The following is a 57,671-nucleotide window of genomic DNA, read 5'->3' as shown; positions in this document are numbered from 1 at the left end:
CGCCGGAATTCCCGGAGCTTTGCCCGCTTTCCGATACAGATACGGGCAGCGTGCCGCCGCTTACTTCCGGCTTAAGCATGGCATCCATGCCGCCATTCATCATTTCCTTCATCGGGCAGTAGCGGGCGATGCCTTCGGCCGTCTTGCAGGCGCCGGACAAAACAAGAATCGGGCCGGCCATGCTCTGCGGGTCCCGGACCATGCGGGAAGTTCCCCATGCAAGCATTGCCAGGCCGGAGCTGATGCGGAGATAGGCGCTTTTCGTTCCGACGTTGATCGTTTGGTCAGTTGGTTTCATATTGAATTCTCCTTCCGAACACACGGTTTCGGCCGCGTGTCTTTTTTTCACTTTCACACTGTGATAAGATGAAGTAACAGATAGATAAGTCAGGGGGCAGCGACGATGGCTCACGCACCATGGAAAATCAGAGAGCTCCGTAACCACACTGCAGTCATCGACGGCAGACGTGCGCCGGATCTCCTCATTACGAATGCTACATACCTGCACGGAATCCTGAAAAAATGGATCTCGGGAAATATTTGGATCTCCGGTGACCGGATCGTATATGCGGGCACGGACATGCCGAAAAACACGGAAGGCACAGAAGTTGTCGATGCCTCCGGCAAAGTGATCGTGCCGGGCTATATCGAGCCGCATGTGCATCCATACCAACTATATAATCCCCTCTCTTTCGCGGATTATGCATCCCGTCGGGGAACGACGACCTTCATCTCAGACAACAGCGTGCTGTTCTTGACGATGGAGAATTGGAAAGCGTTTGCAATTCTCGATCAGTTAAAGGAATTGCCGTTTTCATTTTACTGGTGGTCCCGGTTCGACTCGCAGACGCAGATGGACCGCGAAGAGGAACTGTACACAACGCAGTCGGTCGGCGAATGGATTGCGCGTCCGGACGTCATTATGGGCGGCGAACTTACCGCGTGGCCGAAGCTTCTTGCGGGTGATGATCAGATGCTTTACTGGATCCAGAACGCCAAGCAGGCCGGTATGAAAATCGAGGCTCATCTTCCGGGTGCTTCCGAGCGTACGCTCGCTCGGCTTCGCCTGCTCGGGGCGAATGGCGACCATGAAGCGATGACGGCAGAAGAAGTGGAAAGGCGCATCCTCCAGGGATACGCAGTAACGCTCCGCTATTCTTCGATCCGTCCTGACCTTCCGGAGATGCTGAAAGGGATCCTCGAGAAGGACCTCGACATCTTCGATCACCTCATGATGACGACAGACGGCTCGACGCCTTCTTTCCATGAAGATGGTGTGATGGACAAGTGCATCCGTGCCGCGCTGGATGCCGGCGTGAAAACGGAAGACGCATACGCGATGGCAACTTACAATATCGCGCGCTACTACGACATGGAAAACCTGCACGGCCTGATCGCGACGGGCCGCTATGCCGATCTTAACTTCCTCGAAAGCCCGGACAATCCGGTTCCGACGGATGTCCTGTCCAAAGGTGTCTGGCTTAAACGGGACGGAGAAGACGCCTATGAATTCCCGGAAATCGACTGGTCGTGGATTGAGCCTTACAACCCGCCGTACGAGCTGGATGAAAACGACTTCCAATTCTCGTTCCCGTTCGGGGTCGAGATGGTGAATGATGTCATCACGAAGCCGTACAGCGTGGACGTTGACCCATCCGATCAGAAGCTGCCTTCCGGCCAGGACCAGAGTTTCCTTATCCTGATTGACCGTGAAGGGAACTGGCGGGTGAACACCCTTATCAAAGGCTTTGCGGACAATGTCCTGGGCTTCGCTTCGTCCTATTCGAACACAGGCGACATCATCATGATCGGCAAGAACATGGCCGACATGAAGCTGGCGTTCGACCGTCTGAAGGAAATCGGCGGCGGAATGGCGCTCACGGAAAACGGCAAAGTCGTCGCGGAGCTGCCTCTCCCGCTTGGCGGCATTTTGTCCAATGCACCGATGGAACAGCTGATCAGCGAAGAGAAAAAGATGAAAGAGGAACTGAAAGTGCGCGGCTATAAGCACGGTGATGCCGTCTACACGCTGCTGTTCCTCCAAGCGACTCATCTTCCATATGTGCGCATCACCCAAAAAGGGATTTACGATGTCATGAACGGCAAAGTGATGTTCCCCGCACTCATGCGATAGGACAAGGCCGGCATATACATGGATGAGAGTGTACATGTATAGGGGGAAATGATTTGAAAAGAAGGAACTGGATCGCGGCGGCAGCCGTCGCGGTCCTGCTTGCAGGCTGTGCGGAAAGTACGGCTGAAGAACATGATGACCGGGATGTTCCGGTAACCGAAAACGAAGAAAAGCCGGATGAGGCGATTGCGGAAATCACGTATACCGCACCGTTCACCGGTCTGGAATCTGAAGATTCCCCGGACATGAGACCGGTGATCGCGACGATCAATAACCACCCGAAGGCCCGGCCGCAATCGGGCCTTTCGGAAGCGGACGTCGTCTATGAGATGCTGGCAGAGGGGGACATCACACGTCTCCTGGCGCTTTACCAGTCTGAGCTTCCGGAGTCGATCGGTCCCGTGAGGAGTGCCCGCGATTATTTCGTGGAACTTGCCGCGGCCCACGATGCGCTGTATTTGGCACACGGCTATAGCCCGGATGCGGAAGCTCTTCTCGGGACGGGCGTTGTCGATCATCTGAATGGCATGCGGTATGACGGCACGCTGTTCATGCGCTCGGCCGACCGTGTTGCGCCCCACAACTCATACATTACCGGCGACGCAGTGATGGAGGGCGCGAAGGACAGCGGCTTCCGGATGGACCGGCCTGACCCGCCGGATTGGGCGTTCGATGCAACACCACAGCCCGGCGGAGAACCGGCCGGGGTGGCGGAAGTTAGCTACGGGGGAGATGCCGCTTTCACGAGCCGCTATGCATTCGATCCGGCAGAATCTTTGTATTCCCGGGAGTCGGGCGGAGCGGAGACGGAGGATTTAGATGACGGCGAGGCGGTCCGCCTGTCGAACATCCTGGTGCTCCAGGTCCCGCACCGCATCGTCGACGGCCAGGGACGGCGAGCCCTCGATTTCGGAGCGGGCGGCACAGCGCTCGTCTTCAGGGACGGCAAGGTCTATGAAAACCAGTGGGAAAGCCGCGACGGGATTCCGGCCGTCATGGACGGGACAGAGCCGTTCCCGCTGGCCCCGGGCAAGACCTGGGTCCATTTCGTACCGGAATCACCTGCTTCACATGTCATCTATACGCCGTAACCAATACAGTAGAAATAAAGGAGGTGCCGACCATGGCACTCGAAAAACTGCGCGGCCCGCAGACGGATGCCCTGTTCGAGGCGATTCTCGAACTGCGCGATCTGGATGAATGCTACCGCTTCTTCGATGACCTCGCGACGATCAGTGAGGTCCAGTCGCTCTCGCAGCGGCTGAACGTGGCGCGGATGCTGAAGATGGGCTACACATACGAAAACATCAAAAACGAAACCGGCGCTTCCACTGCCACCATCTCGCGTGTCCGCCGCTGCTTTGATTATGGCTCCGGCGGCTACGTTGAGATTCTGGCACGCATGGAGGAAGAGGATAAAGAAGAGGAGAAGGCGTGACAGGTACGCCCACGCTCCGACTCTGCACATTGGGAGATGAACAATGAGTAAGCCATTACTTTTTCCGGAACTAGAAACGGAAAGGCTGATCTTAAGAAATATAAGGGAAGAAGATACGGATTTTATATACAAACATTTCAGCGATGAGAAGGTTTGTGAGTATCTTTACGATGAAGTGAATTTCACAAGTAGAGAAGAAGCGGCCGAGCTGGTGAAATTCTTTTCCAACCCCGAAATCAACGGGTACAACAGATGGGTGCTGGTAAAGAAAGATACTGGTGAACGGGTTGGAACTTGCGGCTTTCATTTATGGGATAAGACCAATCATATTGCTGAGATTGGTTATGACTTATACCCGGAATATTGGGGCAAGGGATACATGAAAGAGGCACTGACCGCAGCGATCGGGAGCGGTTTCCGGAATCTGCAGTTGAACCGGATAAATGCGTTTGTTGCTTTGGAAAACCGCAGGTCATGCCATGTATTGACGGGCCTCAATTTTAAAAATGAAGGAATTTATAGAGACAAGCACTTTTATAAAGGAAAGTACTATGACCACTATTCTTTCTCGCTGTTAAAAAGAGAGTGGAAATAGAGTCCAGTTTTAAGGGCGGAGACCATGTCTTCGTCCTTGTTTTTTGTCGAAGGAGGAACAGCCATGCGGAACCTCGAAATGGTCGCATACCGGAGAGAATGGGCAACAGAGTTTAAGGAAACAGCCCGCAAGCTTAAAAAGATTCTGGGAGAGAATCTGACGGACATCCATCACATCGGCAGCACATCAATCCCGGGAATGGCCGCCAAGCCGGTGATCGATATTCTTGTGGAAGTGCGTGACATTGGGGAACTGGAGACATTCAATCATCAGATGGAGCTTGAGGGATTTGTGGCGAGGGGAGAGCACGGGGTACCCGGAAGGCGTTATTTTGTCAGGGCAGAGGGGAACGTCCACACCCATCATGTCCATATGTTTGCCAACGGCTCGGACCAGGTAAAACGCCATCTGGCATTCAGAGACTATCTCAGGAAACATCCGGTTGAAGCGGAGCGGTACCGCAGCCTGAAGATGCGGATTGCTGAAGAAGGTGTGAAGGATGTGAAGCTCTACCAGGAGCGGAAAGCACCGCTGATCCGGGAATTGCAGGAAAGTGCGGAGAAGTGGATGGAAGCCCGCAACGCCAAGACGCCCTGACTCAAATCGGTCGAGGCGTCTTTTTCTCGATATCCGCAATGACTGAATTCACAATATGAAGCGAATCCCATTCTCCGCCCGAAACGCTGATGATCGGATAGTCTTTCGGGTACAGCGCCTTCCGGATGTCTTCAGCCGGAAGGCCTTTTTTGTGGAGGATTTCAATCTCGCTATAGATGTACTCAAGATGGTCCAGCTTTTGTTGAAGTTTCTCTTGGCCATCAGCGACATAGCCCGCATGGCAGCAGAACAATGCCCCGAAGTCGAGTGCAAGCAGCCTGCTGATGGAATCCATCCGATCGGGAATCGATTCGTCCGCCATGATCACCTTCGTCTTTGGCCCCACGAACAGGTCGCCGGCGAAGAGTGTTCCTGTCTGCGGATCAAAGAGGCTGATGTGGTCCTCTGCATGTCCAGGCGTTTCGATCACCGTCCACTGACGCGTGCGGGAACGGATCGTTTTTGGAACTGGCCGAGCCGTGAAGGGCTTGCGCTTTCCCCATACCGCCTGGCGGTATGCCGGATATGGGGTGTCTTGCGCACATGTGGCAATTCCTTTTTCATGGATAAAGACGGGTACGTCCCGGTGTTCAAGCAGCGTCGGCACATTTCCGGAATGGTCTTCGTGGCTATGCGTCAGGACAATCTGGTCGAACGGTGCCTGCTGCAGATAGGGCAAAATATCGGCTTCAAGGGACTGCGGGCCCGTGTCGATCAGCATACCATTGGTGAGGAAGGAAAAGACTTTCCCCATGATCGGGTGTGTTAGTTCGAGGCAGGTCACACCGTCATGTTCATATGTTTGGAGCAAACTAATCACGACTCCTTTTTGATGAATAGTCATTCATTTTTTATTGATTCGGGAAAGTTTGACGGATTCCTGCTTTAATAGAGGAAGTAGGAGTAAAAGGGGGACTTTCAGGATGAAGATTGCAGGGAAGACAGTTGACGAATGGACAGGGGAACATCCGGTCATCGGTGAAATTGCAAAGGCGGAGGAAGTGTTTTGGGAAAACCCGATATACGGGTCTGTTCATGAGAGAGAGACAGGCCTATCGATCAGTGATGTAAAGGACGCAGAGGCACGCCTCAAACGGTTTGCACCGTACATCGCGAAGGTGTTTCCGGAAACAGAAGCTGCTGGTGGCATCATCGAATCGCCTCTGAAAGAGATTCCTGAAATGAAGAAATGGCTGGAAGGGGAGTCCGGAGTAGAAATTCAGGGACAGCTGATGCTTAAGTGTGACAGTCATCTGCCCATTTCCGGTTCCGTGAAGGCGCGCGGCGGCATCTATGAGGTGCTGAAGCATGCGGAGGACCTGGCTTTGGAGCATGGACTTCTCAAGGAGTCGGATGATTACTCGGTGCTCGCTGAACCCCGCTTCCGCGAGTTCTTCTCCAAGTATTCGATCACGGTCGGTTCGACTGGGAACCTGGGCCTCAGCATCGGCATCATGAGTGCCAAGATGGGCTTCCGGGTGACGGTCCATATGTCGAGAGATGCGAAAGAATGGAAAAAGAACATGCTCCGTGAAAAAGGCGTAAATGTCGTCGAGCATCCGGACGACTACAGCAAGGCGGTCGAAGAAGGGCGCCGCCAGTCGGAAGCGGACCCGAACGACCACTTCGTCGATGATGAAAATTCGAAGACATTATTCTTCGGCTATTCAGTTGCGGCTTTGCGGCTGAAAGGACAGCTTGAGGAACAGGGGATTATTATCGGCGAGGAGCGGCCGCTGTTCGTTTATCTGCCTTGCGGCGTCGGTGGAGGTCCCGGGGGCATCGCATTCGGCCTCAAGCAGGTATTCGGCGACCACGTCCACTGCTTTTTCGCGGAGCCGACCCATGCCCCGTGCATGCTGCTCGGCCTCGTTACCGGAAAGCATGACGAAGTGTCGGTCCAGGAATTCGGCCTGGACAACAAGACGGATGCGGACGGCCTCGCGGTCGGCCGTCCGTCCGGCTTCGTCGGCAAAGTGATGGAGCGGCTGCTCGCCGGTTCGTTTACCGTGGATGACGACAGGCTCTACCGCCTCCTCGCGAAGATGAGCGAACTTGAAGGAATCCGGCTGGAGCCGTCCGCATTGGCGGGGGTGCCGGGAGCGGTGCATGTCGCCAAGTCCGGATTCGAAGCTCCGGTTCATCCGGGGATGATAGATCGGATGGACCGTGCCGTCCATATCGCCTGGGCGACCGGCGGGGGGATGGTGCCGGAAGATGTGATGGAGTCGTATATTAATAAGGGAAGATGATGGATGTAACGCCGGCTGAGTGCCGGCGTTTTTTACATTCGGCTTGGGGAAAGCGCGCATGAAACCTATGCGCGGCCACACGTTCTTTTAACAATTTCCCAAATATGATGTAGCCGCTTAACATCTTTGTAGGCTGTTTTGAATACAATTCTCGGTAGAGGTGATGTAAAGTGCCGAGAGTGAAATATAGGGAAAAGGACATTGATTTAATTGCACGAATGATGCGGGCAGAGGCTGAGGGTGAAGGGCAGCTTGGGATGCTTATGGTTGGGAATGTCATTATAAATCGAGCAGTAGCGGATTGTTTGGATTTTAGGGATGTAAGAACCATAGAGGATGTAATTTTTCAGGTTCAAGGTGGAAATTATTCCTTTGAAGCAGTACAAAAAGGTAATTTATTTTATAGTCCGGCAAGAGAAGTAGAGAGAAGACTGGCACGACAAGTAGTAAACTATTGGGGACAACATCCTTCTAAGTATGCTCTTTGGTATTTTAATCCGTATGCTCCGTGTCCGCCTACATGGTATGGTCAACCATTTGCAGGACAATTTAAACAACATTGTTATTATGAGCCACAGGCCAATACATGCGAAAGTGTTTATAGATACTAAAAAAAGCCTGGTGAGGTTGTTACTTGTTCTTCACACTTACGAGAAGTTATATGTAGTATGATTTTGGCTGTATACGTGATATCGAAGTTCACCAAATCACTCCTCTAGAGACGCATGCAATATCTGAATCAACCACAAGTGAAATATGTTGGATTCGAAAAGACAGCTCAATCCCTTATGGCTCAGGTGGATCACTTTTTCATTATCTAATGGGAGTTTGACCTGGCCCGGGACGCATTTGAAAGCTGCTGATGCGCCCAGCTGGCTCTTAACAGAAAGATCCGGCTGGGCTTCTCTTTTTGAGGAAGACGGGCTAGCGGGGGCATTGAACCCCCGCCATCCCGACATCAGGCGCTATGTCGCTTTGCTTTCGGACGAAAGATCTCTCTCCCGTCTCACTCCACAAGAATACCCATACTGAAACACTCCTTTCAGCGGCACCCCAAAACAGCCGCCGGATGGAGTCTTTTTTGTTATAATGGGGGGACGCAAACTATAGACAGGTGGTACTGCATCATGGAGTTTCTAGAATGGCGGCATGTGTTTAAACTGGACCCGGCCAAGGAGATCAGTGATGAGGCGCTGGAGCGGGTGTGCGAGTCGGGGACGGATGGACTGATTGTCGGCGGAACCGACAACGTGACCCTCGACAATGTGCTCGCACTTCTTATGAGGATCCGCAGGTTTTCGGTGCCGGTCGTCCTCGAGGTGTCTGACGCCGAGGCGATCACGCCGGGCTTCGATGGTTTCCTCATTCCGACCGTCCTGAACACTGACGACGCCTCCTGGATCAAAGGCCATCAGTTCGAAGCGATCCGGGAGTATGGCGACATCATGGACTTCAGCGAGATTCTCTCAGAGGGCTACGTCATCCTGAATCCTGACTGCAAGGCGGCCGGGCTTACGGGTGCAAGAGCGCCACTCGAAACGGAGGACGTCATCGCCTATGCGCGGCTCGCGGAGCATTTCTTCCGTTTGCCCGTCCTATACCTGGAGTACAGCGGCACCTATGGCAATCCTGAGACGGTGAGCCGAACGGCCCGAGTGCTGAAAGACACCCGCCTCGTGTACGGCGGGGGCATCCGCGGAGCGGAACAGGCCGCCGAGATGGCAAGATTCGCAGACACGATCGTCGTCGGCAATATCATTTATGAAGACCTGAAGGCGGCCATGAAAACTGTCCGCGCTGTGAAAGAAACAGAAAAGACTATTTGATATAAAAATAGAGCAGACTGGAATTGAAATTCCGTCTGCCCGAACGCTTCATCAGAAAGGAGCCACCATGGAAACTATTTCAAACAACCTCCTCAATGGCATGAACCCCGAACAGGCAAAAGCGGTCCGTACGACAGAAGGGCCGCTTCTCATCATGGCAGGGGCGGGATCCGGCAAGACGCGGGTCCTGACCCACCGGATCGCCTACCTGATCGTGGAGAAGCAGGTGTATCCTTCGAAGATTCTCGCAATCACGTTCACGAACAAGGCCGCGCGAGAAATGCGCGAGCGGATCGACGGCCTGCTCGGACCGGGCACGGGCGAGCGCATGTGGGTCTCGACGTTCCACTCGATGTGCGTCCGGATCCTGCGCCGCGAAATCGACCGGATCGGCTACTCGAAGAACTTCTCGATCCTCGACGGCTCCGACCAGCTGACCGTCATCAAGAACATCCTGAAAGAACAGAACCTCGACCCGAAACAATACGAGCCGCGCTCTCTGCTTGGCACGATTTCGAATGCGAAAAACGAATTGATCGATGCGAAGACGTTCCAGGAACAGGCGAATGCGTTCAACCCGTTCGAGAAAACCGCGGGCGAAGTGTATGCCGCTTATGAAAAGCGCCTCAGGAAAAACCAGTCGCTCGACTTTGATGACCTGATCATGGTCACGATCAAGCTGTTCGAGCAGATGCCGGAAGTGCTTGAGTTCTACCAGAACAAATTCCAATACATCCACGTGGATGAGTATCAGGATACAAACCACGCCCAGTACAAGCTCGTGCGCATGCTTGCCGAGAAGTTCAAGAATCTGTGTGTCGTCGGTGATTCCGACCAGTCGATCTACAGATGGCGCGGTGCGGATATTGGCAATATCCTTTCGTTTGAGAAAGACTATCCGGATGCAAAAGTCATCATGCTCGAGCAGAACTACCGCTCGACACAGCGCATCCTGAAGGCGGCCAACGACGTCATCAAGAACAATGCGAGCCGCTACGACAAAAACCTCCGCACGGAAAACGCGGAAGGGGAGCACATCTACGTCTACAAGGCGTCCGACGAAAAGGATGAGTCCCAGTTTGTCGTCTCGAAAATTCTCGAGCTGCAGGAAAAGGAGAACCGAAAGCTAACCGACTTCGCCGTCCTTTACCGGACAAACGCCCAGTCACGGATGATCGAGGAATACCTGGTCAAGTCGAACCTGGAATATACGATCGTCGGCGGCACGAAGTTCTACGACCGCAAGGAGATCAAGGATCTGCTTGCCTATCTCCGGCTGATCGCGAACAACGACGACGATCTGTCGCTCGCACGCATCATCAATGAGCCGAAGCGGAGCATCGGTGCAACGACGTTCGATAAGATCGCGACCTATGCGATCCAGAACGACCTGTCGATCTTTGATGCGCTCAAGGAAGTCGACTTTATCCCGGGCTTACAGCCGCGCGCCATCAATCAGGCAGCCGATTTCCGCGACCTGATCGCAGGGTTCACGCAGATGCAGGAGTTCCTGTCGGTCACCGAACTCGTTGAGGAAGTGCTTGAGAAGTCCGGCTATCGCGCGATGCTGAACAATGAAAAGACGATTGAGTCGGAAAGCCGTCTCGAGAACATCAACGAATTCCTGTCTGTCACTGAGTCGTTCGAAAAGCGCGCGGATGAGGACGAGGGCGACAAGTCGCTCGTCGCATTCCTGACCGACCTCGCGCTGATTGCGGACATCGACTCCCTTGATAAGGAAGAAAATGCGTCGAACGAGCAGATCGTCCTCATGACGATGCACTCTGCGAAGGGCCTTGAGTTCCCGGTCGTCTTCATCATCGGGATGGAGGAAAACGTCTTCCCGCACTCCCGCTCGATCGGGGACGAGGACGAGATGGAAGAAGAGCGGCGGCTGGCCTATGTGGGCATCACACGGGCGGAGGAGAAGCTTTACCTCACGTCCGCCCAGTATCGCACGCTTTACGGACGGACAAGCTATAACAGCCCGTCCCGCTTCATCAATGAAATCTCCCAGGACATCATCGAAACTGTCGGCGCCGGCGGCTCACAGCCGGACTACAGCCGCACGCCGATTTCCGGCGGATTCGGCGGCCGTCCTGCGGCACGCCCTGCCGTCCGGCGACCGGCAGCCCGCAAAAACGGCGCATCCGTCGGCTGGAAAGCCGGCGACAAGGCGAAGCACAAAAAGTGGGGCGAAGGCATGGTCGTCAGCGTCCGCGGCGAAGGGGAAGACAAAGAGCTCGACATCGCCTTCCCGGAACCGGTCGGCGTCAAGCGCCTCCTCGCCAAATTCGCCCCGATCGAAAAGGCTTAATAGAGCCCGGAGTTGCCAATAGGGGGTCTGGAGTTGCCACATGGCCTCCGGATATGCCGCATGGCTGGCTGATTTGCCACATGGCATGCCGAATTGCCACAAGGCCGCGTGATTTGCCACAAGGACGGCTGATTTGCCGCATGGCTGGCTGATTTGCCACATGGCCGCCTGATATGCACCATGGGGCCTGAAATTGCAATATGGCATTCGAATTTGCCACATGCCTGCTCCGCCAGCTCCACTTTGCATCAGATCGATTTCTTATATCGTCGTTCCGGAGGGATCCGTTATGGAAGATCAACTTCAACTTGAACAGCGCGTAAAGGAGCTTCATAAGCTCCTCAACGAATATGGCCACGCGTACTACGTCCTCGACAATCCGCTCGTGCCTGACTCGGAGTATGACGCTCTGATCAACGAGCTTATCGAACTCGAGGAACGCCACCCGGACCTCATCATGCCGGACTCTCCGACGCAGCGGGTGGGCGGAGATATTCTGCCGGGCTTCAGCAAAGTCGTCCATGATACGCCGATGCTGAGCCTTTCCAATGCATTCAACGAGGAAGACCTCCGCGAATTCGACCGGCGTGTACGGGCGGATGCGGGGGACGTCACATACGTGTGCGAACTGAAAATCGACGGCCTGGCCATTTCGCTCAAATATGAGAACGGCCGTTTTAAACAGGGCTCGACCCGCGGCGACGGAACGGTCGGAGAAGACATCACGGCGAACCTCCGGACCATTCGGGCCATCCCGCTGAAGCTGTCAGAAGACGTCACCATCGAAGCCCGCGGCGAAGCGTACATGCCGAAGAAAAGCTTCATGAAGCTGAACGAACACCGCGAGGAAGAGGGGCTGGATGTGTTTGCGAACCCCCGGAACGCAGCAGCCGGGTCGCTCCGGCAGCTTGATCCGAAAATCGCCGCCAAGCGAAACCTCTCCGTCTTCATGTACGGTGTCGGCGGCGACGGAGCGGCGTATGGCTTGGATGCCCATTCCGAGGCGCTCGACTATCTCGACCGGCTCGGCTTCCGGACGAATCCGGAACGCCGCCGGTGCAAAGACATCGATGAGGTCATCGCCTACATCGAATCATGGCAGGACCGCCGCCAGGACCTCTCCTATGAGATCGACGGCATCGTCATCAAGGTCGACAGCTTCTCCCGGCAGGATGATCTCGGCTTCACGGCCAAAAGCCCGCGCTGGGCGACCGCCTACAAGTTTCCGGCGGAAGAAGTTGTCACCGACCTTCTTGATATCGAGCTGACCGTAGGGCGGACCGGGGCCGTCACACCGACAGCGATTCTCGAGCCGGTTCGCGTCGCGGGGACGACCGTCGCGCGTGCTTCCCTGCACAACGGTGACCTGATCCGCCAGAAGGATATCCGCATCGGTGACCGGGTCGTCGTCAGGAAAGCCGGCGACATCATCCCGGAGATCGTCATGTCACTTGCCGACCAGCGTGACGGCGATGAAGTAGAGTACCAGATGCCGACGGAGTGCCCGGCCTGCGGAAGCGGGCTTGTCCATCTTGAAGATGAGGTCGCACTCCGTTGCGTGAACCCGCAGTGTCCGGCACAGCTCCAGGAGTCGGTCATCCACTTTGTCTCGCGCAATGCCATGAACATCGAGGGCCTTGGCGAGAAAGTCGTCGCGCAGCTGTTCAACGAAGGCCTGATCAAGGATGCGGCAGACCTTTATAGCCTGACAGAAGCACAGCTGCTGGAACTCGAGCGGATGGGTGAAAAGTCCGCGTCAAACCTTGTTTCCGCGATCACCCGCTCCAAGGAAAACTCGCTCGAGAAGCTGCTGTTCGGCCTTGGAATCCGCCACGTCGGGCAAAAGGCCGCACAGACTCTTGCCCAGGAATTCGGTACGCTCGACGCGCTGAAGGAGGCGAACGAAGAGCAGCTGACCGCCATCCATGAGATCGGCGACAAAGTTGCGGATTCCGTCGTGTCCTACTTTGACAATGAAGATGTGCACACCGTGCTCGACAAGCTCACGGCGGCGGGCGTCAACACCACCTATAAAGGGCCGCGCAAGCAGGACATCCCGGAAGACGGGCTGCTCGCGGGCAAGACCGTTGTCCTTACGGGCAAGCTTGAACACTTCTCACGGAGCGAGGCGAAGGCGGCGCTGGAGTCCCTCGGGGCGAAAGTGACCGGCAGTGTCAGCAAAAAGACCGACCTCGTCGTTGCGGGTGAAGACGCCGGATCCAAACTTGAGAAGGCGGAAGAGCTCGGCATCGAAGTGTGGGACGAAGCGGCCCTCACCCAAGCAATCCAGTGACCAAAGGGGATTTCCACCATTGAAGATCAAGACAATCACCGCGGCCGCAATCGCCGTGCTCCTGCTTTCCGGCTGTATGCCGCAGAGCGAAGAGCCGGAAGAAGCCGAGGTAAAAGAGGAGCAGGAGACTCGGGTCATCATTCCGACCCATCAGCTGAAGGATGAATATTACCGGATGCTCCTGCCATACAAGAAAAGTGCCTCATACGGCCTTGTCGTCAGCATGCTGAATTCGCAGTACAACATCGCGGAAGTCGAGGGCGGCCTCATGCGCCTGTCACAGCAGCAATTCCCGACCGACGAGTACTATTACCAGGAAGGCCAGTATCTCGACCAGGAGACGATCCTTTCCTGGATCGGCGGCAAGGACGAGGAGAACAATCCTGAGGGCCTGAACCCGGCCGGCAATGAAGCCCCGCGCTACATCGCGCATGTTCTTGAGCAGAACTATCTGAAGCGGACATCCGAGGACAAGATCCGTCTTGAAGGGGTATCGATTGGTATCGCCCTGAACACGGTCAATACGATCACCGGGGATACGCTGCCGGCCGCGCAGGTCGAAGAAAACGGGAAAGCTGCAGCTGCGACTATCGTCAAGCGGATACGCGGCATCGAAGGCCTGAAGGAAGTGCCGGTCGTCGTCGGCCTGTTTAAGCAGAGCCCGAAAACATCGATCGTCCCGGGCAACTACTTTGCGGTCGGCATCGCGGAAAAAGGCAAGGACGTACTGTCCGGCTGGAATCCGATCGATGAAGAGTTTGTCCTGTTCCCGACAAGCTCCAGTGAAGACCGCTACCGCAACGTCGACACAAGCTTCAGGAACTTCAAGCAGGATGTCGAAAAGTACTTTTCATCCTTCGTCAACGTGATCGGGACCGGTTTCTATAAAGACGGGCAGATCGTCTCAATGGACATCGATGTGCCGATCGAGTTTTACGGCAATGCGGAGATCATCGGATTCACACAATATCTGACCGGATTGCTCGTGGACCATTTCCCGGACATCCATATCGAGGTGAGCATCACCTCCACGAAAGGGCCCGAAGCGCTCATCGTAAAAGAGCGCGGGGAAGCGGAGCCGTACACCCATATTTATCACAACTGATGCAGCCTTTCATGATATGATAGCGGAGGCATAGACTAAGGACATTTGCACGATTGGAGGATACACTTATGGCAGCGATCACGAAGGATCAGGTGAAGCACGTCGCGAATCTTGCGCGCCTCGCCATTACTGAAGAAGAAGCTGAACACTATACAGAAAAACTTGCATCGATCATCGAGTTTGCCGAGCAGCTGAACGAAGTGGATACATCGGGCGTTGCACCGACGACGCACCCGGTGCCGCTTGTCAACGTGCTCCGGAAAGACGAGCCGGCCAAAGGGCTCGACCGCGACCTGATGCTGAAAAACGTACCCGAGCATGAAGATGGCATGGTCAAAGTGCCATCCATCCTGGGCTGACGGACAGAGGAGGAAACCAGAAAGATGACGCTATTTAATCATTCCGCTAAAGAGCTCCAGCAGCTCCTACATAGCAAGGAAGTGTCCGTCTCCGAACTGACGGATGAGGCGTTCCGCCGCATCGGCAAGGTCGACGGCGACGTCAAGGCATTTCTTGCGCTCAACGAAGAGCAGGCGAAGGCGCGCGCCGCTGAGCTCGACAACACCCCTGCGGACCAGCGCGGCCCGCTCCACGGCCTGCCGGTCGGCGTGAAAGACAACATCGTGACCGAAGGCCTCGAGACGACATGCGCAAGCCGCATGCTCGGCGGATTCGACCCGATCTACCACGCGACGGCTGCGAAAAAGCTTGACGATGCCGGCCTGATCACAGTCGGCAAAGTCAACATGGACGAGTTCGCCATGGGCGGATCGACCGAAAACTCGTACTACAAAAAGACGGCAAACCCTTGGAACCTCGACTACGTCCCGGGCGGCTCGTCCGGCGGTTCCGCCGCTGCTGTGGCAGCAGGGGAAGTTCCGTTCACACTCGGCTCCGACACGGGCGGCTCGATCCGCCAGCCGGCAGCATATTGCGGCGTCGTCGGCATGAAGCCGACCTACGGCCGCGTTTCGCGCTACGGCCTGGTCGCATTCGCTTCGTCGCTTGACCAGATCGGCCCGATCACACGCACGGTCGAGGACAACGCGTTCCTCCTGTCGGCGATCTCCGGCCATGACCCGTATGACTCCACGTCGTTTGATATCGATGTACCGGACTTCGCATCGGCTCTGACAGGCGACATCAAGGGACTCAAGATCGGCATCGCTTCCGAATACCTCGGCGAAGGCGTCGGGGAAGCGTCCCGCAACGCCGTCAAAGACGCGATCAAGGTTCTGGAATCGCTTGGTGCCGAAGTGGAGGAAGTATCGCTTCCTTACACGAAGTACGCGCTTCCAGCCTACTACCTGCTCAGTTCGTCCGAAGCGTCTTCGAACCTCGCGCGCTTTGACGGAATCCGCTACGGCTACCGCGCGGAAGACGCTGCCAACCTTGAAGAGATCTACAAAAAGACGCGCTCCGAAGGCTTCGGGGACGAAGTGAAGACACGGATCATGCTCGGCACGTTCGCCCTCAGCTCCGGCTTCTACGACGCGTACTACAAAAAGGCGCAGAAAGTCCGCACGCTCGTGCGCGATGACTTCACGAACGCATTCGAGAAATACGATGTCGTCATCGGCCCGACTTCGCCGACAGCTGCGTTCAAGCTAGGCGAGCAGATCGACGATCCGCTCACGATGTACGCGAACGACATCCTGACAATTCCGGTCAACCTGGCCGGCGTCCCGGCGATCTCGGTCCCTTGCGGATTCGACAATGGCCTGCCGCTCGGTCTCCAGATCATCGGCCGCCACTTCGACGAGTCGACCGTCTACCGCGTCGCGCACGCGTTTGAGCAGGCGACCGACTTCCACAAGCGGATGCCGGAAATTCGGGAGGGATTGGAACAATGAACTTTGAAACCGTCATCGGACTTGAAGTCCACGTTGAACTAAAAACAGACTCGAAGATTTTCTCTCCGGCCCCGAACCATTTCGGCGCGGGCCCGAACATGAACACACACGTCATCGACCTCGGCTACCCGGGTGTCCTCCCGGTGCTCAACAAGCGCGCCGTTGAGTTTGGCATGAAGGCCGCATTGGCCCTGAACTGCCAGATCAACCAGGAGACGAAGTTCGACCGGAAAAACTATTTCTACCCGGACAACCCGAAAGCTTACCAGATCTCCCAGTTCGACAAGCCGATCGGCGAACACGGCTGGATCGAGATCGAGGTTGAAGGCAAGAAAAAGCGCATCGGCATCACGCGCCTCCATCTCGAGGAAGATGCAGGCAAGCTGAACCACACCGACAAAGGCTACTCCCTCGTCGACTACAACCGCCAGGGCACGCCGCTGATCGAGATCGTTTCCGAGCCGGACATCCGCACACCGGAAGAGGCTTACGCGTATCTCGAGAAGCTCAAGTCGATCATCCAGTACACGGGCGTTTCCGACGTGAAGATGGAAGAAGGCTCGCTCCGCTGCGACGCCAACATCTCGCTGCGCCCATACGGCCAGGAAGAATTCGGCACGAAGGCGGAGCTGAAGAACCTGAACTCGTTCAACTTCGTCAAGAGGGGCCTCGAGCACGAACAAAAACGCCAGGCGGAAGTTCTTCTTTCCGGAGGCATCATCGAGCAGGAGACCCGCCGCTTCGACGAGTCGACCGGCAAGACGATCCTCATGCGCGTCAAGGAAGGCTCCGATGATTACCGTTACTTCCCGGAACCGGACCTCACCGATATCGTCATCGACGATGAATGGATGGAGCGTATCCGCGCGGAAATTCCGGAACTCCCGGATGCCCGGAAAGAGCGCTATGTGAGTGAACTTGGCCTCCCGGCATACGACGCGATGGTCCTGACCCTCACAAAGGACATGTCCGACTTCTTCGACGCGACGGTACAGGCCGGAGCGGACGCGAAGCTCGCTTCCAACTGGCTCATGGGCGAAGTTTCCGCCTACATGAACACGAACCAGAAGGAACTCTCGGACACCGGCCTCACGCCGAACAACCTCGCGGGCATGATCAAGCTCATCGAGGAAGGCACGATCTCCTCGAAGATCGCTAAGAAAGTGTTCAAGGAGCTTGCCGACAACGGCGGCGAAGCTGAAAAAATCGTTAAGGAAAAAGGCCTCGTCCAGATCTCCGACGAAGGCGAACTCCTGAAAGTCGTCACCGAAGTGCTGGACAACAACCAGCAGTCGATCGACGACTTCAAGGAAGGGAAAGACCGCGCCGTCGGCTTCCTCGTCGGCCAAGTCATGAAAGCGACGAAAGGCCAGGCCAACCCGCCGCTCGTCAACAAGCTCATCAACCAGGAAATCCGCAAACGCTGATTCCGGAGACCGTCCTTTTGGGGCGGTCTTTTTGTTATGGATAGGGGTCGGCATGGGGTGAATGTGCAGACTCGGGGGCTGAATGTACAGACTCGGGGTCGGAATGTACAGACTCGGGGTCGGAACGTGCAATCTCGGGGGTGAAACGTGCAGACTCGGGCAACCAACGTGTAAACTCACGGACAGCATATGTTTTCACGCTCATTGGGTCAAATCTATTAGTCTTTATCACGTTCACGGGTGCTTACTGTACTTTCGGAAGAGGATGGTGTACTTTCCCGCCGGCTTGGTGTACTTTCCGGCGAGCTTACTGTACTTTCACGACCTGATTGTGTACTTTGGGTGCGAAAACCCGCCGCCAGCAAACACTCTCGAGAGGAGCTTTTCAACCGTGACAAATCTCTTAGTCCTGAAGGCGTCCCGGGAGAAATTCTTGATCATAAACAGCCCTTCCGTCACGGTTTAACCTTACCGCCTTGGTCAATAGAGAAGGAGAGGCATTCTTTGAAAGGAGAGGTTCACATGAAGAAGCTATGGTACGGGGGAATGGCGAGCGGATTGCTGGCGGCGGTATTGGCCGGCTGCGGAGGACAGGACCAGGGGACGGACAACGGAGAGACGGACACGGGTACCGAGGACACCGAAAATACTGAAACCGTCCAGGAAGATACAGGTTACAATCCGGCAGATGATGTTATCGTCGAGTTGGAAGATGTGGAAGGGGAGCCGGTGGGCCAGGCAACCCTCAGTGAAGTGGACGAAGGAACCGTCCATGTGGAACTCGCAGTCGAGAATCTCCCGGCCGGGACGCACGCGTTCCATGTGCATGAAAAGGGAAGCTGTGAAGCACCGGACTTTGAGTCAGCGGGCGGACATTATAATCCCGGCGACACTGAGCACGGCAAGGACAGCGAAACCGGCCCGCATGCCGGTGACTTCGAGAATATAGAAGTTGATGAAGACGGCACGGCAAATGTAGAGTTTGATACGGACCAGATCTCTCTGCAGCAAGATGCCGACAACACACTGTTCACTGAAGAAGGCACATCGCTTGTGATCCACGCAGGGGAAGATGATTACTCTTCGCAGCCATCCGGGGATGCGGGTGAGCGGATTGCCTGTGGCGTCATTCAGCAGTGATTCAGAAATAAAACGGAATGATGGTTCCTTTGACTGAAATTCAGTAAACTGGATTCAGGAGGGGATCTCAGATGAAAACCGAACAGCAGTACTTTGAAGAAGGCAAAACGCTCACCGACTATATGGAGGGCATGACGACCCACAAGGAAAACAGCGAAAAAGTATACGAAGGATTCAAATTGCCGCAGGATGACGAGTTCATCAGTCTCCTCAAGGAAAAGCAGCCGCATATTCTGGTCATCACCGAAGACTGGTGCGGGGATGCGATGATGAACAACCCGATTCTCCGTCACATCGTCGAGGCGGCTGACATCGAGGCCCGCATCGCTTACCGCGACGCGGACACAGAACTGATCGACCGATGGCTCACAAACGGCGGCCGCTCGATTCCGGTTTACCTTCTTCTGGATAAGGACGGGGATGTCCTTGCCAAGTGGGGCCCGCGCGCGCCCCAGGTGCAGGAATACGTGATGGAGCAGCGTGAGTCACTCCCGCCGAAGGATGCTCCTGACTTCGAGGAAAAGCAGAAGGAACTGTTTAAGAATCTCTACGTCGAGTATACTTCCAACGCTGATTATTGGCTTTGGGTGTACGAAGATATCCGCCGTACGTTCATGGGCGCCCTCCAGAAACAGGACTGAACGTCCGGCTTGCACGTTCAGCCGGACAGGCATATGATGGATGAAAGAAAGGGGAGTCGGCTGTTGCCGGCTTCTTTTTGGTGACCAACGCAACATTTGACGGAACCCGCCGTCATATCCTATATAAGAACCCAAGAAGCGAGAGGACAACCATGACCAAACGTGCAAGAATCATCTACAATCCGACATCCGGCCGCGAAGTCTTCCGGAAACACCTTCCGGAAGTGCTCGTCCGGCTGGAGGAGGCAGGCTATGAGACATCCTGCCACGCCACGACGTGTGAAGGCGACGCTACTGAGGCGGCCAAAACAGCGGTCGAACGCGGCTTTGACATCATCATCGCTGTCGGCGGCGACGGCACCCTGAACGAAGTCGTGGCCGGGGTGAGCGGCTACGAGAAGCGTCCGAAAATCGGTCTGATCCCAATGGGAACGACAAATGATTTTGCCCGCGCCGTCCATATCCCGCGAGACATCGATGACGCGCTGGATATCATCATCGCCGGCGATACGATCCCTGTCGACGTCGGCATCGTCAATGACCGCCACTTCATCAATATCGCAGGGGGCGGCAAGATCACCGAGCTGACCTACGAAGTGCCGAGCAAGCTGAAGACCGTTCTCGGACAGCTTGCCTATTACCTGAAGGGCATCGAAATGCTGCCTTCCATCAAAGCTTCACGCGTCCGGATCGAATACGACGGAGAAGTGTTCGACGATGAGGCCATGCTCTTCCTCGTCGGTCTCACCAACTCCGTCGGCGGATTTGAGAAGCTGTCGCCCGATGCCAGCATCAACGACGGCCGGTTCAGCATGTTCATTCTAAAAAAGTGCAATCTATACGAATTTATCCGTGTTGTCAGCCTGGCGCTCCGCGGCGAGCACTTAAGCGACCCGCTTGTCATCCATGCCAAGCCGACGAAGATCGAAGTCACATCGGATGAGAAAGTCCAGCTGAACCTCGACGGCGAGTTCGGCGGCATGCTGCCAGCCCGTTTTGAAAACCTCCACCGCCACATTGAAATGTTCGTCCCGATCAATGAGATCAAAGAACAGGACAGAGTGTGATTGGATGAACCCCCGCTTCGGCGGGGGTTATTTGTTTGGGTAGTTCCATCCACACAACAAAAAAGATCCGGCACCCGGCCGGATCTTTTCGTTTCTTTTATAGGGCGTCAATCGCCATGTCCTGTTTTTCCGCGAGATCGGGGATATCGTTGACGGCAGCCCAGCGGATATGGAGCGTAAGTCCCTGGTCCTTGCCCTCGCCGGTGACGGTGTGTTCCCATTCGTCGGGGCCGTCTCCCTTGTATTCCAGCTGGAAGATCGTGCGCTCGTATTTCCGGTCGCGATGACGGGGGAAGTACGTGTTTTTCGCGAGCTTGCCGATGAGGACCAGGTCATCCTTCTGGATACCTGTCTCTTCTTCGATTTCGCGATAAAGCGCATCCATCAAGAGTTCGCCGCGATCGATCGTTCCGCCCGGCACTTGCATACCCGACTCGGGATTGTCCTTCATCGTGTAAACGAGCAACTGCTGGTCCGGCCCGTCTCCGCGAGTAATATAAGCCAATACTTTCTTTCTGAGTTCAACCATCATAACGGCCGGCACCTCCTGTAAGTAGTTCATACATTGTACCTAATTCTTAGAAATTTCGCAACACTAAGTGTCACCATTCTGTCACTTGACCTTAACTGAATGTTCATAACAAGCTCGAAAAACTGTCTCATTCATAGCGTTATTCCCTCATAAACCAAGGGTATACTGGATGAAGAAAGAGAGGGATGCCCCGTGTACAAGAAACAGGAACGCTGGCTCATGTGGCTCGCATTCGCCGTGGCAGCCATTATGCTGCTGTCAATTGCGGGCAGAATCTTTGGGGGATGACTATGTGTACATACCCTAATTCAGTGCATTTGAAACGAGGGGGGAAACAGGATGGGAAATGAAGAGTCGGTGTTTTTTTCGAGGGTGCTCACAGAGCTGACCCTGAGCTTCCACATCATCTACGCCACAATCGGCGTCGGTGTACCGCTTATGATCATGATCGCCCAGTGGGTGGGCATCAGGAAAAATGACGAACACTATATTCTCCTCGCACGCCGTTGGGCACGGGGATTTGTCATCACGGTTGCCGTTGGGGTCGTGACCGGGACCGCCATCGGCATGCAGCTGTCGCTGCTCTGGCCGAACTTCATGGAACTGGCGGGACAGGTCATCGCACTCCCGCTGTTCATGGAAACGTTCGCGTTCTTCTTTGAAGCGATCTTCCTGGGGATCTACCTCTACACATGGGACCGGTTCGATAACCAGAAAAAGCACTTGCTGCTGCTCGTCCCGGTCGCAATTGGGGCGTCGTTCTCGGCAGTATTCATTACAATGGTCAACGCGTTCATGAACGCGCCGCAGGGCTTCGACATTGTGGACGGCGAACTCGTCAACATCCAGCCACTCGTCGCGATGTTCAACCCCGCGATGCCGACAAAAGTGGCACATGTGGTCATCACGGCCTATATGACATCTGCATTTATCCTTGCTGCAATCGCCGCATTCCGGCTGCTCAAGGGCTCGGATCACGTGTACCACAAAAAGGCGCTGTTCCTCACGATGAAACTCGGCCTGATCTTCTCGATTGGCGCTGCCGTCATCGGCGACTTCTCGGGGAAATACCTCGCCGAATACCAGCCTGAAAAGCTGGCTGCCGCCGAATGGCATTTTGAAACCGAAGGCGAGGCGCCGCTCATGCTGTACGGCGTGCTCGACGGCCAAGAAGTCAAATACGCCATCACGATCCCGTACGCGCTCAGCATCCTTGCACACTCGGACCCGACGGCAGAAGTGATTGGGCTGAACGACTTCCCGGAAGACGAGATCCCGCCGCTCTATATCCACTATCTGTTCGACACGATGGTGACGATCGGCGTGCTCATGATCATGGTTTCCGGCCTGTACTGGCTCGGCAGGCACATGAGATGGCGGTTTATCCACTCACGCTGGTACCGCTGGCTGATCGTCGCGGGAGGACCACTGACAGTCATCGCAATCGAAGCCGGCTGGTGGTATGCGGAAGTCGGGCGCCAACCGTGGATTCTGCGTGACATTATGAAAGTGCCGGAGGCTGCCACGACGAGCGGCCATGTCGACACGATGCTATACCTGTTCGCAACACTCTATCTGATTCTCGGCGTCGGCAGCGTCGTCGTGCTTAGGCGGATGTTCCGCAAAAACCCGGTCGAACGCGAAATCGCCGACCGCGAGGCGGAAGTCCGTGAAGGAACAAGAAAGGGCGGTGATCACCGATGAGCCTTGAAGTGCTCGGCATCACGGTCCTCATGACCTTCCTGTTCGGCTACATCATCGTCGGTGCCATCGACTTCGGCGCAGGATTCTTCAATGCCTACAGCCTGCTGACGGGGAAGGAGCACATCCTGACAAACGTCATCCAGCGCTACCTGTCCCCGGTGTGGGAAGTGACGAACGTCTTCCTCGTGTTCTTCTTTGTCGGGATGGTCGGATTCTTCCCGTCGACGGCGTTCTACTACGGCACGACGATGCTTGTACCGCTTAGTATCGCGCTGATCCTACTGGCGATACGCGGATCGTATTACGCGTTTGAAACGTACGGCGCAAGTGGTCATAAAGGTTACTCGTTTATGTACGGCCTTGCTGGCATTTTGCTTCCGGCTTCTCTCTCGATCGTCCTGACGATCTCCGAGGGTGGATTCATCGACATGGTCGACGGCCAGCCGGTCCTCGACTACGGCGCTCTGTTCACGAGTCCGCTCACCTGGTCGATCGTCTTCCTGTCGATTGCAGCGACGCTCTACATCTCGGCGGTGTTTCTCACCTGGTACGCCGACAAGGCGGGTGACCGCGATGCGACGGAACTCCTCAGGAAGTACGCGCTCATCTGGTCGCTGCCGACGATCATCACGGCAGGCGGCATCGTCTGGGAGCTCCGGAGCCACAACGCCGAACACTACAATCAGCTGCTCGGCCTCTGGTGGATGTTCGCGCTGTCCGGCGCGCTCTTTATCGGCACGGTTTACCTGCTCTGGAAACGGCACAACTACGGCCTCGCGGTCTGGCTCCTGATCGGCCAGTTCGCGCTCGCCTTCTACGGATACGGCATCGCGCACTACCCGTACCTGCTGTATCCACACCTGACGATCCACGACAGCTTCACGAACCCGGCAATGGCGACCGCACTCATCATCGCCTTCATCCTCGGGCTCGGGCTGCTCATCCCGTCGCTGTACCTGCTCCTGCGCCTGTTCCTGTTCAACAAGGACTACGTGAAAGGGCGCAAAAAAGACGAACACGCCTAAAGGGCGAAGGAGGCAAACGTAATGGATGAATTCCTCATGTTCTACGCACCATTCATCGTGCTGATCGGCGCGATCATCCTCGCCTTCATCGTCGCCCCGATGGACGGAGCGGCGACAAGGCCACCGAAGGAAAAGAAGAAGTAATAGAAAGAAGCCGTCCCGTGGTATGGGGCGGCTTTCGTGGTGGAGAGGAAGTATCGGGACATTCGTGTGCGGTATTGAGACATTCGAGGGGAGTATCGAGACATTCACATGTATTATCGAGACATTCGGTGCAAGTATCGAGACATTCACACCACTCACAAGTTTACTCTAATCAAACAGGCCGCACTCTGATAAAATAAACCCAACTGCACTGAATCGGAGGAAAATAATTTATGGCTTACGCAGTCCAACAAAACGACCGGCTGATCGGCGAAATCACCGACCTGACCCATGACGGCTCAGGCGTGGCGAAGATCGACGGCTATCCGCTTTTCATTCCCGGGGCGCTTCCAGGCGAAACCGTCGAATTCAAGGTCACCAAAACGCTCAAGAAATATGGGTTCGCAAAGCTCCTCAACATCGTCGAGCCGTCGGAAAACCGCGTCGAGCCGCCGTGCCCGGTATTCCCGGAATGCGGCGGCTGCCAAATCCAACACCTTTCCTATGAGGGTCAGCTGGAGCGCAAGCGCAAGATGGTCCGCGACGTCATGGACCGGATTGCGAAGCTTCCGGACGTTCCTGTCCATCCGGTGAAAGGTATGGAGCACCCGTGGCGCTACCGAAACAAGTCCCAAATCCCGTTTGCGGAGCGGGACGGAAAAGTTGTTGCCGGCTTTTTCCGCCGAGGCACCCACACGATCATGGACACCGAAACGTGCCTGATCCAGTCGACAGAGGCCGACGTCGTCATGCGCACGATCAAGCACAGCCTGCACGAGCTCGGCATCAAGGCGTACGACGAACAAAAGGACAAAGGCTTCCTTCGCCATGTCGTCATCCGGAAAGGGAAGGCGACCGGCGAGACGATGGTCGTCCTCGTCACCCGAAACCGAAAGTTCAAGAAGAAGGACGAGGTCGTCGAACTGATCCGCAGCGTCGTACCGGATGTGACATCGATCGTCCAGAACGTCAATGACCGGAAAACGAACGTCATCATGGGTGATGAGACGATTCCGCTCTACGGACCGCCCGTCATCACCGACAAGATCGGCGGCGTGACATTCGAAATCTCCGCCCGCTCGTTCTACCAGATCAACCCCGACCAGACGGAAGTCCTATACTCGCAGGCACTCGAATACGCCGCCCTTAGCGGGAACGAAACCGTCATCGACGCCTACTGCGGGATCGGAACGATCTCCCTGTTCCTCGCGAAGCAGGCGAAGGAAGTGTACGGCGTCGAAATCGTCCCTCAGGCGATTGAAGACGCCAAGCGCAACGCCGAGGTGAACGGCTTCACGAATACTCATTTTGAAGCCGGAGCGGCAGAAGACGTCATCCCGCGCTGGTACAAGGAAGGCAAGAGATTCGACGTACTCGTCGTCGACCCGCCAAGGAAAGGCTGCGACGAGCACCTGCTTCGCACAATCCTCGAGTACCGTCCGAAGCGCCTCGTCTACGTCAGCTGCAACCCGGCGACGCAGGCCCGTGATCTCCGCATCCTCGAAGACGGCGGTTACAAAACGAAGGAAGTACAACCGGTTGATATGTTCCCTCAATCGAGTCATGTGGAAGCAGTGACTTGGCTGGAATTAGATCAATAAAACTATGGCGAACTCCGGTTTGGAGTTCGTTTTTTTCTCCGGATAGAAGTTAAGATAGACTTAAGGAGTCTAAGTATTGCGAAAATGGTTCCAATGATAGCCAAAATGTAGCATAATTAACATGAGTATATTTGAAATGCCATAACAACTACTCATCTGTGATAACCGGAGTATTTATTGTGCTTTGAATTAAGGTATATAAGATTATCGCCGTCAAGTTTATGAAGGACATTTAATGTTGATTTTCTGTAGCTGTTACAGCACAGAAAAGAAGTTTGCCGTGCTTTTCGGGCTCAAATAATTTAATAAACAGAAAAGTAGGAGGCAGATAAAATGGAAAATAATAATGAAAATATAGTGAATGCTTTTGAAGAACCTAAAAATAGTATTTCAAAAGAGAAAACTTTTATAAAGGGAATGTTAAATAGTGAAAGATTAGACACTGATACTTTGAAGGCATATTTCACAGGGTATAATGAAAGATTGCCTGAATTTTTTGTTGCTTTTACAGAGATAGTAAAAGGTGATCAAAAAGCTACTGAAAGTATTATTCATGCTGATCAACAGTCCACGACTGAGTATATAAAATCATTAAATCAACAGTTAGAATTTTTGATAGAGAGAAGCAAGGCAGCATTGACCGAACAAGAGCGAGCAGATCTGTTTAAACAAACTGAGGAAATTTTGAACCGGGAACGTGAGGAAAAACGAGAGCAACGCGAATATACTAAACAACTTAATGAAGAACAAAAAAAACAAAATCGTTTTTTTGCTGGTTCAGCAGTTGTAGTAGCTTCAGTTGGTGTACTCGGAATTTCAATAGCTGTTAATCCGGAAAGAACAATAAAAGTTGCAAAAGAAGCGATTAGATTTATTAAAGAATGAAAGCCTGATATTTGAAATTTCTCCTCGACTATCAGATCAACCCTGAGCAGATGGAGGTCCTGTATACGCAGTCACTTGACAACGCTAACCTCAGCTGGAGCGAAACCGTCATCGACGCATACTGCGGTATCGGCACGATTTCTCTCTTCCTCGCTAAGAAAGCGATGGAAGTATTCAGCGTCGATTACCGTCCCTTGGCCATCGAAGACGCCGAGCTCAAAAAGAAGGCTGCGAAAAGCACTTGCTCCGGACCATCCTCGAATACCGCCCTAAGCGACTCATTTACGTCAGTTGCCATCCCGACCACACTCGCCCGTGACCTCCGCATCCTGGAGAGCGGTGGCTACAATACAAAGGAATTACAGCCGTGTGCAATCGAGTCTTGTCGAAGCGGTAACATGGATGAATTTCACTTATTGAAAAGCGCAAAATTTCCATGTATATAATTACCTCGCCCAGAAAAATAGAATTGATGTGAATTAAGAGATGGGCAGTTAAGATAAGATTTTTGTCTAAGTCTTAAAATATGGAAATTCCTTTATAATGCAAAAAAACATTAGAATTGGTAAAGACGGTGAGATACTTGAATAGATTATCGAAACAAAAAAAAGGTCGCCAAGAACGGAAAGGGTTATTCGAAGTTCGGCAAGAGGGGAATAATGCAGCTATTATATTTGTGCATGGACTACAGGGACATCCTTTTAACACATGGACAAAAAAGGGTCATAAATCTATGCCCCTTATGCTTCTAGAAGATAGTGCTTTTGACGGGTATGACGTTTTTACATTTGGATATGACACAGGATTTATATTAAATAGACATGAATTCAAAGATATATCAAATCTCCTATTTACAGAAATAAAGGCTAGGATTGAAGATTATACCAGTATTTATTTTATCTCCCATAGTATGGGGGGGATTATTGTTCAGAGTCTACTTGCAGAGCAAGTTGAACATAGAAACCAAACTTTTATTCAGAGTGTCAGAGGAATAGTTTATTTGGCAGTCCCCTTTTTAGGATCTTCTATTGCTTCTGCTGCTACGATTCCCTATATATTTATGCCACCAATACTTGGAGAAAGTGTAGTCTCTATACAAGTACGATCATTAAAAGTTTTTAGTAAGGATCTTTCTGAGAATGCGGATAAATGGAATCGATATAGACAAAAAGAATTGGCACACCTTAAGGAACTAAACTTATATGGCCAATCTGATAAGACTGTAGCAGTTCCTTCTGCACGTGCACCCTACATTACAAATTCATATGCAGTTCCCGAGGGGCACATTAGTATTTGTAAAGTAGATCAAAATAATACCGTATATATAAAAGTGAGAGCTTTCTTTACAGAACAAAAAAAAAATATTGTTAAAAGGAAAGCTAAAAATGGCCAGGAAGAAGTAAGTCAGTATATACGATGGATTAAACTCCGAACACAAAATTTTATTGTTCCGGGTGCAAATGTTCCTTTATCTATTGAGCATGCTTGGGCAAGTTTACATGTATTAGAGGAATCGAATGAAAGAAAGGTTGATTCGTTAGAAAAGGAAATTGCAAAATATCATGAATGGGAAAGGCTTAGTCATAGGTATAAACGAAAAAATGCTCAAGAAATCATGGAGTTGGGTACAAGAATTATTCTAATAGGTGGACCTGGCTCGGGAAAAAGCACATTAGCTCGAAGAGCAGTTAATAGATTGTCAACAAAAGGAGAAAAGGTATTATATGTCCGCCTTCCTCATGTAGCCAAGGAAATGGAGCAGGGGAAATCTTTTGAAAATGCATTATGGTCTGTTGCACTTGATGGGTATGCCGGAGATAAAGAATTATTGCAAACAGAATTAAATTATTCAAACATTCTTATTGCCGATGGATTGGATGAATGCGGATTACTCCGAAGAAGAGTAAGTGAATCATTGTATGAATGGTCGTTGGGCAGAGACGATAGTAGAGTTGTAGTTACAACTCGTCCAATTGGTTACAATCCTGCCCACTTCAATTCATTTAATCATGTTGAAATATTACCGTTGGATGAAACTGAAATAAGTACCTACTCTCTAAAACTACTGGGTTTATTAAATGATCACGAACATAAAGCAAAAGAGATGAATAGCAGTTTTAAAACACAATTAGAAAATAATAAAATGGCGAAAGTAGCAGCAAGAAGTCCGCTTCTATTGAATTTTTTGATTCTATTACACAATTCTGGACAAACCTATGGAAGATATCGTGCTGAGTTGTATAACAAAATTCTTGAGGTATGGATAAAACAATCAGATAGAGTTGATGGAAAAAACCTGAATGAACAAACAGTGTTTCGTTCTATAGAATTAATTGGGTGGATTTTACAAAATGCTTCTAATGGTATTGGTGGTAGATCTAAGCAAGATATTACCGAACAATTAGCTTCTTTTATAGAAGTTGAGCTAGGGGAAAAACCTTTAAAAGCAAGACAAGTAGCCTCAGACTGTTTAGATTTTCTGAAGGAAGTCGGGTTGTTGGAGGAGCTGAACGCTGGCTATGAAAGTGGTTACACATTTATACATTTAAGTTTAGGTGAGTACGCAGCTGGTAGATATATCGCTGGCTTGTCATCCCAACAACAAATAGAAATTTTCAGGGAGAATAAACATTCTCCAATGTGGCGTGAACCACTTCTATTGGCAGCAGGTGTTGGAAGTGCACGACTCTTTGTAGAATATTTGATATGCAATTTTCAAGAGGAACACGATATCCATAATGATGTAGCATTCTTGGGTGCAATTTTAGCTGAATCTCATCCGCTCCCCGATTTAAATAGAATAGTTGTTAGTAAAGCTATAGATACTCTCTGCTCTAGCGTGCCTATTCTTTGTTTTGAGGCTGGTAAAGCTTTGGAAGGAATTGCACAACAAGAACCAGATTGGACTTTTAGTTTAGTGGAACCATTATTACAACATAATCAATCCTGGACTAAGCTAGTTGCCTATAAACTCGCTATATTGACAAACAAATTGTTAGTTGATGTAAATAAAATTAATAACTTAATTACATTATCTCCGGATAGTTCCGCATTTGAGGATTTTAATAAACTGAAGATGAAGGAAGAGTGGTTAGAATGGAATAAAACGATTGAATTAGCAATGGAGAAATTATTGCAAGACGATTCGGTAGATGATTCTCACCTAATAAAAGTATTAAAAGACCTTAAGGAAGTTGGTTTTAATGCTAGATTTCATTTAAATATATCAAAGAAATTCAATGAACTTGGAAAAAAAGATTTATTAAATATTCTTAATGAAGACTTAAATTTAAGTCGGTTTGATTTTAAAAGCACTTCATTGAAAATGGTTGAGGGTGAGAAGGCATTACTTAAATCTATTCTTAGGAATATATCAAGTAGAAAAGAGAGTTCTTTTAAAGTAGGGGATTCTGTGTCAGAATTGGGCAAGCTATATCATTGCATGGGGTTGGGAGATAGCCCTATATATGATTTACATCCTTTGATTGATGACCTGCAATTAAATGTTGTTGATGAAGTTATCAAGGGAATGATGCTTGTGCATGGAACTGATAAAGATAGAATATATGATGAAATTCAGTGGATCCTACAAGAGCACGACAGTGAAAGTATTATTTTATCTATGATTCCAGATGTCATTGGCTTAGAACCAAACTGGGACAAAGGTGACAATCAATTAAATAGGGATCTGTTAATAGAAGGGTTAAGTTATCCATCGCAAACAATTGCTAGCAATGCAGTACTATTACTGGTGAATTGTTTTGGAAAAGAAGATCTTATTGAACCTATTAAAAATGTATTAAGGGAGGCAAAGGGAGAAAGCTTATTTTATTTCTCAATGTTACTTAAACATGCCTTTGAGGGTGATTGTATTGAATTAGTTCTTGAAAGGTTGAATGGAGAGAAATCAAATGGCATTCAATATTTATTTAATACACTTTCTAGTTTAAAAATACAAAATTATGAAGTTGAAATTGATAAAGCATTAATTAATGGAATTAAAAATAATGAACCGGTAATTGTTAAAAGTGCGGCAATAGCAATGATTAACTTAAATAGAAAATGTAATGAGGAAGAAATAAAGAAATCTATATCATTTTGGAACGATAATGGAGTGAAATGTGAAAAGGATAACATAAACGTTATTGGTTCTCATTGTCCCGAATGCAAAGTAGTTCCAGAAAGCCCATTGCCAGATTTAATTAGGTTATTAAGAGAATCAATTTTATTAACTTTTGAGGAAAGGAAGTACTTCTCTCAACATCCGAGACAAGATGTAAAAGAAGCGGGGTTAGAAGTTCTTTCAATTTACCTCTCCAATAATCCTAGGGATATTAAAGGATTAGTAAAAGATATATGTTCAGAAGAAGAATCACCAATTTTATTGGAGGCATTATTCGCTATAGACTCTTCAATATTAGTAACTTATTCCTCTGAAATTCTTTTATTAATTAATAGTAATTCTTTCGAGGTGAGAAAGAAATTAGTAAGAGAACTCTCTTCTAGTCCTTGGGCAAATAAAGACAACTCAATTACAGTTTTGGAAAATGCACTCAATGATAAAGATCCTAGGGTTCGCAATGAAGCTGTTATATCTATGCGGGCCATGTAGTTTACCTTGGAGTTTAAAAAAGGAATGTTTAGTGTGGGGAAATCTAGTGCAGTAAAGGTGAAAGAGTCTTAGGCTTTATTCGATGCACTCATTGACTACACTGGTTATATACACATCGCGGAATATTTGACCAAGAAGTTCCAAGCCGTAGCTATGTGAATTTGAACAACGCAAACAGCTTCCAAACCAAAAACGGGCTTGGAAGCTGTTTTTCGTTATTCCGTCTCAGGGAAAAAAACTTGTGCTGTTTTGATATCCACAAGCGCCGGACCACCCAAATGAAATGCATCCTCCAACACCGATTCAAGCCGATCAACCGACTCAGGCCGAAATGCTTTCCAACCACAAGCTTCTGCGAGTTTGACGAAGTCGGGGTTGGTGAGATCGGTCCCGATGACTTTTGTCCCCATGACATCGATTTTGTCTTTTTCCATCTGCAGGGATTCGTTGTTTAGTACGACGACTGTGATATCGAGTCGGTAGCGGGTGGCTGTGAGAAGATCCGCTAGCACCATCTGCAGTCCACCGTCTCCGACAATCGCGACGACCTGTTTGTCCGGATGGATCAGTTTGGCAGTCATGGCGGCGGGGAGGCCGAAGCCCATGGTCCGCCAGTAGCCGGAGAATACAGTTGTCTGGTTGGTCTGCCGGAAGTTGCGGTTCGTCCATACGGTATTGTCTCCTGTATCCAGCGCGAGGATGGCGTCTGGAGCGACGGTCCGATCAAGCGCGCGGATGATCCGGGAAGGGTGGACGGGATACCCTTCGGAATTACCCTCATTTTCATTGTCACGGGCCCATTTTTCTTTGACATCCTGGCAACGCGCCACCCAGTCGTCAGAACGGGAGAAGCCTTCAAGATGTTCGTTTAATAAAGGAAGCACCTCTTCTGTCGTACCGGCGATCCCAAGCTCGACGGGGATGTTCTTTTCGATTTGGTTAAAGTAGCGGTCAATCTGGATCACCCGCGCGTCTGTCGGGACGTGACCCTCCGGCCACCAGGTGGTTCCTGCAAGAAGGACCACATCCGCCTGCTTGAATAACTCTGACGCATGCGGGTTGCCGCCTTCACCAATGCCTTGCAGCATCAGCGGAGCGGATTCTTCAATTAAGCCTTTACCGCCAAGGCTCACCAGGATGCCAGCGCCCCATAAGTGGGCCAGTTTCTGGAGGTCTTCTGCAGAACCGGCCGCTCCAGATCCGGCGAGGATCATTGGCCGTTTAGACGATTTCATGATGTCTGCCGCTTTTTCCAGGCTTTCCTTTGTAAAGACGGCGGTGCCTTCGAGAACTTCAGCGAGTGGGCGCGGTGTTTCTGTCGTCTTTTCCATGAACAGATCCTTCGGCACGGACAGATGGGTGACGTCCCGTTGCCTGAGCGCGGTGCCTACCGCTTTTTCGAGGAGATCAACCGCGGCATCAGGGCTCGCCAGGTTCGCGGAATAGGCAGCAAAAGGCTTTACCAGATCCTGCTGATTGATGAACTGCGGAGTCGCTGTTCCGAATTTGTCAGTAGGAGCCTGTCCGGTGAGCGCAAGGACAGGGGCGCGATCTGCATGGGCATCGCCGAGGCCATTCAGCAGGTTCGTCGCACCAGGACCCATCGTCGCCGTACAGACGCCGAGCCCTCCAGTCAGCTTCGCTTCGGCGGATGCCATGAATGCCGCCGTCGACTCATGTTTGGTTGTAATGAACTGGATCTGATCCTGTTTGGCCAGTGCGTCGATGAACCCGATCGTGGCATCGCCCACGACCCCATAAATGCGCTTAACACCGTACATGGACAATTGTTCAAGCATCAGCTCAGCAACGGTCCGCTCTGTTTTTGTCATCAATAATAACCTCCCTAAAGGTACAGGCATACTTGTAACAGGATTCCACTAATGGCACCAAGGCAAACTTGTCCCAAATGCGCGCTGTGTGGAGTACGGAAGCGCCAATCTAAGAAATTCCGGACCAAGAAAAATCATGCTACACTATATGAATCAATAAATAATGAGGAGCATCAGCATGACACAACATCAGATGGCGGTACTGCGCGTAAACGGCAAGGCGGAAAAGGGCTTGGAGAATACGGTCAATGTGAGGGATCTTCCGGCTTTTTCTGTTGACGAACCGGAGCGTCTTGGCGGCACGAACACGGGACCAAATCCGCTTGAGTACTTCCTGGGCGCGCTTTCGGCCTGCACGTCCATCATGGTTGCCTATGTAGCCAAGGAACAGAATTTCAACTACGAAGGACTTGAGTATGATGCTTCCGGAACCTTGGATCCGCGCGGTTTCCGTGGCGTAGAAGGCGTCCAGACTTATTTTCAGTCTGTTCAGCTGAATATGGTAGTCGAGACAGGGGAAGATGAGGATGCTTTGGAACGTCTTAAAGAGGCGGTCGAAAAAAGATGTCCTTTGTACAATCTTCTGAAAGACGCCGGTGTAGAAGTGAACAGCCACTGGACGATTAAACAAAAAAGCCAACTTTAAAATGGCGATTAATCCGGTCACACGGCTGGAAATTCACTTAGTTAATTGATACGATTCAACAATAATTGATTGGATTGTATCCGCAATGAGAGGACTGGAGTAAGAAATGAAAGAGAATTTTTGGCGCAATTTGCCGCGGCCGTTTTTTGTGCTTGCCCCGATGGAAGATGTGACGGATGTAGTGTTCCGACATGTCGTCGCTGAAGCCGGCAGGCCGGATGTGTTTTTCACCGAGTTCACGAACTCGGACAGCTATTGCCATCCGGAGGGGATCAGCAGTGTTCGCGGCCGATTGCTTTTCACTGAAGACGAGCAGCCGATGGTGGCGCATATCTGGGGGGACAAGCCCGAGTATTTCCGCCAGATGAGCATCGGTATGGCGGAAATGGGATTCAGCGGTCTTGATATCAATATGGGCTGCCCGGTGCCGAATGTTGCCACGAGAGGGAAGGGCAGCGGACTGATTCTGCGACCGGATACTGCAGCGGAGCTGATCCAGGCGGCTAAAGCGGGCGGACTGCCTGTCAGCGTGAAGACCCGTCTTGGCTTTAATGAGGTCGATGAGTGGCAGGAATGGCTGACTCATATCCTGGAGCAGGATATTGCGAACCTTTCGATCCATCTGCGGACGAGAAAGGAAATGAGCCAGGCCGATGCGCACTGGGAACTGATCCCGGAAATCAAGGAACTGCGTGACCGTGTGGCACCGGATACGTTGCTGACGATCAACGGGGACATCCCTGACCGCCAGAAGGGCCTTGAGCTCGTGGAGAAATACGGAGTGGACGGCGTCATGATCGGACGCGGGATTTTCAAGAATCCGTTTGCCTTCGAGAAAGAGCCGAAGGAACACAGCACTACGGAAAACCTTGATCTTCTGAGGTTGCACCTTGACCTTCACGATCAATACATCGAGGAAGTGCCGCGTTCCATCACCGCGCTTCACCGCTTTTTCAAGATCTACGTCAAAGGGTTCCGCGGAGCGGGCGAGCTGAGGAATCTGCTGATGCAGACAAAGTCCACCGACGAAGCACGTGCGCTGCTGGACCGGTTTGATCCGGAAGCCTGATTGGATAAGCAGGAAAGAGCCTTTTCTGAATGAGAAGGCTCTTTCATTTTGACCGTCCGTATTTGAAGGGAGAGAAACTTTTGTGAAACAGTACGATGTGATTTTGTTCGACGTGGATGACACGCTGATGGACTTCGACAAATCAGAGCAAGCGGCATTCGGCAGTGTGTTCGGGAAATATGAGCTGCCGGATGGACTTGAGCGATACAGGAAAAGCTACCGGACCATTAGCGAAGTCCTGTGGCGCGATCTGGAAAACGGGAAACTGGGCCTGGGGGAACTGGGTTCAGAACGGTTCAGGAGATTATTTCTGGAGCATGAGCTGGATATGGATGCAGTCGTTTTTAATCAGGATTACTTAGGTTTCCTTGGAGAACAGATGCATCTGGTCCCGGGAGCCGAGAAGGTCATCGAAGCCCTATCCCACAAACGCCTGGCCATCATCACAAACGGGTTCAAGAATGTGCAGACCTCCAGAATCGGGCGTTCTCCATTTAAAGATTCGTTTGAGCAGATCATCATCTCGGAAGCCACGGGATTTAGAAAGCCGCAAAAAGAAATCTTTGATTATGCGTTTGAGCAGCTGCATATCACGGACCGTTCTTCTGTCCTGATGGTCGGCGACTCTCTGACTTCTGATATTCAGGGCGGACTGAACGCCGGGGTGGACACGTGCTGGTTTAATCCGGCCAACAAGGAAAACCAAACACCGATCGTTCCTACGTATGAAATCAGTAGGCTAGAAGATCTTTTGGACATTGTCATCTGATGCGAGCCCCAGCAATGGGGTTCGTTTTTTTATTGGTCCGTCTTCAACTGGATTTGTGGTTGTGTGATAATTGGAATAGATTACTAGAGAAAAGGGGGTGCCGGTTTGAATAGCGTTACGGAAACCATCAAAACAGAGTCCATCCAGTCTTTCCAATCAACCATCCGCAAGATGGAAAAGGGGTTGGCGCAGATGAAGGAAAAAGGAGCCAATACGACTCTGATCGAGAAGCGGCTCCATGCGATGAGGATCGGGCTGGCCCTGTTGGAGAACGTCTGGAACCGACAATCCCATCATTACGGGCAAGGGGTATTGTCAGATGCCCGCACTGTGCTCCGCGGTCTGATGCCGTCCATTGAAAAGGCATATGCTAATTCCAAGACCGGCAGCCCCCAGCGTACATTGCTCGAACGCAGGCTGAAATCACTGGAGCTTGCGATACAGGCAATCGATGAACAATGCAGAGAATGTGATGTCTAAATAAACGATAGGAAATCGTATCAGAAAAGAGGGGGAACCGGATGGAGGAAGAAGTCAGGCACTTGCCGCCACCGCATAGGTATGCGGTCTGTTCAAATGATGAGGTCCCGATCAAGTCGTTCTATCAGGATATTTTCAGTGATGTCTTTATCTTCTTCCATCCGTTCATCAAGCCAGTGACCTTACCGCTTGAACAGTATTTTTCAGACCCTCGACTGGGAAAGCAAGAGATCATGCGGCACTGTGAAGCTGTCGGGTGGCAGGAGTTTCTTTCGCTCTCCGGAATCAAATCGGTTCGCCAACTGGATATCGGCCTTCGCACTGGGATCAGCGGACTAAAAGAAAAATATGCTGACGAACAGCTTGCTGAAAGAGTCTTTGCAGTGTGCGCGGAGCACCGTCTGGTTCCGCCAACTGAAGGGTTCTTGCCGGAGCTGCTGATCAATGACGTATTGGGTGCCGTGAAGAAAGAGGGGTACGAGTGGCTCTGGGTTGGCGACGAATTTTGCACGGAGCGGAAACTTGAATATATTGATGACCTGATCACGGGTGACATGATGGAAAGGAATAATCTGTTTACGCATGAGCAATCTCTCCTCATCACGACCCATTGGGACAGCCATTTTTCAATGATCTGCTCAAATGATGGAAAGAGGCTGGAGCGGATCGTCCAAAACTGTAACTTGGAAGGCTTCTACTGCGACGACCGGACAGAAATCTACTGGAGCGTCAGAAATTGATCCATAAACAGGGGACTAAGGGGCGATGACATGGCGGAGCTGTGGGACATCTATGATGCGGAAAGAATGAAAACAGGCAGGACGATGACGCGCGGCGGCGAATTCAAAGAGGGAGACCTTCATCTGGTCGTTCATGTGTGCATCTTCAACCGGGAAGGAAAGATGCTGATCCAGCAGAGGCAGACGTTCAAGGAAAGCTGGCCCGGCATGTGGGACCTGACGGCGGGTGGAAGCGCGACAGTTGGCGACAGTAGCCAGATAGCCGCGGCAAGGGAGCTCGAGGAGGAGTTGGGAATCCGACTCGACCTGGAAGGGGTACGCCCACAGTTGACCATCAACTTTGAACGGGGGTTCAATGACGTCTATCTGATTGAAAAAGAGATCGATCTTAGACAGCTCACCCTGCAGTACGAGGAAGTTCGTGACGCCAAATGGGCAACAGCCGATGAAATCGAAGCGATGATTGAAGATGGCACGTTCATCCCGTATTACCCGAGCCTGATCCGGCTGCTTTTTGATATCCGCAGGCAATACGGCTGCCGCATGACTGACAGGAGGCAGGCGTCATGGTGAGGATTCTTCTGCATCTAGAAGGCTTGGCCATTCTTCTGTTTGCCCTGTACCTGTATGCTTCCCATTCACTTAGCTGGCCGATGTTTTTCATCCTGCTTTTCGCACCGGATCTTGCCGCACTCGGATACCTGGTCGATTTGAAAACAGGGGCCAAGATGTATAACTACTTTCACACCACTTCTATCCCGATCGTCCTGATCATCGCAGGACTCGTCTTTAACAGCGGATTCATTCTGGCAATCGGCCTGATCTGGCTGGCCCATATCGGGATGGACCGCATGCTCGGCTACGGGCTCAAGTATCCGACCCGCTTTAAGGACACCCATTTGAGCCGCGTTTAATATCAACCAATTTAGGGGGCAATCAAATGAGCATCGGTGCATTTTCGCTTAGCCTGACTGTCAAGGATCTTCAGGCATCCAAGGAATTCTATGAGAAACTCGGCTTTTCCGCGCTTGGCGGGGACGAAGAAAACGGCTGGCTGATTCTGAAAAACGAGGACTGCGTGATCGGGCTGTTCCAGGGGATGTTCGAGAAGAACATGCTGACATTCAACCCTGGGTGGAACAGCAACGCGGAAGAAGTAAATCCGTTCAGGGACGTGCGGGCGCTTCAGGAAGACCTCAAGGCAAAGGGGATTAAATTCATTACAGAAGCGGACACCTCGACGGAAGGACCGGCGCATTTTGTCATCGAAGATCCGGACGGCAACCCGATTCTGGTGGACCAGCATAGATAAAAGTGAGCCGGCCCGAGCGATCGGGCCGGCATTCTGATGAGAGGTGATTCAAATGGATACAAAATTCCCTGAGCTCACGACCGAAAGATTGCTTTTGAGAGCTGCCACTCCCGCTGATGCAGACGATATGCTGCGCTACCTGTCCGATCCGGAAGTGATGAAGCATACCGGCATGGAACTTTTCCAGACGGCGGAAGACGTATTGGATGAAATCCGGTGGTACCGCTCCCTTGTGGAAGAAGGCAGCGGAATCCGGTGGGGCATTGCGCTCAAAGAGTCCGGCAAGATGATCGGAAGCTGCGGTTTCCATAACCGGGAGCCCAAACATTTCCGTGCTGAAATCGGGTATGAACTCAGCCCCGAGCATTGGGGAAAGGGCATTGCAAGTGAAGCCTTACAGGCAGTGGTCCGATACGGATTCAGCCATCTCCAGCTGGAGCGGATCGAAGCACTGATCGAACCCGAAAACGAGCCTTCTCTCCGGCTCGTGGAGAAAAACGGTTTCCAGAGAGAAGGTCTGCTGCGACATTATGAATACGGACGGGGCAGGTTCGATGATCTGTATATGTACTCCATTTTAAAAGAGGATATCGATTTAGCGGATCGGGTTGGCTAAGATTCCTGAGGGAGTAGCTAAAGGGGAGTGGGAGGGTGAAGCAAATCCGGAAGAAACCTGTTGGAATGACCATAGCCCTCATCTATCTGGTCACTTTCTTTGTCCATACCGTCCTCATCTGGTTGGAAGACGGACGCGCGGTTCTGGGGGCGGTGATGGCAGTCCCGCTGACCGTCGTCTTCGCCTATCAGGCACTTTATTGTAAACTCCAGGTCAGATCCACATTGGGCCTGCACCGTCCGACCTTGAAAAACATGGTGTTTTCCATACTCCTCCCGGTATTGCTCGGAATCATTTTTCATGTCTATCTAAGCTTTCAGGACATGCAGTTTCTGGTCGAGCAGGAGAAGGAACTGGGTCTGTTGTTGGTATCCGGCCTGACCGTTGCGTCCTTATCCGCATTATTGGAAGAAGTTGTTTGGCGCGGAAACTTACATCACCTCCTGCGAAAAAAACATTCCCTGTTCCGGACAGCAATCATCACGGCTGCAGTCTGGTCGCTATGGCACTTGCCGATTGCCGTTTTTTATAAAGGATACGAGAATTTGTGGGTGGGAATCACATCTTACATTGGTCTGTTGTTCTTGATCTCCATTATGCTCACCTATGTTAGAGAAATTGGCCGATCGGTCATCCCGGCGGCCATCCTGCACGGGATGCTGAATGTCTTCTATCTGTCCGGCGGGCTGCAATCCGTAACAGCAGAACAGGAGGAACTGTCCAAATTGCTGCTTTATACGGTAGTGACGGGCATGATGGCGCTGGCTTATGGAATGCACTTGAACAACATTCAAGTCATCAAAAGAAAGTCAACGGTTTGAGAAGGAGAGGAGGCATGTCCGTGATCAATGAAATCGTTTTGAAACCACCGAGAGCGGGCCGCTCCAGTCAAACCAGGAGCACAATGACATGCGGATCAAAATGAGTGCGAGGCTAGTGCCTATTAGATGGCCATCTCCACGATTCCGATGACAATGAGCAGCCCGCCCGCAAGGACGCCGGGGTGTCGTCCTAAATAGAAGCGGGTGAGAGCGCCTCCAAAACGGTTGCCGCAATGGATCGTAAGGAAGGAGAATACCCCAATGGACAATACTGTAGCAGTCATCGGGCCTCCGCTCACACCCATGCCGAAACCGCCAGCGAGTGAATTGGCGGACAGCAGGAAGCCTGGTGGAAGGACTTCACGAACGGAGAGGATCCGGTTACCGTCTTTATCGGCATGTAAGTTGTTTTTGCAGAGAGCCTGATTTGGCTTCAATTCCTGGATAAGCATCCACACTCCGATCAAACAAAGCATGAAACCGCCAAGCCGGTTTGCGATTTGCTCTGGCATGATGTAGGCCAGGCCTTCCGCAGCCACCATGGCCAGAGCGGTGACCATCATAGACAAGATTGCAATCACAGCGTTCGAGAGGATCGGAATCCGGACTTTTTGGATGCCGTAAGCCAGGCCGAACCCCAAATTATCCAGGTTTGCTGCGATTCCCAAAAACAAAATCGTTAACCATTGCACGATCTCCTCCTCCCTCCATATCCAATCAGTATATGGGCAGAGTGAAGAAGGTACTGGGCATGATTTGTTGTTCATTATGCAATGAAGTCGGCGCCGACAAAAGCGCGGCTGAACTAGCGGGAAAGGAGCCGACAAATGAAAACTAGCATCAGGTCCATCCGATTTGAAACCACGGAAAGCGGCCCGCTCCGTCCAAACGAAGACCGGGTTCATGACGTTCGCATCACGAGGGATGGAGTAATTATCCATGAGATCATTGCCATTGATGACGCGGGAGGTATCTTCCACCAGAAAGATGAATATGAGATTGATCCGGACCAATCAGCGGCTTTTCTTGAATCTTTACTCACGGATTTTCGCGTCAATCAATGGAAAACGGATTTCGGTTCTCCGGTTCTGGAAGGAAGGACATACGAGGTGACGATCCGTTATGATGACGGATCGGTGCAGCACTCCCGAGGGACCGTTGACCTGCCGCCGGGAGGGCAGGAGATCCGGGAGGCCGTCAGACAGCTTGCGGCATTCAAACAGGAAGCGTGGATTTTCTGATAAGTGGTTTCCCGGATAGGCGGCAACGGTATAGTACAAGTACCATTATGGAGGAGGCATGCACATGGATCACCAGGCACTCAAGGCGTTCCAGCAGTTTGACGATAATCGGTTCACGAAAGTCGATTTCATGAAAAACGAGAATAGCACGGCATTCACACTGAACTTCCTTCCGGGTCAGTCTATGAAGGCGCACAGTCATCCCGGAAAGGAACTGTACCTTGTCGTGACGGAGGGGAGCGGCACGTTCACGGTTGACGGTGAGGAAGTCATGGCGACTAGAGGGGATGTCCTGTTCTGTGATGAAAAGGAAATGATCGGATTTGAGAATAACGGCGATAACCGGACGACTTTATTTGGAACCCTGACGAAAATTGGATAGTCTTAACGGCGGTGAAAGCCTGGATAGTGTATGACAAGTAAGCCATCCTCTAACAGAGTGGATGGCTTTTTGCGTGCCATTCAATTTATTGATTCAATAGACTTGACGAAATCGAGATATTAAAATATAGTTAATTACGAAAAGTAACCAATGTGTCCGGACGTCTCGAAAGTCGGCTCCGCCACCTCACGGCCATTTTCAATCTTTACATCAGGAGTGAAACAGAAGGATGAATTCATTGACTGGAAAGCCGGCATTTGAGATCGGCGTCTATACACTCGGCGATATTGTGAAGGATCCCCATACCGGAAAAACAGTTTCTGCTGGTCAGCGCCTAAATGAAATTCTTGAGGCGGCAAAGCTGGCAGACCATCTCGGGCTCGACGTGTTCGGCGTGGGTGAGCATCACAGGCTGGACTACGCGGTTTCTTCACCGCCGGTCGTACTTGCTGCGGTCGCACAGGCAACAGAACGAATCCGGCTGACGAGCACGACGACAGTCCTCAGCACAGTCGATCCGGTCCGGCTTTTCGAGGACTTCGCGACACTCGACCTGCTGTCGAACGGTCGTGCGGAAGTGATGGCCGGCCGCGGAGCCTTCATTGAATCATTTCCTCTGTTTGGATTCGACACGGCGGATTACGATGCGCTGTTCGAGGAGAACTCGCAGCTGTTCCGTCTGCTGAATGAAAATGAGGTCGTGGACTGGAGCGGGCGTTTCCGCGCTCCTCTACGGAAAGCTGAAATCGCGCCACGTCCCGCGCAGCCGGAAATTCCATTCTGGATTGGTGTCGGGGGGACACCGGAAAGTGCTATAAGAGCGGGAAGGCTCGGTGCCGGCATGGCGCTTGCCATCCTTGGTGGTCCGCTCGGCCGCTTCAAGCCGTTTCTCGATCTGTACAGGCAGGCGGGTGAAGAGGCAGGACATGATCCTGATTCCCTCCGTGTCGGCGTCACGGGGCACGGCTTCCTGGCAGAGGACGGCGAAGCCGCCAGGGACATCTTCTATCCTTACTACTCGGGCTACTGGGCTGAGGTGAACCGCCAGCGTGGCATGGCTTTCCGGATGAGCCGGGAGGACTTCGGTGAAATCACCGGTCCGGACAATGCACTGTTTGTAGGCAGCCCGGAAGAAGTGACTGAGAAGATCCTCCGCCAGCATGAATTGTTCGGACACACCCGGTTCCTCGCGCAATTGGACATCGGCGGCCAGCCTTTTGAACAGGTTGCCCGGAGCATCGAACTCCTTGCTACTGAGGTGGCTCCGGCAGTCCGAAAAGCAATCGGTTAAGCGTAAATCGTCAAAAACAGCCTTTGGAAAACTTTTGTTCAGGAGTGAATTAACATGGGATTTTTCTCTAAACTATTCGGCAGGAAACAGGAAACGGCACCAGCACCGGCAGTGCCGGAAAAACTTAAAATCGGCATCATCCTCGGTTCAACGCGTGAGGGACGCGTGAGCCCGCAGGTCGGCGAGTGGCTCAAAGGCATCGCGGACGGACGCAATGATGCCAACTATGAAATCATCGATATCCAGGATTACCAGCTTCCGTTTGTCGGAACGACCGACGGTTCGGAGCCGGGCATCGCAAAATGGAACGAGAAGCTCGCAAGTCTTGACGGTTTCGTCTTCATCGTCCAGGAGTACAACCACAGCATTTCCGGCGTCCTGAAAAACGCACTCGACACTGCGCGGGAAGCATGGGCGGATAAGCCTGCCGGAATCATCAGCTACGGTTCGACGGGCGGCGCGCGTGCGGCGGAACACCTGCGCGGTATCTTCGGCGAACTTTCGGTTGCCGATGTCCGGACGCACCCAACGCTCTCCCTCTTTACCGACTTCGAGAACTTCTCCGAGTTCAAGCCGGCCGAGCTGCACCTCGAAAATGTCAGCACGATGCTCGGCGAAGTCAACGAATGGGCCGCTGCGTTCAAGACGGTCCGTGAAGGCGCGAAAGAACCGAGCATGGTCTAAACCAACCACTATCAAAAGTCACCAACCCATGAGGATGGTGGCTTTTTTGGTTTGAGGAGAATCATGGCCAACCATGAATCTGCCAGCATTCCCATTATTACTGGTTTGATAGAAGCAAGGCAGGGGAAGAAGTGTACGGATTAAGGCGAAATGGGAGACGTGGCTGCAGGTTTCTTGAATCCGGCATCGATTACGGGTTCAGAGAGAACCTGGCCAAAAACCGGGAAGCCTTGCAAAATAATGAGGAAAAGGGTGGAAGCATGGATCACAAACACGAAGGCACGACAAACAAGAAACACGAGCAGCTGGAACAGTTCCGCCGTGAGAACACCGGCAAACCGATGACCGACATCAACGGCAACAAAGTCGCCAATGACCAGAAGACGCTTCGCGCCGGCAAGCGCGGTCCGCTCCTCATGCAGGATTTCCACTTCTACAAAAAGCAGTCGCACTTTAACCGTGAACGGATTCCGGAGAAAGTCGTCCACGCCCGCGGCTACGGGGTCCACGGTGAATTCGTGGCGACGGAGTCGATGAAGGACTACACGATGGCGAAATTCCTTGAACCCGGCACGAAAACACCGGTATTCGTCCGCTTCTCCAACTTCCAGGGGAATAAGGGATCTAAGGACACGGCGGTCGACATTCGCGGATTCGCCACAAAGTTTTACACCGAGGAAGGCAATTATGACATGCTGGCGCTCCAGTTCCCGGTGTTTATCCTGGCCGACGCGATGAAGTTCATGGATGTGACCCATGCGGCAAAGCCGGAACCACGGCAGCACATGCCGCAGGCGACCACCGCACACGACAACTTCTGGGACTATGTCACAAGCAACCCGGAATCGGCGCATATGGTCATGTGGCTCATGTCGATGCGCGGCCGTCCGCGCAGCTGGCGCATGATGGAAGGTTTCCCGGTCAATACGTTCCGTCTCGTTAATGAAAAAGGCAAGTCCACGTTCGTCCGATTTATCTGGAAGCCGAAGCTCGGCGTCCATTCGATCACCTTGGATGAAGGGAACATGATCGGCGGTGTCGATCCGGACTTCCACCGCCGCGACATCATCGAAGCGATCGAGAGCGGTGCATATCCGGAGTACGACCTGTGTGTCCAGCTGATCGATGAGGAAGACGAGTTCAAGTTCGACTTTGATATCCTCGACGACACCAAGCTGTGGCCGGAGGAGGAAGTGCCGCCGAAGGTGGTCGGCAAGATGGTGCTGAACCGCCTCCAGGACAACTTCTTCGCCGAAACGGAACAATCCGCTTTCAACCCGGCAAACCTCGTCCCGGGCATCGAGTTCACAAATGATCCGGTGCTGCAGGGCCGTTCATTCGCCTACCGGGACACGGAACTCCATCGCCATCACTCCGCGAACTATGAAGAACTGCCGATCAACCGGCCGATTTCCGACGTGAACCACAACCTGCGTGACAGCTACCTGAAGTATCCGATCGAGCAGGACAATGTGCACTTCCACAACAACATGCAAGCTGACAACACGCCTCATGAAACGCCAGCCCCGGAAGGTTACGAGAATTATCCGGAGAAGGTCGAAGGCCATGTGACGAGGGAGCATCCGAGTGATTCGTTCCAGGATTACTACTCTCAGCCGCGCATGTTCTGGAACAGCCTGTCGATGCCGGAGAAGCAGGACCTGATCGAGTCGTTCAGCTTCCATGTTGGCGGCGTGAAAAACAAGGAACTCCGTCAGAAGACGGTGGAGATGTTCGCGAACGTCGATACTGAAATGGCGACGATGCTCGCGCAAAACGTCGGCGCGACACCACCGAAAACCAAGCATGTCGACTATGAAAAAAGCTTTCCTTCCCTGAGCCAGCTGAATTCGCCGCATTCGGCGATGACTTCCAGGGTCGCGGTCGTCATCGGTGACGGATTCGACGAAAAGGAAGTCGACAAAGCACTTGCGGCGCTGAAAGGCGTCGGAGCGGTAATCGACATTATTTCCGAGACACTGGCTCCGGTAACAGGAAATAACGGTATGGAGCTTACGCCGACCAATAGTTTTCTGACGGTCCACCCGACGCTGTATGATTCGGTCTACCTGGTCGGCGGCAAGGCGAAGATGAATCAGCTCAAATTCGACCAGGGCGCGATGGACTTCTTTAAGATGCACTACATGTTCATGAAGCCGATTGCCGTCGGGGCAGGTGCCGCCCAGTATGCCATGAGCACCGAAGCCAATAACCTGGACGGCGTCGTCATGGCGGAAAACAATCCGGAATTCGCGGACCAGTACATCGAAGCACTTGCGATGAAGCGTTTCTGGGACCGTACCTGATAAAAAGACAAACACGCCCGATCCGGCAAATGCCGGGTCGGGCGTATTAACGCTCAATTATAAGCGGGCGTCCTCGATGACTTCGCGAACATATTTCATCGTATTCTCTTCCGCTTCCCCAATATCGTAGTCAAGACGGTTATTGAGGATGTTCGTCATCATGCCCTGCCAGATGAGGTTCGTCTTTTCATTGACCGGATTCATCTGTTCAATCTGAATCTGGCCTTCCTCGGCGGCCATCTGAAGCATGGATTTCCCCCGTTTCATTACGCTCCGTTCAAACAGGGTGGGCTGGAGTTCGTCTGGGACATTGACCAGTTCTGCCGGGTAAACCTCATAATAACGCTGCATGAGTTTTTCCGGCTGGTCCCCGAGGTCCATGATAAAGACCGCATTGAAAAGTTTGGGCGACCTGAACGAATGGCGGATAAAGCTTTCCCAGGCAATGACATACTTGTCGAGGGGCGTTTCACCGTCTTCCATCCGCGCAGTCACTTCTTCGATATAACCGCCCAAAAGCCGCATCGCTGCGAAGAACTTCAGATGGGACAGTTCGCTGAAATAGTTATAGAGAGTGGCACTATTATAACCGGCGCGGTCCGCCACTTTGCGGATCGTCACTTTGTCGATTCCTTCTTCATGGATGATTTCCACTGTCGCTTCAATGAAATACTTCCACATCCGGCTCTTCTGCAGTTGCTTGTTTGTCATACCGGACAGGCACCTCCGTCTTCAGATAAATATAGAAAGCGCTTTTGCAAACTACTTTATCATATGTTAGCATAATCAATGTTATAAAAATAATCATGATTACTTTATATATCATGATTGTAATTCTTTCTGATTGCAAGTGTGACTTCACATGCATATCGGCAATTGGATACCTAAAAACATTTGAGAGGTGATTGGGTGCAGAATGCACGGATAGATTCCTTTATCTTCTGGTTTGCGATTATTGTGGTCCTGTTGGCCACGGTGTCTTTGGTGATCTTCCGCGAAAGCGCAGAACCGGTACTTGATCAGATCATGACCGGCATCACATTTAAAATGGATTGGGCTTGGCAGTTTCTAACGATCGGCCTGTTTGTATTATTAATCTGGCTGGCATTCAGCCGTTTCGGCAAGATCCGGCTGGGTGAAGGAAAGCCGGAATTCTCGACATTCAGCTGGGGCACGATGCTGTTCACGGCGGGGATGGGGACAAGTATCATGTATTGGTCCATGGTAGAGCCGCTCTACTACTACTCGGGACCCCCATTCGGAATTGAACCCGGCAGCCAGGCGGCAGCGGAGTGGTCGCTGACATACGCGCTCTTCCATTGGGGAATTTCCGCATGGTCCTTGTACGCATTCCCGACAGTTGTCATCGCCTATTCCTATTTCATCAGGAAGCAGCCTTCCCTCAAGATGAGCGTGGCGCTTCGCGGTGCGCTAGGTAAGTATGCGGACGGCTGGCTGGGCAAGGTGATTGATATTCTCGTAATCTGGAGCCTAATCGGAGGACTCGGAACAACGCTCGGCCTGGGCGTGCCGATGGTCTCCCAGGTCGTCGCCCGTGTATTCGGACTTGAACCGTCACTGATGCTGGATGCCATCCTGGTCATCCTGATCACTGTCGTTTACTCGGCAAGTGCCTATCTCGGCCTGCATAAAGGGATCCGCCGCCTGAGCGACCTGAACGTCTACCTCGCTCTCGCACTGGCGATCTTCGTACTTCTTGCCGGTCCTACGCTGTTCATCCTGACTTACTTCACGAACAGCTTCGGTATGATGATCCAGAATTTCGCCATGATGAGCTTTTATACGGACCCGATCGGGCAGGGCGGGTTCCCTCAGGCGTGGACAGTCTTTTACTGGGCCTGGTTCGCAGCTACGGCGCCATTCATGGGACTGTTCGTTGCGCGGATCTCCAGAGGCCGGACCATCCGTCAGCTGATCATGCATATGCTCCTCTGGGGATCGGTCGGAGCTTGGATCTACTTTATGGTCTTTGGCGGCTACTCGATGAATGCCGAATTGACCGGCAAGCTGGATCTTTCCGGAATCCTTGCAGAAAAGGGCGGCGATGCGGCGATTGTCGAGATTCTGAGTTCGTTGCCGCTGAGCGCCATCGTCCTGCCGTTCTTCATCGTCCTGGCCGTGATTTTCCTATCGACATCACTCGACTCTGCGACCTATGTCCTGGCCGCCATCGCTACAAAAGAGATGCGACCGGGACAGGAACCGGCCCGCTGGCACCGCATGATCTGGGGAGGCGTGCTTGCGGTAATGGGAATTTCTCTTCTTCTTGTCGGCGGCCTCAGGGTTGTCCAGACATCGGCAGTCATCGTGTCGATCCCGATCTTCCTGTTCTACCTTCTGCTGATTGTTTCGCTGATCAGATGGCTCAAGAAGGACTTCCCCAAAAAATCAGGGTTTGTAATCACTCAGGCTTCCAAGGAGGAATAACCGTTGGTATTTAACGTACGAGAAACAAACCGATCTGTTCGGGATGAATTTCCGCATAAAGTGAAAGAACTGAACAACATTTGGATTCCGATGTCTGACGGAACAAAGCTGTCCGCCAAGATCTGGCTTCCGGAAGACGCAAAGGAAAATCCGGTTCCGGCAATTCTTGAATATCTGCCGTACAGGAAAAACGAATTTACTGCACTGCGCGACTCACTCCGGCATCCTTATTTTGCAGGGCACGGATATGCAAGCATCCGGGTCGATATCCGCGGGACCGGGGATTCGGACGGCATCCTGTATGACGAATATCTGAAGCAGGAGCAGGATGACGCACTGGAAGTCCTGGAATGGATCGAGAAGCAGCCGTGGTCGACGGGAAGTGTCGGCATGATCGGAAAGTCGTGGGGCGGTTTTAACGGGCTGCAGGTGGCCGCTCGACGGCCAAGACAGCTAAAGTCGATCATTACGATCTGCTCGACCGACGACCGTTACGCGGACGATGTCCATTACAAAGGCGGTGCGATGCTGGCATCGGACATGCTCTGGTGGTCTTCGACGATGTTCGCCTACAACGCGCGTCCCGCGGATCCGGAAGTGGTCGGCGACGCATGGCGGGAAATGTGGCTGAACCGAATGGAAAACACACCTCCTTACGTCGAGGAATGGGTCCGTCACCAGCGCCGCGACGCCTACTGGAAGCACGGCTCAGTCAATGAGGACTATAAGGCAATTGAAATCCCTGTCTTTGCAGTCGGCGGATGGGCGGACGGCTACCCGAATGCCATCCCGAGAATGCTGGAAAATCTGGACGTCCCGCGCAAGGGCCTCATCGGGCCATGGGCGCATGAGTATCCGGAAATGGCGGTGCCCGGCCCTCAGATCGGTTTCCTGCAGGAATGCCTGCGCTGGTGGAATCAGTGGCTGAAGGGGGAGGACACGGGCATCATGGAAGAGCCGATGCTCAGGGCTTACCTTCAGGACAGTGTGCCGCCGCAGACAAGCTACGACTACCGTCCGGGTCACTGGGTCGCAGAAAAACAATGGCCGCCGGCAGCGATCAAGGACCAGCGCCTTTACCTGGATGAAAATAAGCTCGCAGCAAAGCCTGCGGGCGGCGATGCCATCCAGGTCGTAAGCGTCCAGCAGCACGGGCTGCACGCGGGTGTCTACTGTCCGTTCGGCCAGCCTGGAGATCTGCCGGCAGACCAGCGGAATGAAAACGGATATGCCGTCGTCTTTGAATCGGAACCGGTCGAACATGACACGCCGATTCTTGGGCACCCGACTTTCAGCGTGGAACTGTCTTCCGACAAAACGCATGCATTGATTGCGGTCCGCCTGAATGATGTCGCACCGGACGGTTCTTCCACCCGGGTGACTTGGGGGATGCTGAACCTGTCCCATCGTGACAGCGATGAATTCCCTGAAGCGCTCGAGCCGGGCAAGACATATACGGTTGACGTGAAGATGGATGTGATCGGCTATACACTGGCAGAAGGGCATCAGTGGCAGCTTGCCATTTCACCGAACTACTGGCCGCATGCATGGCCGGTGCCGGAAGAAGCGACACTCACCGTCTATCCTTCCGAGAACACATACCTATCTTTGCCGATTCGCGGAGAAAAGGAGATCGACGCGGAGCTGAAGCCATTCGCGCCTGCCGAAACCGCTCCTGTCCTGACGAAAGACATCCTCCGGGAGGCCGGTCGGACACGCGAGATCAAGCATGATGTGGTCACGGACATCTGGACGCTGGATGACTTCTCCGATGAAGGTGCCCGCCGCCTGCATGTCAACGGACTGGAATACGGTAGCACGAACCGTAACGTTTATACGATCAGAGGCGGAGACCCGCTTAGCGCCAGGGTCGAATGCGACTGGACGCTGGATGTCGGCCGGGGAGACTGGCAGACCCATCTGGTTACGAAAAGCGTTATGACCGCTGACGAGAAAAACTACTACCTGACGAACCGCCTGACTGCCTATGAAGGTGACAAGGAAGTATTCGACAAAACGTGGGAAGCAGAAATTCCACGTGACTTTACTTAAAAGAACACGAAGAAGCGCCCGATCCGGATTTTCCGGGTCGGGCGTATTTTGTTGTCTGATCCTGCACCTTGTCGTCGTTCCGTGAAGATTTATGCTGCACGATGGCAGGAAAAAGCCGGACGGGTCTGGAAGTGAAGAGGAGAAGAGAAAGAACCATAGTTACGGAAGAGAGCTGATCAAATGGGACAACTGGCTATAGAAGAGTACGGCCCGGCCATCCACCTGAATGAACGGATCATCCCGATCGATCCGCTCAACCCGCTGGAGCGCGTCAGAGTCACGGAAGGCCTGATCGATACACTGCTTGGTGAGCCCGAAATGCCGGAAGGGGCAGAAATTCCGGAATCCTACGATGAGAAACGGAAGCTTCTCCGTGGGCTTCTGAACATCCGTCCTCCGTATCCGATGGAGCCGGACTTCCTGAACAGTCTCGACGCTTTGCTGCAGCTGGAGCTGAGGGAAAAGGGCGTGGTCGCGGAAACGGCGCTGGGGACAGCGGCGGAACAATTCCCGGGGACACCTGTCTCACATGCCGGACAGATGGCGCTGTGGCGGGGAGATATTACACGTATCGGCACCGATGCTATCGTCAACGCGGCGAATGAGCAGCTTTTGGGATGCTGGCAACCGCTCCATGAATGCATCGATAACGCGATTCATTCCGCGGCAGGGCCGGAACTGCGGGAGGATTGCAATACCATATTGGCAATGCAGCGGCAACCGGAGCAAACAGGAAGTGCCAAAGTGACGCGGGGTTATAATCTGCCTTCGAAATTTGTCCTTCATACAGTCGGGCCGATTATTGATGGCGGCAGGACACCGACTGGGGAAGAAAGGAACCGGCTTGCTTCCTGCTATGTATCCTGCCTGGAGGCAGCTGCCGAAGTGGAGGAGATCAAGACGATCACTTTCTGCGCGATTTCAACAGGCGAATTCGGCTACCCGAAAAAAGAAGCCGCGAATGTGGCAGTGGAGACGGTGAATGGATGGCTCGACGACCATCCGGATCGGTTCACCAAAATCGTTTTCAACGTTTTTGGTGATGAAGACGAGGCTGCATATAAAGATGTGTTCGGAGTAAAATAATAGCTGTGCGGCATTCATGCCGCACAGCTGCTTTATTTGGAGGACACTTTGTCGAGGTAGCGGCGGACCGCATCGATATCGCCTGCGACTTCCCGTTCGCGTGCCTCGTCTTTTTCCAATTTGGAGAGGGCTTTCTGCAAAACCTCCTGTTCCTGTTCACGCGGAACGACGGTCACACCGTCCGCGTCACCGATGATAAGGTCTCCGGGACGGACGGTCACGCCGCCGCATGAAATCGGAACATTCACTTCACCGGCACCTGTCTTGCTGCTTGCCGCAACGGTTGTTCCGCGTACAAAAACGGGGAAGCCAAGCGCCTTGATATCACGGACATCGCGGATGGCACCGTCGACGACAAGTCCCGCAAGGCCAAGTGTCTGCATCATCCCGACGACAAAATCCCCTGCCACAGCCTTCGTCAGGTCCCCTTTAGCATCCACTACAAGCACATCACCGGGGCTTGCCGTCCGCATCGCCCTTAGCATAGCAGGGTTGTCGCCTCCGGGCAGCTTCACCGTGACCGCACGCCCTGCAATCCGATATTCCTCCCGGAGCGGTTTGAGTTCAGGTTCCATATTGTTCAGCCCGCCCGTTGCATCGGAAACTGCGGTGGACGGGGTGGTTGAATAGTGGGCAATCAGCTCATCTGGCATAATTTTCTCCTCCATCGATTGAGATAGTTTCATCCTATTAAAATCATCGTATCAAAAAATCGAACACTCTAAATAGTAAATCATTCGACAAGGAATGAATTTTAAGATGAAAGTCTTGATTTCAAGATTGATCCATTGTATAGTTAGTAACGTAAAGTAACCACAACAAGGAGGCCAAACATCATGGCAGAAAAACTCAACATCGGTATCATTCTAGGATCGACACGCGAAGGCCGCGTAAGCCCACAGGTCGGTCAATGGGTCAAAGGAATCGCGGATGGCCGCGGCGACGCTAACTACGAAATCGTGGACATCGCTGACTTCCAGCTTCCGTTCCTCGGCACAACTGACGGTTCGGAACCAGGAATCGCGCAATGGAACGAAAAGCTTGCAAGCCTCGACGGCTTCGTCTTCGTCGTTCAGGAATATAACCACAGCATCACCGGCGCTCTGAAAAACGCGATCGACTTCGCACGCGAAGCATGGTACGACAAAGCTGCAGGAATTGTGAGCTACGGTTCAACTGGCGGCGCGCGTGCAGCGGAACACCTCCGCGGCATCCTCGGCGAACTGAAAGTCGCTGACGTCCGTACGCACCCTACACTTTCGCTCTTCACAGACTTCGAAAACTTCTCCGAGTTCAAGCCGGCTGAACTGCACCTCACAAACGTTACAGCTATGCTTGACGAAGTGAATGCTTGGGCAGGCGCTCTGAAAACAGTCCGCGAAAAACAAGCGGTCAATCAATAATTAAAAATCAGCCCCTTCCTGCAGACAACGTTCTGCCGGGAAGGGGCTTTTGTGTGAATTCGGGTCAGATGATGGGACTGGAGGCTTTCGCGGTTTGGACAGCCTGTTTAAATGACGAAAAAGCAATGAGCGTGTGCTCCGAAGCCGCTTCCCCAGCAATGTCCCGCGCCGCTTTGGGTGTAATCCCTGTGACGAGCAGCCGGCAGCCCATCAATCTCAAGACGTCCTGGATGTGGAGCAGGTCAAACACCGGTGTATCTTCATCCCAGTAAAGTCCGGAGATATCGATGATTACCGAATGGCAATGGTGTTGCTGCACGTATTCGCTGATTTTGACTGCCAGCCGGCGGTAGCGCTCTACACTCATTTCCCCGTTCAGGGAGATGGCAGCGATTCCGTCATCAATCTCAAGAACCGGCAGCGATAAACGTTCGATTTCACGCTCTTTTTCTTCAAGGCGCTTTCGCTGATTCACTTCGACCGTAACATCTGTCTGGGTCCCGATGAAGAACAGGCGGCCACCCGTGCGAATGGGTTCGATATTGACACGATTCCAGAAGGGGGAGCCATCTTTTTTATAATTTTTCAAGGTGACAGTAACGGAAGATTCCTGCCTGATCGCATCTCGCATTTTTTGTACATCTTTCGGGTCGGTGTCTGCTCCCTGAAGAAATCGGCAGTTGTGGCCAATCGTTTCTTCAGGGGTATATCCGGTCAGTGTCTCGAATGTTTGGTTGGCGTAGATGACCGGATGATCTTCCTGTGAAGGATCGGTAAAAAGCGCGGCAGTCCGGCTGCCGTCCAGCATCGCTTCAAGGAGAGTGATCTGGGTCTCCGGGTCCATTCTCTTGATGAGGCATCCCTCCTGAAAATCAGTCTGTCTTCTGTGGCTAATCGTAGCATAGTTCGGCAGAGAACTCAGGTAATATTACAATTCTCTGAAATTTATTAAGTAAGACCGCCATGTTAAATTCGGGAAAGTTGAACTGAAGGTATCCATACGACAAGAAAGAAGCATGCATCCGGACTCGGTATGCATGCTTTTTTTACTTAGGCTCTGCTATAGAGTGTTGTTGCTTTCCGTTACGGGCGGACGCTTTCCGCGGGGAAGGCATCGAGCCTTCTGCGAAGTCTCTCCGCACTTCCTTTCCCGCAGGAGTCGCCGCCCTTCACTTCAATCAACAGCTATATATCAACATTATCCGTTAACATAGCTTTTACTTATAATCTGAGCCCTGTCCAGTTCCAGTAGGTAAAGTAGAACAGGACCATAAGCGCAATATAGGCTGGGGCAAGAAGACAGCTGAGCTTGGCCAGGTCCTTGGCGCTGAAAGACGCATCTCCTTCCTCATAGAACAATAGCAAAGCTTTGGAGCTGACGGGCATGGTCAGGCAATAGTTCATGCCCACAAGTCCCAGGAACACGGCCGTTGCCGGATCCGCGCCGATGCTGCGGGCAAACAGGATCAGCGTCGGTACCAGTACGACGGCCCGGGTCGTGTGGGAGGTGATGTAAAGGTGGCTTGTCACCGATACTGCGGCGAGCACGAGGACAAGAAGCCACTCCGGGGCCACACCGGCTGCCATAAGGAAGCCGGAAAGCTTCTCTTCGGCAACATCGATGACACCGGTGTCGATCAGAGCCGTTCCGAGCGCGGTGGCCGCGGCAACAAAAAGAATCAGATTCCAGGAAACCGAACGGATGCCGTCTTTAAAAGACAGGATGCCGAACCGGGGCATCATCGCAGCAGCGGCTCCCGCCATCGTCACGAACGCAATACCGTAGCCATGGAAGCTGTCCGTCATCCAGCCGATCAGCATCAGGGAAATAAGCAGGAGCGTCCTTTTTTCCGGAATGCTCATTTTTTGAGGAGTCGGTGCTGATTCCGGAGTATCTTCGCGGACAACGGTATCCAATTCCTCTTTTGGCCACATAGTCAGCCGGATGGCCAGCACAGTGATCCATGTCGCCGCCGCGGCGAACGGAATTCCCCAGACAAGCCAGCGGACAAATGAAATCGACTGTCCGGCCGTGGTCTCGAGCAGTCCGATCCCGATCAGGTGGGAGCCTGCTCCGAGGATGGTGGCCGAGGTGCTCATGAGAATCACGGCAGGGGCCAGAACCGAGAGCACTTGCTGTTCGCGGGATGAAAATCTGCTTCCAAGCTGTTGGAGTATGGGTTTGGCCAGCGCGGCCCTGCCGGATGTAGACGGGATAAAGAAGGCTGTCGCGAACAGCAGTGCGGCAATCGCATCCACGAGCCTTCCTTTCGTGCTGAAGCGGCTGAGGGCAAGTCTGGTCAGCCGGCCCGCAAGTCCCGACCGCGTAAAGGCCTCACCAAGTACGAATGCGCCAATCATCAGCCAGACGACGGGTTCGGCCATCGATCGGTAAAGAAGCTCGGGTTCGTCTGCCCGCATCAGAATGATGAACAGGATGAGGGCAAGCGCCACGTATCCGGCGGGAAGCCGGGTGCCGGCCCACAGTGTCATCGCCGACAGGAAGGCGAAAAGAGCGATTTTGCCGTCATAACCTAGGCTGCCTGCAGGAAGAATCAGCGCGGCATAAATGAGGTGAAGCCCGGCAAGCATGAGCACCGGCTTCGGAATCATTCCGAACATCTGCAGAGCCCGAGGCCTGGTTCTGCCGTGGAGTTCCGCTCGGGTTATCATTGGGCCGCCGCCCCAGGTTCAATCCGGCTGCGTTCCGCGATCGCAAGGCCGATGAAGATCTGGCGGAGCACACACTCGGTTGTATCCTCGATCCACATTGGGGCTTTCCGGATCGATTTCTCCAGGGTTGCCGGCTTCTGGATGATGCTCATATAAGCATCGATGCCTGCATGGTAGTTCCGGTCCGCTCCCTTGCCGATCGTACCGGCAATCGCCACAACCGGGATGTTGTGCTGTTTCGCGATCCGGGCGACTTCTGCAGGAATCTTGCCGTCGGGCGTCTGGAAGTCGAGGCTGCCTTCGGCGGTGATGACGACGTCCGCGCCGGCAATGACGTCTTCCATCCGAATATAATCACGGATGATGTCGAAGCGGGAATGCAGATGTGCGCCGGCGAAGGCAGCAAGACCGGCACCGAGTCCGCCTGAGGCACCGCTTCCCGGCTTGAAACGCACGTCTGTGCCAAGTGCATCCATGATCATGGCGGCATAGTGTTCGAGCGCCGTGGCCAGATGCTCGACCTGATCGGGCGTAGCGCCTTTTTGCGGGCCGAACACCCGGGCGACACCGCGTCCGCCGCAGAGGATGTTTTTATGGTTGCAGGCCACATCAATCGTGACGTGTTTCAGGCGGGGATCGAGGCCGGAGACATCGATCAGTTCTGCGCGGTGAAGTTCGCCGCCGCCGGTGACTTGCACCGGATGTCCCAGGCTGTCGATAAAACGTACTCCGAGCGCCTGTGCCATTCCGGCGCCTCCGTCAGATGTACCGGAATCTCCGCATCCGATCAGAATGCGATCCGCTCCTGCATCCAAAGCGGAGCGGATCAATTCCCCGACCCCGTAGGTTGTCGTATGCAACGGATTTCTCAGATCACGGGGAACAAGGGAAAGCCCGGCCACAGCTGCCATTTCAATGACTGCAGTCCGAACACCGTTTTCGGTGAAGAGTCCGAAATGGCTCATCACCGGCTCCCCGACAGGCCCGGTCACCTCCAGGTGTATGAGTTGCCCGTCTTTCAGTTTCGTGATGGCCTTCGCGAACCCTTCGCCGCCATCGATCATCGGCAGCATCTCCACCTGGATCTTATTACCGAGCCGGCCGGCACCTCTCGCCATCGCTTCCGCCACTTGTTCCGCGTCCAGGCATTCTTTGAATCCTGATGGCACCATTACTATTTTCATATCGATTTCCTCCCGGTTTGTTTTCGAGTTATCGCCACTTTATCCGCCGGAAGGGAAAATCTACTGAGAGAATCATGAGGAAATGATGAGAAGGATAAAAATGGGGCAAAAGCCCGGAGGGAAGAGATTCATTTATTGCGGAATCTTTAGCACGAAGGGACGAAAGTGGTGGAGTGGCCGGATTCACCGTAGGGGGGCGGGACGGCTTGGTGTAATTTCGGGAAGCTTTGATGTACTTTCGAGGCTGTATTGTGTACTTTCGTGCCACTTACGTGTACTTTCGCGTGACTTTACTGTACTTTCGCCCGAAATCGCCCAACGCCCGCCGAATTGGGACGGTCAAGCCGTACGGAACATTCTAATATTTCCGGCGGGTGCCCCAAAAATCCGTTATAATGGGAAGTAGTTGAGAGGAGGCCGATCCCCATGATCCGCACGATTATTTTCGACTTGGACGATACCATCCTGTGGGACAAGAAAAGCATCCAGACGGCGTTCGATCGCACCTGCGAATTCGCCGGGGAAAGAGCCAAGGTCAATCCGAAGCAGTTGGAGGAAAAGGTGCGCGAAGCCGCACGCGAACTCTATGCCTCATACGATACATACGAGTTCACGCAAATGATCGGCATCAATCCGTTCGAGGGCCTCTGGGGTTCTTTCGAGGATAAGGGCGATGATTTCCGGCGCATGCGCGACATCATTCGAACTTACCAGAAAGATACCTGGACAAAGGGGCTTAAAAAAGTCGGTGTCGAGGACTATGAGCTGGCGAACGAATTGGTCGCCAAATTCATTTCGGAGCGCCGCAAAGCCCCGTTCGTTTTTGATGAATCGTTCGAGGTACTGGAAGCGCTGAAAAAAGAGCATCGGCTCGTACTTCTGACAAATGGCGCGCCAAGCCTCCAGAATGAGAAACTGGCGATTACGCCGGAAATCTCGCCATACTTCGACCTGATTGTCATCTCGGGCGACTTTGGGCGAGGAAAGCCGGACGCTTCGATCTTCCATCATGTTCTCGAAAAAACGGATACGCGGGCTGAAGAGGCGCTCATGGTCGGCGACAACCTCATGACCGATATTCTCGGAGCCAGCCGCGCCGGAATCCGCTCCGTATGGCTAAACCGCGAAGACAGCGCACCGCATCCGGAAGTGAAACCGACCTACGAAATCGACCACCTCGGCAAACTGGCCGATGTAATCACCGATGCAAACAGATAAACAATGAACGGGACCGAAGCCGGTCCCGTTCATTGTTTAGGGCAGAGAGTCATTTCGGCATTCGTGTGTTCAATCTCTTCATTCATCCTTCCAATCTCGTCATTCGCTTCCCGGAAAAGGACGAATGACGAAATCTGGGCGTCGAATGATGAAACTGAGCGCCGGAATGACGAAACCAAGCGGCCGAATGACGAAACCGACAGACCGCCGGGTTACGCAATCATTGCCGT

The 57,671-nt window shown here is 52.6% G+C and carries 53 protein-coding genes and 1 pseudogene (1 of these 54 only partly in view); 44 read left to right on the top strand and 10 right to left on the bottom strand.

Annotated elements, in window-relative coordinates:
- Positions 1 to 298, bottom strand: partial view of a YgaP family membrane protein gene (locus BMX91_RS12725; protein ID WP_092055005.1) — the 5' portion only. Its footprint begins 152 nt before the window's first position; 298 of the gene's 450 nt are visible here — the first part of the coding sequence; the start codon lies at positions 296 to 298; the stop codon falls past the left edge of the window.
- Between the two features lie 105 nt (positions 299 to 403).
- Here BMX91_RS12725 and BMX91_RS12720 point away from each other — a divergent pair, with 105 nt between their 5' ends.
- The 5 genes from BMX91_RS12720 to BMX91_RS12700 all read left to right on the top strand — a co-directional run bounded on the left by BMX91_RS12720 (position 404) and on the right by BMX91_RS12700 (position 4,764).
- Positions 404 to 2,134 carry an adenine deaminase C-terminal domain-containing protein gene (locus BMX91_RS12720; protein ID WP_092055002.1) on the top strand — a complete coding sequence of 577 codons (1,731 nt, stop codon included), beginning with the start codon at positions 404 to 406 and terminating at the stop codon, positions 2,132 to 2,134.
- 53 nt (positions 2,135 to 2,187) lie between these two features.
- Positions 2,188 to 3,225 (top strand): DUF3048 domain-containing protein, encoded by a 1,038-nt coding sequence (locus tag BMX91_RS12715; RefSeq protein ID WP_245744449.1) that lies wholly within the window; start codon positions 2,188 to 2,190, stop codon positions 3,223 to 3,225.
- Positions 3,226 to 3,257: 32 nt separating this feature from the next.
- On the top strand, positions 3,258 to 3,572 hold the full coding sequence (locus BMX91_RS12710) for a YerC/YecD family TrpR-related protein (RefSeq protein WP_092054999.1): 315 nt from the start codon (positions 3,258 to 3,260) through the stop codon (positions 3,570 to 3,572).
- 43 nt (positions 3,573 to 3,615) lie between these two features.
- On the top strand, positions 3,616 to 4,167 hold the full coding sequence (locus tag BMX91_RS12705) for a GNAT family N-acetyltransferase (protein ID WP_092054998.1): 552 nt from the start codon (positions 3,616 to 3,618) through the stop codon (positions 4,165 to 4,167).
- A gap of 63 nt (positions 4,168 to 4,230) precedes the next feature.
- On the top strand, positions 4,231 to 4,764 hold the full coding sequence (locus BMX91_RS12700; RefSeq protein ID WP_177168390.1) for a GrpB family protein: 534 nt from the start codon (positions 4,231 to 4,233) through the stop codon (positions 4,762 to 4,764).
- 1 nt (position 4,765) lies between these two features.
- Here the strand turns inward: BMX91_RS12700 and BMX91_RS12695 are convergent, their stop codons facing one another.
- Positions 4,766 to 5,575 carry an MBL fold metallo-hydrolase gene (locus BMX91_RS12695; protein WP_092054992.1) on the bottom strand — a complete coding sequence of 270 codons (810 nt, stop codon included), beginning with the start codon at positions 5,573 to 5,575 and terminating at the stop codon, positions 4,766 to 4,768.
- Between the two features lie 112 nt (positions 5,576 to 5,687).
- Here BMX91_RS12695 and BMX91_RS12690 point away from each other — a divergent pair, with 112 nt between their 5' ends.
- The 12 genes from BMX91_RS12690 to BMX91_RS12630 all read left to right on the top strand — a co-directional run bounded on the left by BMX91_RS12690 (position 5,688) and on the right by BMX91_RS12630 (position 20,685).
- Complete coding sequence (locus tag BMX91_RS12690; protein ID WP_092054990.1) at positions 5,688 to 7,016, top strand: D-serine ammonia-lyase; 1,329 nt, start codon at positions 5,688 to 5,690, stop codon at positions 7,014 to 7,016.
- 170 nt (positions 7,017 to 7,186) lie between these two features.
- A complete protein-coding gene (locus tag BMX91_RS12685; protein ID WP_092054989.1) occupies positions 7,187 to 7,627 on the top strand; it encodes a cell wall hydrolase in 441 nt (146 codons plus the stop codon).
- Positions 7,628 to 8,140: 513 nt separating this feature from the next.
- Positions 8,141 to 8,842: a heptaprenylglyceryl phosphate synthase gene (pcrB, locus tag BMX91_RS12680; protein ID WP_177168393.1), complete on the top strand. Its 702-nt coding sequence runs from the start codon at positions 8,141 to 8,143 to the stop codon at positions 8,840 to 8,842.
- Positions 8,843 to 8,909: 67 nt separating this feature from the next.
- Positions 8,910 to 11,159: a DNA helicase PcrA gene (pcrA, locus tag BMX91_RS12675; RefSeq protein ID WP_092054985.1), complete on the top strand. Its 2,250-nt coding sequence runs from the start codon at positions 8,910 to 8,912 to the stop codon at positions 11,157 to 11,159.
- Positions 11,160 to 11,448: 289 nt separating this feature from the next.
- Positions 11,449 to 13,452, top strand: coding sequence for an NAD-dependent DNA ligase LigA (gene ligA / locus BMX91_RS12670; RefSeq protein ID WP_092054983.1), 2,004 nt, complete (start codon positions 11,449 to 11,451; stop codon positions 13,450 to 13,452).
- Positions 13,453 to 13,471: 19 nt separating this feature from the next.
- Positions 13,472 to 14,557, top strand: a complete 1,086-nt coding sequence (locus BMX91_RS12665; RefSeq protein WP_177168389.1) for a CamS family sex pheromone protein — start codon at positions 13,472 to 13,474, stop codon at positions 14,555 to 14,557.
- Positions 14,558 to 14,625: 68 nt separating this feature from the next.
- The gene (gene gatC / locus BMX91_RS12660) at positions 14,626 to 14,916 is read left to right on the top strand and encodes an Asp-tRNA(Asn)/Glu-tRNA(Gln) amidotransferase subunit GatC (RefSeq protein ID WP_092054980.1); all 291 of its coding nucleotides are present in this window, start codon (positions 14,626 to 14,628) and stop codon (positions 14,914 to 14,916) included.
- 24 nt (positions 14,917 to 14,940) lie between these two features.
- Entirely contained in the window at positions 14,941 to 16,410 is a 1,470-nt protein-coding gene (gatA, locus tag BMX91_RS12655) for an Asp-tRNA(Asn)/Glu-tRNA(Gln) amidotransferase subunit GatA (protein WP_092054978.1), read from the top strand.
- The gene (gene gatB / locus BMX91_RS12650) at positions 16,407 to 17,837 is read left to right on the top strand and encodes an Asp-tRNA(Asn)/Glu-tRNA(Gln) amidotransferase subunit GatB (protein ID WP_092054975.1); all 1,431 of its coding nucleotides are present in this window, start codon (positions 16,407 to 16,409) and stop codon (positions 17,835 to 17,837) included. Before gatA ends, gatB begins: the two co-directional genes overlap by 4 nt.
- A 522-nt stretch (positions 17,838 to 18,359) precedes the next feature.
- Entirely contained in the window at positions 18,360 to 18,977 is a 618-nt protein-coding gene (locus BMX91_RS12640) for a superoxide dismutase family protein (protein ID WP_092054968.1), read from the top strand.
- Positions 18,978 to 19,048: 71 nt separating this feature from the next.
- A complete protein-coding gene (locus tag BMX91_RS12635; protein ID WP_092054964.1) occupies positions 19,049 to 19,618 on the top strand; it encodes a thioredoxin family protein in 570 nt (189 codons plus the stop codon).
- 152 nt (positions 19,619 to 19,770) lie between these two features.
- Positions 19,771 to 20,685 (top strand): diacylglycerol kinase, encoded by a 915-nt coding sequence (locus tag BMX91_RS12630; RefSeq protein ID WP_092054960.1) that lies wholly within the window; start codon positions 19,771 to 19,773, stop codon positions 20,683 to 20,685.
- Between the two features lie 97 nt (positions 20,686 to 20,782).
- On the opposite strand, the gene BMX91_RS12625 is transcribed toward BMX91_RS12630, so the two are convergent.
- Positions 20,783 to 21,217: an NUDIX hydrolase gene (locus BMX91_RS12625; RefSeq protein ID WP_092054956.1), complete on the bottom strand. Its 435-nt coding sequence runs from the start codon at positions 21,215 to 21,217 to the stop codon at positions 20,783 to 20,785.
- A 339-nt stretch (positions 21,218 to 21,556) separates the two neighbouring features.
- Between BMX91_RS12625 and BMX91_RS12620 the strand changes: the two genes are divergently transcribed.
- The 7 genes and pseudogenes from BMX91_RS12620 to BMX91_RS12595 all read left to right on the top strand — a co-directional run bounded on the left by BMX91_RS12620 (position 21,557) and on the right by BMX91_RS12595 (position 31,188).
- Positions 21,557 to 22,921: a cytochrome ubiquinol oxidase subunit I gene (locus tag BMX91_RS12620; RefSeq protein ID WP_092054954.1), complete on the top strand. Its 1,365-nt coding sequence runs from the start codon at positions 21,557 to 21,559 to the stop codon at positions 22,919 to 22,921.
- Complete coding sequence (locus tag BMX91_RS12615) at positions 22,918 to 23,946, top strand: cytochrome d ubiquinol oxidase subunit II (RefSeq protein WP_092054951.1); 1,029 nt, start codon at positions 22,918 to 22,920, stop codon at positions 23,944 to 23,946. The genes BMX91_RS12620 and BMX91_RS12615 overlap by 4 nt, the downstream gene beginning before the upstream one ends.
- A gap of 21 nt (positions 23,947 to 23,967) precedes the next feature.
- Complete coding sequence (cydS, locus tag BMX91_RS15975) at positions 23,968 to 24,090, top strand: cytochrome bd oxidase small subunit CydS (protein WP_008300041.1); 123 nt, start codon at positions 23,968 to 23,970, stop codon at positions 24,088 to 24,090.
- Between the two features lie 233 nt (positions 24,091 to 24,323).
- Positions 24,324 to 25,691: a 23S rRNA (uracil(1939)-C(5))-methyltransferase RlmD gene (gene rlmD / locus BMX91_RS12610; RefSeq protein WP_092054949.1), complete on the top strand. Its 1,368-nt coding sequence runs from the start codon at positions 24,324 to 24,326 to the stop codon at positions 25,689 to 25,691.
- Positions 25,692 to 26,024: 333 nt separating this feature from the next.
- Positions 26,025 to 26,576, top strand: a complete 552-nt coding sequence (locus tag BMX91_RS12605; protein WP_092054946.1) for a hypothetical protein — start codon at positions 26,025 to 26,027, stop codon at positions 26,574 to 26,576.
- A gap of 29 nt (positions 26,577 to 26,605) precedes the next feature.
- A pseudogene (locus BMX91_RS15935) lies at positions 26,606 to 27,022 on the top strand (hypothetical protein); the annotation flags it as partial.
- A gap of 137 nt (positions 27,023 to 27,159) precedes the next feature.
- Complete coding sequence (locus tag BMX91_RS12595) at positions 27,160 to 31,188, top strand: NACHT domain-containing protein (RefSeq protein WP_177168388.1); 4,029 nt, start codon at positions 27,160 to 27,162, stop codon at positions 31,186 to 31,188.
- Between the two features lie 215 nt (positions 31,189 to 31,403).
- Here the strand turns inward: BMX91_RS12595 and BMX91_RS12590 are convergent, their stop codons facing one another.
- Positions 31,404 to 33,020 carry a thiamine pyrophosphate-binding protein gene (locus tag BMX91_RS12590; RefSeq protein ID WP_092054940.1) on the bottom strand — a complete coding sequence of 539 codons (1,617 nt, stop codon included), beginning with the start codon at positions 33,018 to 33,020 and terminating at the stop codon, positions 31,404 to 31,406.
- A gap of 178 nt (positions 33,021 to 33,198) precedes the next feature.
- Here BMX91_RS12590 and BMX91_RS12585 point away from each other — a divergent pair, with 178 nt between their 5' ends.
- From BMX91_RS12585 to BMX91_RS12540, 10 genes are all read left to right on the top strand, one after another.
- A complete protein-coding gene (locus BMX91_RS12585; RefSeq protein WP_092054937.1) occupies positions 33,199 to 33,666 on the top strand; it encodes an OsmC family protein in 468 nt (155 codons plus the stop codon).
- Positions 33,667 to 33,772: 106 nt separating this feature from the next.
- Positions 33,773 to 34,735, top strand: a complete 963-nt coding sequence (locus BMX91_RS12580; protein ID WP_092054934.1) for a tRNA dihydrouridine synthase — start codon at positions 33,773 to 33,775, stop codon at positions 34,733 to 34,735.
- Positions 34,736 to 34,817: 82 nt separating this feature from the next.
- Entirely contained in the window at positions 34,818 to 35,504 is a 687-nt protein-coding gene (locus BMX91_RS12575; RefSeq protein WP_092054931.1) for a YjjG family noncanonical pyrimidine nucleotidase, read from the top strand.
- Positions 35,505 to 35,609: 105 nt separating this feature from the next.
- Entirely contained in the window at positions 35,610 to 35,984 is a 375-nt protein-coding gene (locus BMX91_RS12570) for a hypothetical protein (protein WP_092054928.1), read from the top strand.
- Between the two features lie 41 nt (positions 35,985 to 36,025).
- The gene (locus BMX91_RS12565; protein WP_092054921.1) at positions 36,026 to 36,724 is read left to right on the top strand and encodes a DUF2711 family protein; all 699 of its coding nucleotides are present in this window, start codon (positions 36,026 to 36,028) and stop codon (positions 36,722 to 36,724) included.
- A gap of 30 nt (positions 36,725 to 36,754) precedes the next feature.
- Positions 36,755 to 37,297, top strand: coding sequence for an NUDIX hydrolase (locus BMX91_RS12560; RefSeq protein ID WP_092054918.1), 543 nt, complete (start codon positions 36,755 to 36,757; stop codon positions 37,295 to 37,297).
- Positions 37,291 to 37,638: a DUF4260 domain-containing protein gene (locus tag BMX91_RS12555; protein ID WP_092054915.1), complete on the top strand. Its 348-nt coding sequence runs from the start codon at positions 37,291 to 37,293 to the stop codon at positions 37,636 to 37,638. The genes BMX91_RS12560 and BMX91_RS12555 overlap by 7 nt, the downstream gene beginning before the upstream one ends.
- Positions 37,639 to 37,664: 26 nt before the next feature.
- Complete coding sequence (locus tag BMX91_RS12550; protein WP_092054912.1) at positions 37,665 to 38,036, top strand: VOC family protein; 372 nt, start codon at positions 37,665 to 37,667, stop codon at positions 38,034 to 38,036.
- A gap of 52 nt (positions 38,037 to 38,088) precedes the next feature.
- Complete coding sequence (locus BMX91_RS12545) at positions 38,089 to 38,652, top strand: GNAT family N-acetyltransferase (protein WP_092054909.1); 564 nt, start codon at positions 38,089 to 38,091, stop codon at positions 38,650 to 38,652.
- Positions 38,653 to 38,687: 35 nt separating this feature from the next.
- Entirely contained in the window at positions 38,688 to 39,473 is a 786-nt protein-coding gene (locus BMX91_RS12540) for a CPBP family intramembrane glutamic endopeptidase (protein WP_092054907.1), read from the top strand.
- Between the two features lie 122 nt (positions 39,474 to 39,595).
- On the opposite strand, the gene BMX91_RS15805 is transcribed toward BMX91_RS12540, so the two are convergent.
- Positions 39,596 to 40,165, bottom strand: a complete 570-nt coding sequence (locus tag BMX91_RS15805; protein ID WP_177168387.1) for a manganese efflux pump — start codon at positions 40,163 to 40,165, stop codon at positions 39,596 to 39,598.
- Positions 40,166 to 40,300: 135 nt separating this feature from the next.
- Here BMX91_RS15805 and BMX91_RS15800 point away from each other — a divergent pair, with 135 nt between their 5' ends.
- The 5 genes from BMX91_RS15800 to BMX91_RS12515 all read left to right on the top strand — a co-directional run bounded on the left by BMX91_RS15800 (position 40,301) and on the right by BMX91_RS12515 (position 45,377).
- On the top strand, positions 40,301 to 40,714 hold the full coding sequence (locus BMX91_RS15800; RefSeq protein WP_177168386.1) for a hypothetical protein: 414 nt from the start codon (positions 40,301 to 40,303) through the stop codon (positions 40,712 to 40,714).
- A gap of 64 nt (positions 40,715 to 40,778) precedes the next feature.
- A complete protein-coding gene (locus BMX91_RS12530) occupies positions 40,779 to 41,096 on the top strand; it encodes a cupin domain-containing protein (RefSeq protein WP_092054901.1) in 318 nt (105 codons plus the stop codon).
- Between the two features lie 229 nt (positions 41,097 to 41,325).
- Positions 41,326 to 42,387, top strand: a complete 1,062-nt coding sequence (locus tag BMX91_RS12525) for an LLM class flavin-dependent oxidoreductase (RefSeq protein ID WP_092054898.1) — start codon at positions 41,326 to 41,328, stop codon at positions 42,385 to 42,387.
- 54 nt (positions 42,388 to 42,441) lie between these two features.
- A complete protein-coding gene (locus BMX91_RS12520) occupies positions 42,442 to 43,071 on the top strand; it encodes an NADPH-dependent FMN reductase (protein WP_092054896.1) in 630 nt (209 codons plus the stop codon).
- 260 nt (positions 43,072 to 43,331) lie between these two features.
- Positions 43,332 to 45,377 carry a catalase gene (locus BMX91_RS12515; RefSeq protein WP_092054893.1) on the top strand — a complete coding sequence of 682 codons (2,046 nt, stop codon included), beginning with the start codon at positions 43,332 to 43,334 and terminating at the stop codon, positions 45,375 to 45,377.
- Between the two features lie 57 nt (positions 45,378 to 45,434).
- On the opposite strand, the gene BMX91_RS12510 is transcribed toward BMX91_RS12515, so the two are convergent.
- Positions 45,435 to 46,088: a TetR/AcrR family transcriptional regulator gene (locus BMX91_RS12510; RefSeq protein WP_092054890.1), complete on the bottom strand. Its 654-nt coding sequence runs from the start codon at positions 46,086 to 46,088 to the stop codon at positions 45,435 to 45,437.
- Positions 46,089 to 46,286: 198 nt separating this feature from the next.
- Between BMX91_RS12510 and BMX91_RS12505 the strand changes: the two genes are divergently transcribed.
- The 3 genes from BMX91_RS12505 (at position 46,287) to BMX91_RS12495 (ending at position 50,963) form a co-directional block, all read left to right on the top strand.
- Positions 46,287 to 47,825, top strand: a complete 1,539-nt coding sequence (locus BMX91_RS12505; RefSeq protein WP_092054887.1) for a BCCT family transporter — start codon at positions 46,287 to 46,289, stop codon at positions 47,823 to 47,825.
- Positions 47,826 to 47,828: 3 nt separating this feature from the next.
- The gene (locus tag BMX91_RS12500; protein WP_092054884.1) at positions 47,829 to 49,877 is read left to right on the top strand and encodes a CocE/NonD family hydrolase; all 2,049 of its coding nucleotides are present in this window, start codon (positions 47,829 to 47,831) and stop codon (positions 49,875 to 49,877) included.
- A 180-nt stretch (positions 49,878 to 50,057) separates the two neighbouring features.
- Entirely contained in the window at positions 50,058 to 50,963 is a 906-nt protein-coding gene (locus BMX91_RS12495) for a protein-ADP-ribose hydrolase (protein WP_092054881.1), read from the top strand.
- A gap of 32 nt (positions 50,964 to 50,995) precedes the next feature.
- Here BMX91_RS12495 and BMX91_RS12490 read toward each other — a convergent pair whose 3' ends face one another.
- Complete coding sequence (locus BMX91_RS12490) at positions 50,996 to 51,616, bottom strand: RraA family protein (RefSeq protein ID WP_092054878.1); 621 nt, start codon at positions 51,614 to 51,616, stop codon at positions 50,996 to 50,998.
- 183 nt (positions 51,617 to 51,799) lie between these two features.
- Here BMX91_RS12490 and BMX91_RS12485 point away from each other — a divergent pair, with 183 nt between their 5' ends.
- Entirely contained in the window at positions 51,800 to 52,366 is a 567-nt protein-coding gene (locus tag BMX91_RS12485) for an NADPH-dependent FMN reductase (RefSeq protein ID WP_092054875.1), read from the top strand.
- A 64-nt stretch (positions 52,367 to 52,430) separates the two neighbouring features.
- Here the strand turns inward: BMX91_RS12485 and BMX91_RS12480 are convergent, their stop codons facing one another.
- The 3 genes from BMX91_RS12480 to BMX91_RS12470 all read right to left on the bottom strand — a co-directional run bounded on the left by BMX91_RS12480 (position 52,431) and on the right by BMX91_RS12470 (position 56,223).
- Positions 52,431 to 53,210 carry a PAS domain-containing protein gene (locus tag BMX91_RS12480; RefSeq protein WP_092054872.1) on the bottom strand — a complete coding sequence of 260 codons (780 nt, stop codon included), beginning with the start codon at positions 53,208 to 53,210 and terminating at the stop codon, positions 52,431 to 52,433.
- Between the two features lie 377 nt (positions 53,211 to 53,587).
- Entirely contained in the window at positions 53,588 to 54,979 is a 1,392-nt protein-coding gene (locus tag BMX91_RS12475; RefSeq protein WP_245744447.1) for an SLC13 family permease, read from the bottom strand.
- 56 nt (positions 54,980 to 55,035) lie between these two features.
- Positions 55,036 to 56,223, bottom strand: a complete 1,188-nt coding sequence (locus BMX91_RS12470; protein ID WP_092054866.1) for a glycerate kinase family protein — start codon at positions 56,221 to 56,223, stop codon at positions 55,036 to 55,038.
- 426 nt (positions 56,224 to 56,649) lie between these two features.
- On the opposite strand from BMX91_RS12470, the gene BMX91_RS12465 reads away from it, so the two are divergent.
- On the top strand, positions 56,650 to 57,441 hold the full coding sequence (locus BMX91_RS12465; RefSeq protein ID WP_092054863.1) for an HAD family hydrolase: 792 nt from the start codon (positions 56,650 to 56,652) through the stop codon (positions 57,439 to 57,441).
- Positions 57,442 to 57,671 lie beyond the last annotated feature (230 nt).

Origin of the sequence: Bhargavaea ginsengi (assembly GCF_900109165.1) — a bacterium.
GTDB lineage: Bacteria > Bacillota > Bacilli > Bacillales_A > Planococcaceae > Bhargavaea > Bhargavaea ginsengi.
Note: the sequence above shows the minus strand (reverse complement) of the source record. Positions and strands in the feature narration are given on the sequence as shown.

Excerpts from the sequence above, each read along its gene's own strand:
- BMX91_RS12720 (WP_092055002.1), top strand. The coding sequence starts at position 404 with ATGGCTCACGCACCATGGAAAATCAGAGAGCTCCGTAACCACACTGCA.
- BMX91_RS12710 (WP_092054999.1), top strand. The coding sequence starts at position 3,258 with ATGGCACTCGAAAAACTGCGCGGCCCGCAGACGGATGCCCTGTTCGAG.
- BMX91_RS12705 (WP_092054998.1), top strand. The coding sequence starts at position 3,616 with ATGAGTAAGCCATTACTTTTTCCGGAACTAGAAACGGAAAGGCTGATC.
- BMX91_RS12700 (WP_177168390.1), top strand. The coding sequence starts at position 4,231 with ATGCGGAACCTCGAAATGGTCGCATACCGGAGAGAATGGGCAACAGAG.
- BMX91_RS12690 (WP_092054990.1), top strand. The coding sequence starts at position 5,688 with ATGAAGATTGCAGGGAAGACAGTTGACGAATGGACAGGGGAACATCCG.
- pcrA (WP_092054985.1), top strand. The coding sequence starts at position 8,910 with ATGGAAACTATTTCAAACAACCTCCTCAATGGCATGAACCCCGAACAG.
- ligA (WP_092054983.1), top strand. The coding sequence starts at position 11,449 with ATGGAAGATCAACTTCAACTTGAACAGCGCGTAAAGGAGCTTCATAAG.
- gatC (WP_092054980.1), top strand. The coding sequence starts at position 14,626 with ATGGCAGCGATCACGAAGGATCAGGTGAAGCACGTCGCGAATCTTGCG.
- gatA (WP_092054978.1), top strand. The coding sequence starts at position 14,941 with ATGACGCTATTTAATCATTCCGCTAAAGAGCTCCAGCAGCTCCTACAT.
- gatB (WP_092054975.1), top strand. The coding sequence starts at position 16,407 with ATGAACTTTGAAACCGTCATCGGACTTGAAGTCCACGTTGAACTAAAA.
- BMX91_RS12640 (WP_092054968.1), top strand. The coding sequence starts at position 18,360 with ATGAAGAAGCTATGGTACGGGGGAATGGCGAGCGGATTGCTGGCGGCG.
- BMX91_RS12635 (WP_092054964.1), top strand. The coding sequence starts at position 19,049 with ATGAAAACCGAACAGCAGTACTTTGAAGAAGGCAAAACGCTCACCGAC.
- BMX91_RS12630 (WP_092054960.1), top strand. The coding sequence starts at position 19,771 with ATGACCAAACGTGCAAGAATCATCTACAATCCGACATCCGGCCGCGAA.
- BMX91_RS12625 (WP_092054956.1), bottom strand. The coding sequence starts at position 21,217 with ATGATGGTTGAACTCAGAAAGAAAGTATTGGCTTATATTACTCGCGGA.
- BMX91_RS12620 (WP_092054954.1), top strand. The coding sequence starts at position 21,557 with ATGGGAAATGAAGAGTCGGTGTTTTTTTCGAGGGTGCTCACAGAGCTG.
- BMX91_RS12615 (WP_092054951.1), top strand. The coding sequence starts at position 22,918 with ATGAGCCTTGAAGTGCTCGGCATCACGGTCCTCATGACCTTCCTGTTC.
- cydS (WP_008300041.1), top strand. The coding sequence starts at position 23,968 with ATGGATGAATTCCTCATGTTCTACGCACCATTCATCGTGCTGATCGGC.
- rlmD (WP_092054949.1), top strand. The coding sequence starts at position 24,324 with ATGGCTTACGCAGTCCAACAAAACGACCGGCTGATCGGCGAAATCACC.
- BMX91_RS12605 (WP_092054946.1), top strand. The coding sequence starts at position 26,025 with ATGGAAAATAATAATGAAAATATAGTGAATGCTTTTGAAGAACCTAAA.
- BMX91_RS12590 (WP_092054940.1), bottom strand. The coding sequence starts at position 33,020 with ATGACAAAAACAGAGCGGACCGTTGCTGAGCTGATGCTTGAACAATTG.
- BMX91_RS12585 (WP_092054937.1), top strand. The coding sequence starts at position 33,199 with ATGACACAACATCAGATGGCGGTACTGCGCGTAAACGGCAAGGCGGAA.
- BMX91_RS12580 (WP_092054934.1), top strand. The coding sequence starts at position 33,773 with ATGAAAGAGAATTTTTGGCGCAATTTGCCGCGGCCGTTTTTTGTGCTT.
- BMX91_RS12565 (WP_092054921.1), top strand. The coding sequence starts at position 36,026 with ATGGAGGAAGAAGTCAGGCACTTGCCGCCACCGCATAGGTATGCGGTC.
- BMX91_RS12560 (WP_092054918.1), top strand. The coding sequence starts at position 36,755 with ATGGCGGAGCTGTGGGACATCTATGATGCGGAAAGAATGAAAACAGGC.
- BMX91_RS12555 (WP_092054915.1), top strand. The coding sequence starts at position 37,291 with ATGGTGAGGATTCTTCTGCATCTAGAAGGCTTGGCCATTCTTCTGTTT.
- BMX91_RS12550 (WP_092054912.1), top strand. The coding sequence starts at position 37,665 with ATGAGCATCGGTGCATTTTCGCTTAGCCTGACTGTCAAGGATCTTCAG.
- BMX91_RS12545 (WP_092054909.1), top strand. The coding sequence starts at position 38,089 with ATGGATACAAAATTCCCTGAGCTCACGACCGAAAGATTGCTTTTGAGA.
- BMX91_RS15800 (WP_177168386.1), top strand. The coding sequence starts at position 40,301 with ATGAAAACTAGCATCAGGTCCATCCGATTTGAAACCACGGAAAGCGGC.
- BMX91_RS12530 (WP_092054901.1), top strand. The coding sequence starts at position 40,779 with ATGGATCACCAGGCACTCAAGGCGTTCCAGCAGTTTGACGATAATCGG.
- BMX91_RS12525 (WP_092054898.1), top strand. The coding sequence starts at position 41,326 with ATGAATTCATTGACTGGAAAGCCGGCATTTGAGATCGGCGTCTATACA.
- BMX91_RS12520 (WP_092054896.1), top strand. The coding sequence starts at position 42,442 with ATGGGATTTTTCTCTAAACTATTCGGCAGGAAACAGGAAACGGCACCA.
- BMX91_RS12515 (WP_092054893.1), top strand. The coding sequence starts at position 43,332 with ATGGATCACAAACACGAAGGCACGACAAACAAGAAACACGAGCAGCTG.
- BMX91_RS12510 (WP_092054890.1), bottom strand. The coding sequence starts at position 46,088 with ATGACAAACAAGCAACTGCAGAAGAGCCGGATGTGGAAGTATTTCATT.
- BMX91_RS12495 (WP_092054881.1), top strand. The coding sequence starts at position 50,058 with ATGGGACAACTGGCTATAGAAGAGTACGGCCCGGCCATCCACCTGAAT.
- BMX91_RS12490 (WP_092054878.1), bottom strand. The coding sequence starts at position 51,616 with ATGCCAGATGAGCTGATTGCCCACTATTCAACCACCCCGTCCACCGCA.
- BMX91_RS12485 (WP_092054875.1), top strand. The coding sequence starts at position 51,800 with ATGGCAGAAAAACTCAACATCGGTATCATTCTAGGATCGACACGCGAA.
- BMX91_RS12480 (WP_092054872.1), bottom strand. The coding sequence starts at position 53,210 with ATGGACCCGGAGACCCAGATCACTCTCCTTGAAGCGATGCTGGACGGC.
- BMX91_RS12475 (WP_245744447.1), bottom strand. The coding sequence starts at position 54,979 with ATGATTCCGAAGCCGGTGCTCATGCTTGCCGGGCTTCACCTCATTTAT.
- BMX91_RS12470 (WP_092054866.1), bottom strand. The coding sequence starts at position 56,223 with ATGAAAATAGTAATGGTGCCATCAGGATTCAAAGAATGCCTGGACGCG.
- BMX91_RS12465 (WP_092054863.1), top strand. The coding sequence starts at position 56,650 with ATGATCCGCACGATTATTTTCGACTTGGACGATACCATCCTGTGGGAC.